Source organism: Desulfovibrio sp. SGI.230 (genome assembly GCF_050313065.1).
Lineage (GTDB): Bacteria > Desulfobacterota > Desulfovibrionia > Desulfovibrionales > Desulfovibrionaceae > Desulfovibrio.
The window spans coordinates 340572-397860 of record NZ_JBNPKS010000002.1 but is presented as its reverse complement, the minus strand read 5'-3'; the positions used below and the strand labels follow the sequence as shown (position 1 = coordinate 397860).

Annotated in this window: 46 protein-coding genes (1 of these 46 running past the window's edge); 19 read left to right on the top strand and 27 right to left on the bottom strand. The window is 64.9% G+C overall.

Annotation, left to right across the window (positions count from 1 at the left end; translation table 11 throughout):
• On the top strand, positions 1 to 256 hold the 3' portion of the coding sequence (locus ACQRAG_RS03750; RefSeq protein WP_168935812.1) for a histidinol-phosphatase HisJ family protein. Its footprint begins 629 nt before the window's first position; the window shows 256 of its 885 coding nt (coding positions 630-885); the start codon falls outside the window, past its left edge; it ends in the stop codon at positions 254 to 256.
• A 229-nt stretch (positions 257 to 485) separates the two neighbouring features.
• On the opposite strand, the gene ACQRAG_RS03745 is transcribed toward ACQRAG_RS03750, so the two are convergent.
• From ACQRAG_RS03745 to ACQRAG_RS03700, 10 genes are all read right to left on the bottom strand, one after another.
• The gene (locus tag ACQRAG_RS03745) at positions 486 to 989 is read right to left on the bottom strand and encodes an AbrB family transcriptional regulator (protein ID WP_168935811.1); all 504 of its coding nucleotides are present in this window, start codon (positions 987 to 989) and stop codon (positions 486 to 488) included.
• 280 nt (positions 990 to 1269) lie between these two features.
• Positions 1270 to 2100 (bottom strand): prephenate dehydrogenase, encoded by an 831-nt coding sequence (locus ACQRAG_RS03740; protein WP_204674490.1) that lies wholly within the window; start codon positions 2098 to 2100, stop codon positions 1270 to 1272.
• The gene (locus ACQRAG_RS03735) at positions 2097 to 3467 is read right to left on the bottom strand and encodes a 3-phosphoshikimate 1-carboxyvinyltransferase (protein ID WP_303867120.1); all 1371 of its coding nucleotides are present in this window, start codon (positions 3465 to 3467) and stop codon (positions 2097 to 2099) included. The genes ACQRAG_RS03740 and ACQRAG_RS03735 overlap by 4 nt, the downstream gene beginning before the upstream one ends.
• Positions 3460 to 4641, bottom strand: coding sequence for a prephenate dehydratase (gene pheA / locus ACQRAG_RS03730; RefSeq protein ID WP_297139081.1), 1182 nt, complete (start codon positions 4639 to 4641; stop codon positions 3460 to 3462). Before pheA ends, ACQRAG_RS03735 begins: the two co-directional genes overlap by 8 nt.
• Before the next feature lies 1 nt (position 4642).
• Positions 4643 to 5626, bottom strand: coding sequence for a 3-dehydroquinate synthase II family protein (locus ACQRAG_RS03725; protein ID WP_168935808.1), 984 nt, complete (start codon positions 5624 to 5626; stop codon positions 4643 to 4645).
• Between the two features lies 1 nt (position 5627).
• Positions 5628 to 6425 (bottom strand): 2-amino-3,7-dideoxy-D-threo-hept-6-ulosonate synthase, encoded by a 798-nt coding sequence (locus ACQRAG_RS03720; protein ID WP_168935807.1) that lies wholly within the window; start codon positions 6423 to 6425, stop codon positions 5628 to 5630.
• 485 nt (positions 6426 to 6910) lie between these two features.
• The gene (locus ACQRAG_RS03715; RefSeq protein ID WP_168935805.1) at positions 6911 to 7990 is read right to left on the bottom strand and encodes a DHH family phosphoesterase; all 1080 of its coding nucleotides are present in this window, start codon (positions 7988 to 7990) and stop codon (positions 6911 to 6913) included.
• A 7-nt stretch (positions 7991 to 7997) separates the two neighbouring features.
• Positions 7998 to 8804 (bottom strand): cobamide remodeling phosphodiesterase CbiR, encoded by an 807-nt coding sequence (gene cbiR / locus ACQRAG_RS03710; RefSeq protein ID WP_427803966.1) that lies wholly within the window; start codon positions 8802 to 8804, stop codon positions 7998 to 8000.
• A 543-nt stretch (positions 8805 to 9347) separates the two neighbouring features.
• On the bottom strand, positions 9348 to 12263 hold the full coding sequence (locus ACQRAG_RS03705) for an insulinase family protein (protein ID WP_303739778.1): 2916 nt from the start codon (positions 12261 to 12263) through the stop codon (positions 9348 to 9350).
• A gap of 1000 nt (positions 12264 to 13263) precedes the next feature.
• Positions 13264 to 14724 carry a reverse transcriptase domain-containing protein gene (locus ACQRAG_RS03700; protein ID WP_320620096.1) on the bottom strand — a complete coding sequence of 487 codons (1461 nt, stop codon included), beginning with the start codon at positions 14722 to 14724 and terminating at the stop codon, positions 13264 to 13266.
• A 450-nt stretch (positions 14725 to 15174) separates the two neighbouring features.
• Between ACQRAG_RS03700 and rpsB the strand changes: the two genes are divergently transcribed.
• The 3 genes from rpsB (at position 15175) to ACQRAG_RS03685 (ending at position 18833) form a co-directional block, all read left to right on the top strand.
• Positions 15175 to 15936 (top strand): 30S ribosomal protein S2, encoded by a 762-nt coding sequence (gene rpsB, locus ACQRAG_RS03695; RefSeq protein ID WP_006007837.1) that lies wholly within the window; start codon positions 15175 to 15177, stop codon positions 15934 to 15936.
• A gap of 240 nt (positions 15937 to 16176) precedes the next feature.
• Positions 16177 to 17031: a translation elongation factor Ts gene (tsf, locus tag ACQRAG_RS03690; RefSeq protein ID WP_006007838.1), complete on the top strand. Its 855-nt coding sequence runs from the start codon at positions 16177 to 16179 to the stop codon at positions 17029 to 17031.
• A 188-nt stretch (positions 17032 to 17219) separates the two neighbouring features.
• Positions 17220 to 18833: a TerC family protein gene (locus tag ACQRAG_RS03685; RefSeq protein WP_297139716.1), complete on the top strand. Its 1614-nt coding sequence runs from the start codon at positions 17220 to 17222 to the stop codon at positions 18831 to 18833.
• 294 nt (positions 18834 to 19127) lie between these two features.
• Here ACQRAG_RS03685 and ACQRAG_RS03680 read toward each other — a convergent pair whose 3' ends face one another.
• Positions 19128 to 20234 (bottom strand): AI-2E family transporter, encoded by a 1107-nt coding sequence (locus ACQRAG_RS03680; RefSeq protein ID WP_168935877.1) that lies wholly within the window; start codon positions 20232 to 20234, stop codon positions 19128 to 19130.
• A 497-nt stretch (positions 20235 to 20731) separates the two neighbouring features.
• On the opposite strand from ACQRAG_RS03680, the gene pyrH reads away from it, so the two are divergent.
• The 8 genes from pyrH to ACQRAG_RS03640 all read left to right on the top strand — a co-directional run bounded on the left by pyrH (position 20732) and on the right by ACQRAG_RS03640 (position 28213).
• Positions 20732 to 21448: a UMP kinase gene (pyrH, locus tag ACQRAG_RS03675; protein ID WP_006007843.1), complete on the top strand. Its 717-nt coding sequence runs from the start codon at positions 20732 to 20734 to the stop codon at positions 21446 to 21448.
• A 40-nt stretch (positions 21449 to 21488) separates the two neighbouring features.
• Positions 21489 to 22049 (top strand): ribosome recycling factor, encoded by a 561-nt coding sequence (gene frr / locus ACQRAG_RS03670; protein WP_168935878.1) that lies wholly within the window; start codon positions 21489 to 21491, stop codon positions 22047 to 22049.
• Positions 22050 to 22184: 135 nt separating this feature from the next.
• On the top strand, positions 22185 to 22907 hold the full coding sequence (locus ACQRAG_RS03665) for an isoprenyl transferase (protein WP_297139706.1): 723 nt from the start codon (positions 22185 to 22187) through the stop codon (positions 22905 to 22907).
• Positions 22897 to 23709 (top strand): phosphatidate cytidylyltransferase, encoded by an 813-nt coding sequence (locus ACQRAG_RS03660; protein WP_168935880.1) that lies wholly within the window; start codon positions 22897 to 22899, stop codon positions 23707 to 23709. Before ACQRAG_RS03665 ends, ACQRAG_RS03660 begins: the two co-directional genes overlap by 11 nt.
• Before the next feature lie 589 nt (positions 23710 to 24298).
• Positions 24299 to 25618, top strand: coding sequence for a 1-deoxy-D-xylulose-5-phosphate reductoisomerase (gene dxr / locus ACQRAG_RS03655; protein ID WP_168935881.1), 1320 nt, complete (start codon positions 24299 to 24301; stop codon positions 25616 to 25618).
• A complete protein-coding gene (rseP, locus tag ACQRAG_RS03650) occupies positions 25612 to 26739 on the top strand; it encodes an RIP metalloprotease RseP (protein ID WP_204625519.1) in 1128 nt (375 codons plus the stop codon). Before dxr ends, rseP begins: the two co-directional genes overlap by 7 nt.
• Positions 26740 to 26760: 21 nt before the next feature.
• Positions 26761 to 27573, top strand: coding sequence for a tRNA (adenosine(37)-N6)-threonylcarbamoyltransferase complex dimerization subunit type 1 TsaB (gene tsaB, locus ACQRAG_RS03645; protein ID WP_427804186.1), 813 nt, complete (start codon positions 26761 to 26763; stop codon positions 27571 to 27573).
• 133 nt (positions 27574 to 27706) lie between these two features.
• A complete protein-coding gene (locus tag ACQRAG_RS03640) occupies positions 27707 to 28213 on the top strand; it encodes a hypothetical protein (protein WP_427804188.1) in 507 nt (168 codons plus the stop codon).
• Positions 28214 to 28622: 409 nt separating this feature from the next.
• Here ACQRAG_RS03640 and ACQRAG_RS03635 read toward each other — a convergent pair whose 3' ends face one another.
• Entirely contained in the window at positions 28623 to 29690 is a 1068-nt protein-coding gene (locus tag ACQRAG_RS03635; protein ID WP_427804189.1) for a tetratricopeptide repeat protein, read from the bottom strand.
• 11 nt (positions 29691 to 29701) lie between these two features.
• Positions 29702 to 31489, bottom strand: coding sequence for an LIC12162 family transferase (locus ACQRAG_RS03630; protein WP_427804190.1), 1788 nt, complete (start codon positions 31487 to 31489; stop codon positions 29702 to 29704).
• Positions 31490 to 31678: 189 nt separating this feature from the next.
• On the opposite strand from ACQRAG_RS03630, the gene ACQRAG_RS03625 reads away from it, so the two are divergent.
• Positions 31679 to 32593: a DMT family transporter gene (locus tag ACQRAG_RS03625; protein WP_204625522.1), complete on the top strand. Its 915-nt coding sequence runs from the start codon at positions 31679 to 31681 to the stop codon at positions 32591 to 32593.
• Complete coding sequence (rdgB, locus tag ACQRAG_RS03620; protein WP_278337908.1) at positions 32590 to 33225, top strand: RdgB/HAM1 family non-canonical purine NTP pyrophosphatase; 636 nt, start codon at positions 32590 to 32592, stop codon at positions 33223 to 33225. The genes ACQRAG_RS03625 and rdgB overlap by 4 nt, the downstream gene beginning before the upstream one ends.
• A 473-nt stretch (positions 33226 to 33698) precedes the next feature.
• Here rdgB and ACQRAG_RS03615 read toward each other — a convergent pair whose 3' ends face one another.
• From ACQRAG_RS03615 to ACQRAG_RS03570, 10 genes are all read right to left on the bottom strand, one after another.
• A complete protein-coding gene (locus ACQRAG_RS03615) occupies positions 33699 to 34250 on the bottom strand; it encodes a 4Fe-4S dicluster domain-containing protein (RefSeq protein ID WP_204625525.1) in 552 nt (183 codons plus the stop codon).
• The gene (locus ACQRAG_RS03610; protein WP_168935888.1) at positions 34243 to 34623 is read right to left on the bottom strand and encodes a hydrogenase maturation nickel metallochaperone HypA; all 381 of its coding nucleotides are present in this window, start codon (positions 34621 to 34623) and stop codon (positions 34243 to 34245) included. The genes ACQRAG_RS03615 and ACQRAG_RS03610 overlap by 8 nt, the downstream gene beginning before the upstream one ends.
• Positions 34624 to 34636: 13 nt before the next feature.
• On the bottom strand, positions 34637 to 35725 hold the full coding sequence (locus ACQRAG_RS03605) for a nickel-dependent hydrogenase large subunit (protein ID WP_204625527.1): 1089 nt from the start codon (positions 35723 to 35725) through the stop codon (positions 34637 to 34639).
• The gene (locus tag ACQRAG_RS03600) at positions 35722 to 36261 is read right to left on the bottom strand and encodes an NADH-quinone oxidoreductase subunit C (protein WP_168935890.1); all 540 of its coding nucleotides are present in this window, start codon (positions 36259 to 36261) and stop codon (positions 35722 to 35724) included. Before ACQRAG_RS03600 ends, ACQRAG_RS03605 begins: the two co-directional genes overlap by 4 nt.
• 21 nt (positions 36262 to 36282) lie before the next feature.
• Positions 36283 to 36864 (bottom strand): 4Fe-4S binding protein, encoded by a 582-nt coding sequence (locus ACQRAG_RS03595; protein WP_204625528.1) that lies wholly within the window; start codon positions 36862 to 36864, stop codon positions 36283 to 36285.
• A 215-nt stretch (positions 36865 to 37079) separates the two neighbouring features.
• The gene (locus ACQRAG_RS03590) at positions 37080 to 37529 is read right to left on the bottom strand and encodes an NADH-quinone oxidoreductase subunit B family protein (protein ID WP_006007884.1); all 450 of its coding nucleotides are present in this window, start codon (positions 37527 to 37529) and stop codon (positions 37080 to 37082) included.
• Positions 37530 to 37540: 11 nt separating this feature from the next.
• The gene (locus ACQRAG_RS03585; protein ID WP_006007886.1) at positions 37541 to 38503 is read right to left on the bottom strand and encodes a respiratory chain complex I subunit 1 family protein; all 963 of its coding nucleotides are present in this window, start codon (positions 38501 to 38503) and stop codon (positions 37541 to 37543) included.
• A 15-nt stretch (positions 38504 to 38518) separates the two neighbouring features.
• Positions 38519 to 42304, bottom strand: a complete 3786-nt coding sequence (locus ACQRAG_RS03580; RefSeq protein ID WP_427804191.1) for a complex I subunit 5 family protein — start codon at positions 42302 to 42304, stop codon at positions 38519 to 38521.
• Positions 42305 to 42482: 178 nt separating this feature from the next.
• Positions 42483 to 43475 (bottom strand): NAD(P)H-dependent glycerol-3-phosphate dehydrogenase, encoded by a 993-nt coding sequence (locus ACQRAG_RS03575; RefSeq protein ID WP_427804192.1) that lies wholly within the window; start codon positions 43473 to 43475, stop codon positions 42483 to 42485.
• A 217-nt stretch (positions 43476 to 43692) separates the two neighbouring features.
• Positions 43693 to 43890 carry a heavy-metal-associated domain-containing protein gene (locus ACQRAG_RS03570; RefSeq protein ID WP_040369785.1) on the bottom strand — a complete coding sequence of 66 codons (198 nt, stop codon included), beginning with the start codon at positions 43888 to 43890 and terminating at the stop codon, positions 43693 to 43695.
• A 112-nt stretch (positions 43891 to 44002) separates the two neighbouring features.
• Between ACQRAG_RS03570 and ACQRAG_RS03565 the strand changes: the two genes are divergently transcribed.
• Positions 44003 to 46363 (top strand): heavy metal translocating P-type ATPase, encoded by a 2361-nt coding sequence (locus ACQRAG_RS03565; protein WP_300706099.1) that lies wholly within the window; start codon positions 44003 to 44005, stop codon positions 46361 to 46363.
• Positions 46364 to 47067: 704 nt separating this feature from the next.
• Here the strand turns inward: ACQRAG_RS03565 and ACQRAG_RS03560 are convergent.
• From ACQRAG_RS03560 to ACQRAG_RS03545, 4 genes are all read right to left on the bottom strand, one after another.
• The gene (locus ACQRAG_RS03560; protein WP_168936175.1) at positions 47068 to 47964 is read right to left on the bottom strand and encodes a tRNA (adenine-N1)-methyltransferase; all 897 of its coding nucleotides are present in this window, start codon (positions 47962 to 47964) and stop codon (positions 47068 to 47070) included.
• Positions 47965 to 48256: 292 nt separating this feature from the next.
• Complete coding sequence (locus ACQRAG_RS03555; protein ID WP_168936174.1) at positions 48257 to 50719, bottom strand: penicillin-binding protein 1A; 2463 nt, start codon at positions 50717 to 50719, stop codon at positions 48257 to 48259.
• 149 nt (positions 50720 to 50868) lie between these two features.
• Positions 50869 to 51186: a TusE/DsrC/DsvC family sulfur relay protein gene (locus ACQRAG_RS03550; RefSeq protein WP_006007905.1), complete on the bottom strand. Its 318-nt coding sequence runs from the start codon at positions 51184 to 51186 to the stop codon at positions 50869 to 50871.
• Between the two features lie 226 nt (positions 51187 to 51412).
• On the bottom strand, positions 51413 to 52069 hold the full coding sequence (locus ACQRAG_RS03545) for a CBS and ACT domain-containing protein (RefSeq protein WP_168936173.1): 657 nt from the start codon (positions 52067 to 52069) through the stop codon (positions 51413 to 51415).
• A 153-nt stretch (positions 52070 to 52222) separates the two neighbouring features.
• Here ACQRAG_RS03545 and ACQRAG_RS03540 point away from each other — a divergent pair, with 153 nt between their 5' ends.
• The 4 genes from ACQRAG_RS03540 (at position 52223) to ACQRAG_RS03525 (ending at position 57010) form a co-directional block, all read left to right on the top strand.
• A complete protein-coding gene (locus ACQRAG_RS03540) occupies positions 52223 to 53383 on the top strand; it encodes a LarC family nickel insertion protein (RefSeq protein WP_427804123.1) in 1161 nt (386 codons plus the stop codon).
• A 122-nt stretch (positions 53384 to 53505) separates the two neighbouring features.
• Entirely contained in the window at positions 53506 to 54030 is a 525-nt protein-coding gene (locus ACQRAG_RS03535) for a hypothetical protein (protein ID WP_168936164.1), read from the top strand.
• A 170-nt stretch (positions 54031 to 54200) separates the two neighbouring features.
• Entirely contained in the window at positions 54201 to 55430 is a 1230-nt protein-coding gene (locus tag ACQRAG_RS03530; protein WP_204625533.1) for a dicarboxylate/amino acid:cation symporter, read from the top strand.
• 293 nt (positions 55431 to 55723) lie between these two features.
• Positions 55724 to 57010: a serine dehydratase subunit alpha family protein gene (locus tag ACQRAG_RS03525; RefSeq protein ID WP_204625534.1), complete on the top strand. Its 1287-nt coding sequence runs from the start codon at positions 55724 to 55726 to the stop codon at positions 57008 to 57010.
• The last annotated feature ends 279 nt before the right edge of the window (positions 57011 to 57289 follow it).

The window sequence follows — 57289 nt, the reverse complement described above, 5'->3', positions numbered from 1 at the left end:
CGAGCCCTATCCCTGCCCGGCCATCATGCGCCTGGCCGCCGACTTCGGCGTGGACGTCTGTCTGGCCTCCGATGCCCACGACAAGGCCGATGTGGGGGCGGGGCTCGCTGACGTGGCCCGCTACGCGCGCTCCTTCGGCTTCCGTTTCGACACCTTGCCCCTGCGGCCGGACGACATCGCCACCCGGCCCGCCGTGCTGGCGCAGGCCCTGGACTATCTGGACGGCCCGTTGCCGCGCCTGCGTTTTTCGCTGTAGTTTTTCGGGAAAGGCATCCTCTGTCCGGTCCCGACGGTATGCGGGCGAGGACTCACTGAGGCATCATGGCTCCGGCAGCACCGGAGCTTTTTTTATGGCATCCGGTAAGGGAGCGGCGGGGATGTGCCCGCGCTGTTTTGATGATATGCGGCCCGCCGTTGCCGCAGGACTGTGGCTATCCGGCCCGGGAGGGGACGCTCCTTCCCCGGCCGTTTTTTTATGGCCGGTATCAGCTGTGCGGCAGCAGACGGTGCAGCAGCCAGCCCAGGAACGGCGCCAGCAGCAGGACGGTGTACAGGCGCACCAGATGGAAGGCCAGCACGGCAGGGGCGTTGGTGCCCAGGTCGGAGGCCATGCCCACCACGGCCTGCAGGCCGCCGGGGCTGGTGGCCAGGATGGCGCTGCCCGCGTCCAGCCCGGCCGAGCGGCAGATGAACCAGGCCCCCAGGGCACCGGCCACGACGAGCAGGGCCGTGGAGCCGAACATCAGGGGGGCCATGGCGCGGATCTCCAGCAGGGTGCCGCCGGTCATCATGTTGCCGACCATGACGCCGATGGCGATCTGGGCCCCCAGCTGGAACAGATGGGGCGTATCGGTCTCCACATGTCCCAGCATCTTGACGGCCAGCACGGCCACTACGGCCCCCAGCATGGCACCGCCGGGGATATGCAGGAAGAAAAACAGCAGGCCGCCCACGATGCCGCAGGCGATGAGGAGCAGGAAGGTCGTCATGGGTCCTCCATGGGTTGCAAGAGAGGGGACCATGATGCGGCAACAGGGTCGCGGCGGTCAAGGTTGCGCCGGCAACGATTTTTCGGGGTCGCCGGGAGCGGCATGACGCCGCCATGGGGGAAGGGCAGGGATGGGATGGTGGAGCAGGAGCTGACGGCGCTTGGGCGGATCGCTCCGCCGCTAGGGGCGTGGCCGGATGAGGGCGGTCACAGGGCACCGCCGGACAAAGCAGGAAAAAGGGGAAGGAAAGCGCTTGTCCAGGGCGCTCCCTTCCCCGCTGTCATTTTTTCCACCACCACTGCGCGCGGCGGCAGAGCAGTTCGATATCACCGGCAGCGGCCACGTTGAGCATCTTGCGATACTGGCGCACGGCCTCGTGGCTGTACGGATTGGCCTCGAAGAGGCCGGTGAACATGGTGCCGTCCTCGGTGAGCATCTTCTCTGCCGCGTGCAGGCGGCGGCGGAAGGAGGGGGTGATATAGGGCAACAGGTCTTCCTGCCCTGCCAGCAGGGCAAAGTAGGCCAGGTTGGTGATGAAGTTCATGTTCTGGACGCGGGCCATGGCGCGGTCGTGCTCGTCGGCCGTGGCCCGGAAGGTGCTGCACCCCAGGGCCCGGAAAAAGGCTTCCACCAGGGCCGTGTCCTCTTCGCGGGCCGTGCGGCCGGGCGTGACGGTCACGGGCAGGCCGTCCTCGTCGGGCGTGGCCGGGCCGAAGAGCGGGTGCGTGCCCACCACCGGGCCGGGCCAGATGGCCTCCATCTGCTGCAGGGGCCGCACCTTCACCGACGTGATGTCGGCCAGGATGGCCGTGGCGGGCAGATGGGCGCAGACCGTGGCGGCCACGTCGGCAAAGACGGCCGCGGGCACGCAGAGCAGCACCAGGGCCGCATCCTTGCAGGCCGGGGCCAGCACCGCGTCCGTCAGGGGCACGTCCACGCCCCGCATGTCCAGACCGGCGGCCTTGCCGCGGCGGCAGAGCATGGCGCCCATGCGGCCCCGGCAGCCCACGACGAGCACGGCGCGTCCCCGCAGGGAGGCCGCGGCTTTCGCGGGCACGGGGCCGGTGCCGTCTCCGTCCGCCCTGGGCGTCGTCGAGCTGTCCGGGCTCACAGCAGCCGCTCCCAGACCTTCCAGAAGGTGGGGAAGGACTTGCGCACCACCAGCGGATCGTCCAGCAGGGCGTCCATGCGCTTGCCGTGGGGCAGGCCCAGCAGGGCCAGGGACATGGCGATGCGGTGGTCGTTGTGGGCCGAGAAGCGCGCGGCCTCGTCCCAGGCCGGGCCGTCGGGGCCCGTACCGTGGACGGTCAGGCCGTCGTCATGTTCGTCCACACGCACGCCCAGACGGGCCAGCTCGGTGGCCGGGGCGGTGATGCGGTCGGATTCCTTGATGCGCAGATGGGCCACGTTGCGCACCCGGGTGGGGCCCTGGGCAAAGGCGGCCAGCACGGCCACCGTGGGCACCAGATCCGGGCAGTGGCCCATGTCCACGTCCACGCCGTGCAGGGCCGAAGGATGCACGGTGATGGACGTGCCCTCCACCTCGGCGCGGGCGCCCATGGCGCGCAGGATGTCCAGCATGGCGCGGTCGCCCTGCAGGGAATCGGCCCTCAGGCCGTCCACACGCACGGGGCGGCTGCCCAGGGCACCGGCGGCCAGCAGGTAGGAGGCCCCGGACCAGTCGCCTTCCACCTGATAGCTGCCCGCACGGTAGGTGCCGGGCTGCACGGTGATGCGCAGGCCGTCGGGGCGGGCGGTGCGCAGGGCGCGCCAGCCGCCGTCGGGCAGGAGCTGCCACGGGCCGTCGGGCTCGCGGGTCTCCACGCTGAAGCGGATGCCGAAATCTTCCAGACAATGCAGGGTCAGGCCCACATAGGGCCAGGACACGGCCTTTTGCCCGCCAAGTTCCACACAGAGGGGAGCCGGGGCCAGCGGCGCTGCCAGCAGCAGGCCGGAGAAATACTGGCTGGAGGCATCCATGCCCAGGCGCACGCGGCCGCCGTTGCGGGCGGGATCGAGGCCCGCGGCCCGCAGCAGCAGGGGCGGACAGTCGGGACGCTGCTCGAAGCGCACGTCCGTGCCCAGGGCCTCCAGGGCGCGGGTCAGCTCGTCGATGGGCCGCTCGTGCATGCGCGGCGCGCCGTGGATGCGGAACAGGCCGTGACCGGCGGCCAGCACGGCGGTCAGCAGGCGGCAGGTGGTGCCGGATTCGTGCACGTCGCAGCTCAGGGGCGTGTCCGTGCCGCCCCGGGGACGGCCGTCCATGCCGGTGACGCGCCAGCCGCCTTCCTCGCCGGGCAGGGCATCCATACGGGCACCGGCGGCGCAGAGGATGGCGCGGGTGCATTCCAGGTCACGGCTGTCCAGCACATGGTGCAGCTCGGACGTGCCGTGGGCCAGGGCCGCGCCGATGCAGTAGCGGTGCGAGATGGATTTGGAGGCCGGGGCCCGCACGCAGGCGGTATCGGGACTAGGCATGGCTGTCCTCCACGTCGTCCAGGCCGATGCGGTCCAGCTGCGGGCCGGTGGCGTAGCTGCCCAGGATGCGGAAGCTGGTGCAGGTCTCGGCCAGCTTCCGGAGCAGATCCTCATACTGGGGGGCGGTCAGGTCGCATTCCACGTCCGTGAAGAAGACGTACTTCCAGCACTGGCCGCGCAGAGGGCGGGACTCCAGCTTGCGCATGTTGATTTTGTGCTCGGCCAGCAGGGAGAGCACGCCGGAGAGCGCACCGGACTTGTCCGGCAGGGTGAAGAGCATGGAGGTCTTGTCCGCGCCGGTATGGCCGGGCACGGGCGCGGTGCGCGGCAGCTTGTCCAGCTGGCCCACGGGCTTGGGGCCGATGATGACGAAGCGCGTCCAGTTGCCGGGCTCGTCCTCGATGCGGCGGGCCAGGATGGAAAGGCCGGTCATGTCGGCCAGCTTGCCGTTGCCGATGGCCGCGGACTGCGGATTGGCGGCGGCCATGCGGGCCGCGGCGGCGGTGGACTCCACGGGGATGAGGCCGGCCTGGGGCAGATGGCTGCGCAGCCAGCCGCCGCACTGGGCCAGGGGCTGGGGATGCGAGTAGACCGTGGTGATCTCGGCCAGGCTGGCGGCGTGGCTCAGCAGACAGTGCGAGATGGGCGAGAAGAGCTCGGCCTGGATATGCACGTCATACTTGAGGAACAGATCGAAGCTGACGCCCACGGTGCCCTGCAGGGAATTCTCCAGCGGCACCACGCCCAGCTCGCAGCGGCCGGAGTGCACGTCGGCGAAGACCTGCGGCAGGTCGTTGCAGGGGTGGAAGCTGGCGGCATGGCCCAGATACTCCACACCGGCAAAATAGGAGAAGGTGCCTTCCGGGCCCAGATAGGCCACGTTCTGCGGGCGCTGCAGGGCGCGCGACGAGGAGAAGATCTCGCGCCAGATGGCGCGCAGGTGCTCTTCGGGCAGGGGGCCGTCGTTCTTGCGGGCCAGGCCGTCCAGCACTTCGCGTTCGCGCAGGGGCTTGAACACGATGCCGGGGTCACCGGCCTTGATGCGGCCCACTTCCAGGCTCAGGGCGGCGCGACGGTTGAACAGGGCCAGCAGTTCCTGGTCCACGCTGTCGATCTCGCCGCGGATGGCGGTCAGGCGCTGGGGGGCGTCGGAGGGGGAATGTGCGTCGGCCATGCTACACCTCGCGGATCTCTTCCTGGATGCGCATGCCGAAGTGGCGGCCTGCCTGATCCAGACGGCAGAGCACCGTATCGCCGGGCTTGAGGCTGACCACGCTCAGGGGCGTGCCGTCAGGGGCGGTCAGGCGGATGGTCTCGGCATTCTGCAGGAACACGGCGCCGCGCTTGGGGCCTTCGGGGGTCTCGGCCTCGGCTTCCACCAGCAGCATGGGGCGCACTTCGATCTTGACCCGGCCCACCGTGGCCACGCTGGTCTGGCCGTCGGCGCCCACGATGAGCACTTCCTGCCCTGCGGCCAGTTCGCCCAGGTAGCAGGTCTTGTCATGGGGCAGGCGGGCATAGGCATGCACGGCCCCGGCATTGACCCTGAAGGGACGGGCGGCCACATATTCGTTGTGTTCGGTCTCGGCATGGACAAGGAAGGTGAAGGCGCTGGAATTGCCCACCAGCATGCCTTGGCCGCGCTTGAGCAGCGAAAGGGTATCGGCGCAGACGCGGTGCCCCAGGCCCACGGGTTCCACGCGGGTGATGACGGCTTTCTGCAATTCTTCGCGTCCCTGCGAGATCTTGCACTGGGCCACGATGGCCTTGAGTTCGGCCAGAGCCTCGGGCAGGACCACGATGCCGTCCACGCCGCGTTCCAGGATGCCGGCGGCCAGACGGGCCTCTTCCAGGCTGCCCGCCTCGGCCAGCACATTGTCGGCCTGGGCCAGCAGGTTCTCCACGGGGATGATCTCCCAGCCGCGGGCCAGGCAGGCGGTCTCACCGGCCTTGAGGCGGGCCACCAGGGCCTCCTCGTCGGCCTTGACGTTCAGCGGCACGCTGGCCACGTCCTCGCAGGCCCAGACGGTGCAGCGGGAAAGGGCGGCCACCTTCTCCACCTGGGCGCGGGGCACGATGACCCCGTCCACACCGGACTCCAGGGCCAGGGTCACGTCGGCCTTGCTGAACGGTTCGCAACGGTAGTAGATGCGGGCCATGCTATTCTCCCACGATGGCCAGGGCTTCTTCCACCGTGGCGTTCTCATGCACGATGGCGCGCAGGGCACGCACGAGCTGGATGCGGTTGGGATGCTGGAACACGTTGCGGCCCATGGAGATGCCCGCGCCGCCGGCCTTGATGGCATCGTGCACCATCTGGAGCACGTCGCGGGTGGAATCCATGCGTTCGCCGCCGGCGATGACCACGGGCACGCAGCAGGAGGAGACCACGTCGGAGAAGCTTTCCATGTCGCCGGTGTAGGGCACCTTGACGATGTCCGCGCCCAGTTCCACGCCCACGCGGGCACAGTGGGCCACCACGTCGGGGGCGAAGCCGTTCTTGATGGCCGGGCCGCGGGCGTACATCATGGCCAGCAGGGGCATGTGCCAGTCGTCACAGGCGGCGGCCACGCGGCCCAGGTCGGCCAGCATCAGGCGCTCGTTGGGATCGCCCAGGTTCACATGCACGGAGACGCAGTCGGCGCCGTGCTTGATGCCTTCTTCCACGGTGCCCACCAGGGTCTTGGTGTTGCCCTGGGGCGAGAGCATGGTGGAGGCGGACAGGTGGACGATGAGGCCTACGTCCTTGCCGGCGTTGCGGTGCGAGCAGCGGACCAGGCCCTTGTGCATGAGCACGGCGTCAGCGCCGCCCACGGCCATGTCGTTGACGGTCTCGCGCATGTCGATGAGGCCGTCGACGGCACCGATGGTCACGCCGTGGTCCATGGGAACGATGATAGTGCGGCCGGTTTCACGATTGATGATGCGTTCCAGACGAACCTGTTTGCCAAGGTACATGGGATCTCTCCTTGTGGAATGGAGCCGTTCCGGCGGCGCTGGATACAAAAAAAGGGCCGCCGGCTATATGCCTGCGGCCCCGAAACTCTCTGACAGAAGATGTCAGCAAAGCTCCTGACCACAGGCTCCGCTAAAGTACGCAAAATAAAACCAGCTAAAGCAAAAGCCGGTAGCAGCGTAGCAGGAGGTGGCAGGAACGAAACGGGACATCTTCAAAACTCCAACAGTTTCCATGAACGCTACGCCGCAGCCCGGGGCTTGTCAAGAGTCGCTCGTGAAAAAAATGCCTCCCGCCGGAAAATGGCGGGAGGCATTTTTGTATATTATTGTTTTTATTAAATTAAAAAATTGATTTCCTGCATAGGGGAACACCGGCAGCGCTCGCAACGGCGGTACGCCGCTCCCTGCGGAGGCACCACTGCCGCAGAAAAAAAGGGCAGCTGACGCGAACGTCATCTGCCCTTTCTGCCTGATTGTCGTGCGTCTTACGCCCCGTGGGCCAGGGCCTGGACGGGAGCGGGCTCCAGCGTTTCGCTGTGCACGGCCTGCTGCCCGGCGTTCTCGGCCAGGGGCGCGGCGCTGGCCGTGACCGGGCGCAGCTTGCGGCTGTGCAGACGCTGGAAGATGAAATCCGCAGGCTTGGTGCCCGCCGGGATGGCGGCAAGGGGGAATTCCGCGCGGCCCAGGTTGCGGTGGCCGCCGGCGGAGCCCACGTCGTAGAAGCAGGCGTCGGCCAGACGGCCGATGTCGCGGCTGCCGTCACCGCGGAAGATGACCACCACGGTCTTTTCCACCACACCGCAGACGGCGATCCACTTGAGGCCGTGCACACGGGTGAAGAAGTCGGCCACGGCCACCAGCAGGTCGGCGCTGTCCACCTCGTTGAGCCAGACCATGGCCCCGCCCCGGCAGTCGCGCAGGGAGCGGAACGCGCGGGAGAAAAGGGGCAGCCAGGCGCGCAGGTACTCGCTGCGGATGATGCGGCGCAGCAGGGTGGCGTCGGCATGCTTGATGAGCCACTGGTAGGCGCGCAGGTCGTCCTCGCCGCCGGAACGCTCGAAGGTGGCGGTATCCGTGCGGATGCCGTAGAGCAGCGCCGTGGAGAGCAGCGGCCCGGGCTTGATGCGCAGGCCCTGCAGGTAGCGGGTCATCATGGTGCTGGTGGCACCGAAACCGGGGCGGATGTCGCAGAAGGGCGCCTGCGGCAGCTGGCCTGCCGTGAGGGGATGATGGTCGATGATGAGGTCGAAGGTGATGCCCTGGAACGCCGGGTTGTGGTGGGGCTGGGAGTCCACCATGGCGAAATTGGTGTAGAGATCGGCCTTTTCGGGCTGCCAGAGCTTGGCCGGGATGCGCAGGTAGCGGATCATGGCCAGGTTGTCGGGCCGGGTGACTTCGTTGATGCGGAAGATGTCCACACCGCGCACACGATGCGCCATGATGCGCTTGAGCGCCAGCGCCGAGGCCAGGGCGTCCGGGTCCGCCGAGATGAGGATGGCCCAGCGCTGATCCTTGGTCAGTGTCTGCCGCCACTGTCGCATCTGCGCTACATAGGGATTGGTCATGACCGCTTTACTCCGCTGTTTTGGCGTTGTTGGGGCCGTGCGGGCAGCCGGGGGACACGGTATCCGGCTGGCTGGCCAGCAGGTCGCGCAGGAGGGGCAGGGATTCCTCCACCCCCTGCCAGCGGAAGATCTCCAGCAGATGACGGCAGTTCCCGGGCAGACGGCCGGCCAGTTGCCGTGCCAGATGCTGCTGGGCTGCCGTGAACCGGTGCAGGGCCAGATGCTGGTCCTGGGTGCCGGGGGCGCTCCAGTGGACCAGGGCCGCTGTCTCGGGCAGGGGAGATGCCCAAAGTGCGTTTTGAGCATAGCCCATGAGGTGGCCGACGTCCAGACAGAAGCCCAGGCCGTGATCGGCCGGAAAGCCGCGCCCCAGGCCGGCGATGTCGCAGATGTCGGTGTTCTCCAGCAGCAGGGGGATCTTGCTGCGGCGCTGCCAGCAGGCGGCGGCCTGACGCAGGATGAAACGCTGCAGCACGGGGCTGCCCTTGGGGGCATGGAGCACGGCGCCCCAGGGCTTGAGGCAGGCCACCCGGTCAAAGACGCGCAGGGCCAGCTCCACGGCCACGCGCACGGCTTCGGCGTCCTTCTTGCGCGGCCAGGGCAGATCCACGGGCAGGTGGACATGCCAGCTCAGGGGCAGGTCCGCCAGCGCGGGGGGCAGGTCTTCGTCGTCATAGGCAAGGCAGGAACGGGCCTCAAAAAGGCACAGGGCCACTTCATCGACGCGCCCGGCCAGAAAGCGGGCATTGTCGGCCACATTGGCGGGCATGACAAAAGAAGGAGCGCCGATGACGGGGCCGGGGGTCTGCTTCATGGAGCCTCCTTGGGAGCAGGGAAGGGGAACGCCTTGGGGGAAGGGCTCCCGGATACGGGCAGGGATGGCCGTTGCCTGAAGCCATGGCGTCCGGGGATGCGGAAGATCGAAGGCATCCCGGACCGGCAGCAGGCCGGCTGCAGCGCGGTAAGACGGCATCCGGGCAGCAAAGCCCGTGCGGGGCTCTGCCTGACGGTTTCCTGAAAAGGTAGGTATTCCAGAGGGAAAAGGCAATACCAGGCATTGCTGCCGCTACGGGCGGGAGAGCTGAGGGCCTCCCGTGCCACAGGCCGTGTCCTGCGTCAGGGGCCGTCCCGGCTCCGTCCGCGGCGGCATGGATCGGGAAGGGCGTACCGGTCCCTGTCCCTGCGGGCCGGGATGCCGGAGAGGCAGCGCCCTTGCCGTGTCCGCCCCGGTGGAGCTGCCGGGCCGGTGGGCTCGGGCGGGAGGAACGGAAAAGGGGAAGGGGAAAGCCTTCGCCGCGGCGCAAGCTGTTCCCCTTCCCCGGATGGTCATGTACGCATCCAGGCCTCAGGGCCGGGACTACAGCAGTTCCTGCGTCTGCCAGCCGTGGGCCTCGGCGGCGGCGCGGGTCTGGGCACCGCCCAGTACGCAGGTCACGCCGTGGCCGGCGGCTTCGGCCAGCACGTCGGCGAAGTCGCGGAAGTGCTGGGCCGTGGTGCCGAGGATCTCGTCACGCATCTGCTGGCGGGCGTCCTCGTCGTCCTTGGCCAGATGGCGGGCCAGGCCCTGCGCACCGCGGGCGTCGGGCAGCAGGTAGCTGTCCAGGTCGCCGATGGCGCCCACGATGGCGCTGGTGAGCTGCTCCTTGTCGGGACGGAAGGAGCGCAGGTAGTCGGCCATCTGGTCATAGGCGGTCAGGGTGTCGTCCACGTTGGGATCGCGGTAAGAGGCGCAGACCAGGGTGCCGCCCATGCGGTCCAGCATGCAGAAGGCGCCGTAGGCACCGCCGCGCACGCGCACGCGTTCCCACAGATAGCCCATGCGCATGTAACGCAGGATGACGCTGGCCGAGCCGTGGTAGGTGTAGCCCAGGTCGTAGAGGTTGGCCGCCTTGCCCACGTAGTTGATCTGGGCCGGGGCCAGGAAGGCCTCGGCGGCGGGCAGACCGTCGCTGAAGGGCGGCAGCACCAGGGCCGCGTCACGGCCGGCGGGCAGGGCGGCCAGCAGGTCGGCGGCCTGACGCTGCACGGCATCCAGACCGGCGGTCTCGGCCGTGCAGTCCACCAGCACGTCGGGGCTGGCCACGATGAGGCGGCGCAGCTCGTCCAGATCGGCCAGCAGGCTGTCGGGATCGCTGTCCAGACGCTGCAGGTGTTCGCGCACGGCCATGAGCTGGCTGATGCCCGACAGGCGTTCGGCCAGCAGGCCGGAGGGCGTGAAGTGGGCGCGCAGGCGGGAACCCACGGCCGAATGACCGGCCGCCACCAGGCCGTGTTCCAGACGGGCCTTGTCTTCCAGCAGCATCTGGCGCAGGCGCTCCAGACGCACGGCGCGGTCGGTCAGGGGCTCCAGCAGGATCTCGCGGAAGATGTCGAACAGGTCGGGCACCTTGTCGTAGACGGCCTTGCCGGCCACGCTCAGGTATTTGACCAGGCCGCGTTCCCCGCGGGTGGTGGCCAGCAGGGGATCGGCGCCCACACCGCCGGTCTTGGCGGCCATGCGCGCGCCCAGTTCGCTGAAGTCGCGGCGGGCGGTGCCCACTTCGGTGAGGCTGCGGGCAAAGAGGGGCAGCAGGGGCTCCAGGCGGGCCGGGACGGCGTTCAGGGGCAGGAGCAGGGCCGTATAGGCGATGCCGCTGGTGGGCAGGTCGTGGGCCAGCCAGGTCTGGCCGCCGCTCAGGGCCTCCCGCACGCAGGGCACGGGCGTGTTGCGCAGAGGCAGGGCATCCATGCCCAGGCTGGGGATGGTGGCCAGGGCCTCGGGGCTGTCCGGAGCGGACTGGGCGGCCTGCAGACGGCTGGTGGCCTCCACCAGCTCCTGCCGCTCGGCGTCGGAGCAGGCCTCGTACACGGCGGCCAGGCGGGCGGCCTCGCGGTCCTCACGGGCCTTGGCCAGCCGGGCGTCAGGCAGCAGCACCACGGTGGCGCGGTGTTCGTTGTTGAGGAAGTGGTCGCGGATGGCGTTCTCGAAGACCTTCTCCCCGGCGGCCAGACGGGCCTTGATCTCGGCCAGCGGGCCTTCCCAGGCCAGCGGGGCCAGCGGGTCGCCGTCGTAGAGCCAGGTGGACAGGGCCTGGATCATGGCCGAGAGGCCGCGCGGGAAGCGGCCGGAATTGTTCTCGCGGTAGGAGAATTCCACGCTGTTGACGGCGGCTTCCACGGCGGCGGGGTCGATGCCGTCCTCGGCAAGGTCGGCGAGGGTCTCGAAGATGAGCATCTCGGCGTCCTGCACCTTGCGCGGGTCCACGCCCTTGAGACCGGTGGAGTAGTACATCTGGCGCAGGTCGGTCTCCAGGCCGCAGCCGGTGGTGTCCTCGCCCAGGCCGGAGCTGATGAGGGCCTTGCGCAGGGGAGAGCCCGGCAGGCCTTCGAGGATGTGCTCCAGCATCTCCATGAGCAGGGCCTGATGCACGTCGCCGCGTTCGCCCAGCAGCCAGTTGACCGTGAACAGGGCCGTTTTCTGGCCGTCGGTGGCGGCGTAGGGCACTTCCACCTGCCGGGGCGTGTCGCGGCGGGGCTGCAGGGGCACGGCGGAGTCCACCGCACGGGCGGTATAGCCCTGCAGGGCCTCGGCCACGATCTCCAGACGCTTTTCTTCCGGGTCATCGCCCCAGAAGAAGAAACGCGCGTTGGAGGGATGGTAGTAGCGGCTGTGGAAATCGCGGAAGGCCTCGTAGGTCAGGTCCGGGATGACTTCCGGGTTGCCGCCGGAGTCCAGGCTGTAGAGCATGTCCGGGAAGATGGCCTGCTGGCTCTGTTCGGCCAGCACGGAATCGGGCGAGGAGTAGGCGCCCTTCATCTCATTGTAGACCACGCCCTTGTAGGTCCAGGGGCCCTTGGTGTCCTCGGCCTCAACGTGCCAGCCTTCCTGACGGAAGATGTCCTCGCTGATGCGGGGATGGAAGACGGCGTCGATGTAGACGTCGATGAGGTTGTAGAAGTCCTGCAGGTTGGCGCTGGCCACGGGATAGCAGGTCTTGTCCGGGAAGGTGAAGGCGTTGAGGAAGGTCTGGAGCGAGCCCTTGAGCAGCTCCACGAAGGGTTCCTTGACCGGATATTTGTCCGAGCCGCAGAGCACGGAATGTTCCAGGATGTGGGCCACGCCCGTGGAGTCCGTGGGCGGGGTGCGGAAGCTCACGCCGAAGCACTTGTTCTCGTCGGCATTGCTGACGGAGAGCAGCTGCGCGCCGGTGACGCCGTGTTTCCAGAGCCGGGCCGTACCGCCCACTTCGTGCAGGCGGCGCTCGGTGACGAGTTCGAAACCATGACTGTTCATGAGGGATCCTTTCAGGGAAGGTTCATTGGTAAGATTCATATGGTTCGGCTATACTATGGAGCCTGCCGCTTTGCAAAGAGCGTGCTGGCGCCCCGGCGCAGGACCCTTTGCCGGAACGGCGGCCGCGGACTGTATAAAAAAAGCACATGGGCCGCCTGCTGCGGGGCAAAGCGTCCAATTTTTTTACAACCTGCCGGAATGGCGGGAAAAAGTGTTCAATTTCTGTACAGGTGCCGGGGCCAGGGAAACGCCTTTTTTAAACCTTATTTTATAATCTATTGTTTTTATTGTGAAAATATACTTTGGCACGGCGATTGCTGTATCCCGTACAACAACGGCATCGTCCGGGACGGGCCCTCCGGCCCGCCACCACTACGGGGACAGCGCCGAACAGATATACATGCCATACCATCTTCTTCCTTTTTGGAGGTTCGTCATGGAACACCACAAATTTCTTACCGTCCGCGCTACCGCGGCAGCTGCATGGCCTCTTTGCTGCCTCGGCCCGCGACAGACCGCGGTAGCGTGGACAGCCTGACGGACCTCCTTCGAACCTGAAACGAACATCCTCCGCTTCTTCTGAGACCTCCTTCCCCCGGTCGGCCTGTCCCCCCCCCAGGACCGGCCGGGACTGAAAACAGCAACCTCCTTCCTCCTGAAAAAGTCCCTCCCCGGCCGGCTCGTCCCTCCTTCGGAGCCGGCCGGGAACATACCGACCTTCCTCCTCCTGATACCCCCCGGCAGCCCCGCCCCCCCTTGAGGGGCTGCCGGTGATCCCGGAAAATTTCCCGCTAGCGGAGAACATCGGACCCGGCCACGTGCCGCGTCACGGCTCCGTTACCGGTACGGCCACGGAACGGCAGCAGCCCCTGCCATGTCGCCTTCAAGCGCCGGCAGGCAACGCCGCAGTCTTCCCCGGTCAGGCTCCCCGCTTTGGGGAGCCTTTCTTTTTAGTGGGACATAAAAAAAGACCCCCTGTAAGTAGGGGGTCTTATAAAATCTAACTATTATAAAATCCATTAAAATGCAATCCATTTAGTTTAATTCCCTTTTTGAGGGCATTGTAAAGTAATCTGAAGCTTGGTATACAATATCCTTTATTTTTATTTTTCTCGTAGTCTTTTATAAAAACTGTTGATTTTTTATACTTAAATATATGTTGCATATTAAGTAGGGTGTAACGCCGTCGCAGAGCCCGCATAAGAGAATTTGCCATCCAGCCATCAAGCGATTTTAATTGTTCGACGTCATCTATAAGAGGAAAATTACTAAGAAGACCTTTAAAATGAATTTGTGCGGTACCTCCAAAGAGAAACTCCTGTATTTTTTTTTCTGATAAATCTCCATAGATATACCTTCTAATTTCCTGAAGGGTGACCACAACATCTTTATCATCAAATATAGTTACATTTCTATTGCAAATGGTATTGTGTTTTATGGGTTGGATGAGATGTTTATAGATTATATAAGATATTTTTTTCTTAATTCTCACTATTATTTTTTCATTTAATCCAATATGTTGTGGGGTGATAGAGTAACCAAGATAACTGATGCTTGTCTTTGTTTTGCTGAGCTCTTGAGGTTTTGCAGTTTCCTTTACAAGTAAACTGATACCTTCTGATTTATCAATATTTAATGGGATAGCAGATTTTTTTGAAAATTCACTAATAATTTCTGCGCCTTCACATATTTTTTCATATTTATTTGACCATAATATTGTATCATCTGCATATCTTGCAAAATTAATTCCAGCGCTTTCGAGAGATTTATCTAATGATGAACATGCCGCGTTAGCAAGAAATAGTGAAATCGAGGTTCCTTGAGGCACTCCGACATTACTTTGCTGTGTTGATAAGAAAGATTTTATTACATGCATCTCTGTATTTGAAATGAAAAATTTGTTTGATTCTAACGCATTAATGATAAATTTGTGAGAAATCTTATCAAAAAATTTTGAAAAATCATATTCTGCAATAAATATTCTATCATGGCTGATGATGTTGTTAAAAATATTCTCAACAGCATAATGTGTTGTCTTATCATTACGATAGGCATATGAATAAGGACTGAATTTATAACTATTTTTATGCATTAAAAAATCAAAAAATAGCCGTGAAATGGCTGCATCTGGAATTTGAAAAATTGAAAGAATACGCTTTCCTCCACTAGGTTTGGGGATTTCTTTTTTTATTGGAGGGTTAGGTTGATATTCATGTTTTATAATTTTTTTTGAAATACTATGTGCGATTTGGTCAACTCTTCGCAACGTGTAAAAAGGATTCGTTAACTTTTCCACTCCCCAGTAGATAGGAGTTTTTATTTGTTTAACTCTACATATGTTAAAATTTTTATTTTCACGATAAATATAGTCAGTAAGCCAATTGAGATAATTATGATAGCGAGAAATATGTTTTTTACATTCCTTAATAATTGCTTTTTTTACCATTTGTTCAAAAATCATAATTACCTCCAAATATAAAAAAACCCGCATAGGACGCTATGCGGGCTCGGGTGAACCGTAAGTAAAGTAAATTCTACTTCTGTGCCACCTATATAGAGTAAGGCGACACGCCACCAAGGCTTCCTTGGCATCCGATGAGTCCTTAACTAAGCAGCTGGGAACATATATCACCGTGACGTCGGCACCCGATACCACCTCTAAGGTGAATAATATTTTTCTATATCAGTAAATATTTTTTTACAAGTCCTTATCGGGGCTTGCCATTTGCGGGCTTTTGGTCTATGGAAGCTCGTTCATCGAAGCACACTCCGGCAGCGGCCCGGGGTGCCCGGCAATGCGCTACGGCGCATTTTTCGTTGTCTTCCGGTCATGGGGCCGGGGGCGGCGGCAGGCCGGGTTGCAGGGTCTGGGCCGGTGTGGAAGATCACAACCCTTTTGGAGGATTGAAAAATGGCTTACGTCAGCATGAAGCAGATGCTGGAAACCGGCGTGCATTTCGGTCACCAGACCCGTCGTTGGAACCCCAAGATGCGTCCTTACATCTTCGGCGCCCGCAACGGCATCCATATCATCGACCTGCAGCAGACCGTGAAGCTGTTCCGCGTGGCCTATGACAAGGTGGTCGACACCGTGGCCAACGGCGGCAAGGTGCTGTTCATCGGTACCAAGCGCCAGGCCCAGGAAGCCGTGGCCACCGAAGCCACCAAGGCCAACCAGTACTACGTGACCAACCGCTGGATGGGCGGCACCCTGACCAACTTCGTCACCATCCAGAAGAGCGTGGAACGCCTGAAGAAGCTGGAAGGCATGTTCGCCGACGGCAGCATCAACCGTTACCAGAAGAAGGAAATCCTGCTGCTGGAACGCGAAATGCAGAAGCTGGAACAGACCCTGGGCGGTATCAAGAACATGGATCGCCTGCCCCAGCTGGCTTTCATCATCGACCCCCATCGCGAAGACATCGCCGTGAAGGAATGCCGCAAGCTGGGCATCCCGATCGTGGCCGTGACCGACACCAACTGCGATCCCGATGTCATCGACTACATCATCCCCGGCAACGATGACGCCATCCGCGCCATCAAGCTGTTCGTGACGGCTTTCTCCGAAGCCTGCCAGGAAGGCGAAGCCCAGATGAAGGACGGCGCCGCCGTGGAAGCCAACGCCGAAGAAGCCATGCAGAAGGCTGCCGAGACCGAAGCTGCCGCCGAGTAGTTCCGGTACGGTCTTCTGACCTCGGGCAACGCTGTTGCCCCGGGCATCGGCCCTGCTGATGTCCGCGCCCGGACGGGGATGCCCGTGGCGGGCGACGCAGGAACCGGAGCAGCAAGGCTCCGGCCCCCCCATGCTTCAAAAAGGTGGCGGCGCGGCTTTCGGGCTGTGCCGCCACCCTGCGCACTGCGCGATTTTTTTGGAATCTTGCTCCGGCCCAGGCCGGATACACAGGAGAATACAATGGCTATTTCCGCCGCTATGGTGAAGGAACTGCGCGAAAAGACCGGCGCCGGCATGATGGACTGCAAGAAAGCCCTGGTGGAAGTGGACGGCGACCTGGAAAAGGCCGTCGACTGGCTGCGCCAGAAGGGTATGGCCAAGGCTGCCAAGAAGTCCGGCCGCGCCACCAGCGAAGGCCTGGTGATGGCCGCCGTGAGCGCTGACGGCAAGACCGTGGCCATGTCCGCCCTGCTGTGCGAGACCGACTTCGTGGCCCGCGGCGAACAGTTCGAAGCCCTGGCCGCCAAGGTGGCCCAGAGCGTGCTGGACAGCAACCCCGCCGACGCCGAAGCCCTGAAGGGCCTGGTGGGCGAAGACGTGACCCAGCTCATCGCCTCCGTGGGCGAAAACATGCAGCTCGGCAACTTCACCCGTCACACCCGTGAAGACAACGAAGTGATCGGCCAGTACATCCACGCCAACCGCAAGATCGGCGTGCTGGTGGACCTGGTGTGCGACAGCGCCGCTACCGCCGCCAAGCCTGAAGTGCAGGAACTGGCCAAGAACGTGGCCATGCAGGTGGCCGCCACCAACCCCATGGCCCTGGACGGCGCCAGCCTGGACGCCGCCGCCATGGAACGCGAGCGTGAAGTGTACCGCCAGAAGGCCCGCGAAGAAGGCAAGCCCGAACAGATCGTGGAAAAGATCGCCGAAGGCGCCGTGAAGAAGTTCCAGAAGGAAGTCTGCCTGATGGAACAGCCCTACATCCGCGACGACAAGAAGAGCATGACCGAAGTGGTGCGCGAAGTGGCCAAGGCCGCCGGTGGCGACATCAAGGTCGCCGGCTTCAGCCGCATCCAGCTGGCCGCTGAATAAGCTGTCCGCCATAAAGATCCCAGGAGGGGCTCCGGCCCCTCCTTTTTTTTGGCCCTTTTCCCGGCCATGCCGACGCTTTCCTGACGGACGCCGGCGTATGCTGCCTCCATCCAGTCCGGGACTCCGTGCGGAGCGGGAGGGCCGGGCATCACTTCAGCATCACTGCCGCAAGGAGGCGGAAAGCTCCCATGTGGGATTTCTCGTGGATCGCCGATCCCTCGGCCTGGGCCGGGCTGGGCACCCTGATCGTGCTCGAGGTCGTGCTGGGCATCGACAACCTCGTTTTCATCTCCATCCTCACCTCGCGCCTGCATACGCAGGAACAGCGCCGCCGGGCCTTCCTCACCGGTCTTGGTCTGGCGCTCGTCATGCGCCTGGTGCTGCTTTCCGCCATCGCCTGGATCGTCAGTCTGACCGAGCCCCTGGTCACGATCTTCGGCAAAGCCTTCTCGTGGCGAGATTTCATCCTCATGGGCGGCGGCATCTTTTTGCTGCTCAAGGGGACCATGGAGCTGCACGAGCGCCTGGAAGGCGGCATGGCCGAATACTCCTCGGCGCCCACGCGCTCGGGCTTCTGGCAGGTCATCATCCAGATCCTGGTGCTGGATGCCGTGTTCTCCCTGGATTCCATCATCACCTCGGTGGGCATGGTGGACCATATCCCGGTGATGATGCTGGCCGTCGTCGTGGCCATGCTGGTCATGGTCATGGCCGCCGCGCCGCTGACAAGTTTTGTGGAGCGTCACCCCACGGTCATCATCCTGTGTCTGGGCTTTTTGATGATGATCGGCCTGAGCCTGCTCATGGACGGCCTGGGCTACCATATCCCCAAGGGCTACCTCTACGCGGCCATCTGCTTCTCGGTGCTGGTGGAGATCTGCAACCAGGTGGCCCTGCGCAACCGCCGCAAGCGCATCAGCATGCGCGACATGCGTGAATCCATGGCCATGGCGGTGCTGGGGCTGCTGGGCGGCGGACGTCCCGGCGAGGAAGAAGCGCGGCGCGATGCCGCGGCCCTGGCCAGCGAGAGCGATGCCCAGCCCCTGTTCGAGCCGGAAGAGCGCGACATGGTGGCCCGCGTGATCCGCCTGAGCGGACGCACGGCCCGCTTCATCATGACCCCGCGCCACCGGGTGCGTTGGCTGGACAGCGAGGCCGACTATGCCACGGCCTGCCGTTTTGCCAGCGAGAGCCTCTCGCCCTGGCTGCCGGTGCTGGACCCGGACAGGGACGAAGTGCTGGGCGTGATCCATACCGGGGATCTGGCGGCCGTGACGCCCCAGGGGCCCGTGACGGGCACGGAGCGTCCCGGTACGGCAGCGCCGCAGGATGACGGCAGCGGGCGTGTCTGGAGCGTGCGGCCCCTGCTGCGGCCCGCGCCCACGATCTTCGAGCATGCCTCGCTGACGGAGATGCTGGAAACTTTTCGCGAAGAGCCCACGCCCCTGGCCTTCGTGCGTGACGAATACGGCAGCGTGGTGGGCTGCATCACGCCCACGGATCTGGTGAGCGTGCTGGCAGGCCAGATGGGCGACATGCCCGCCGGGCCCGAAGCCTGCCGCCAGCCTGACGGCTCGTGGCTCATGCCCGGTCGCCTGACCGTGGATGCCGTGACCTCCTGGCTGGGCATCCACCTGCCGCCGCGCAGCTCCTCGGCCACACTGGCGGGGTTGTTGCTGGAGGCCCTGGGGCATATCCCGCACGAAGGCGAGCGGGTGCGCATCCAGGGCTGGCGGATGAAGATAGTGAAGATGGACGGCAACCGCATCGACGAGGTGCTGGTCCGCCGTCTGGAACATTAGCTGTCCCGGCGGGGCGGCGTCTGCCGCCGGTGCCCGGAAGGGCATGCCGGACGGCCCGTGTGTCCCGGGCCGCTGCAGGACGCCGGGGATGGGAATATCCCCGCCGGGACAGCAGGATTGACCGGAAGCAAGGAATCAGGTTCTCCTCCTTTCCCCTTTTCCTTGCTGCCGGAGCGGCAGCTGTGGGAGGCTGTCGCATACAGGGGACGGGTGCCGTGGATCCCGTCCCCTATCTTTCACCTGCCGGGGGGCAGGTAATGGAAGGCCACCCGCCGTTGCGGGTGGCCTTTTGCGTCATGCCGCAGGGCCGTCCCCGTCCGCATCCTGTGCGGGGGCGCTGCCGTCCAGCGTCAGGGGCGGCTTGAATTCGTCCATGAATATCTTCCAGACCGTCACGAAGAGCACGGCCAGCATGGGGCCCGTCACGAAGCCGTCCATGCCGAAGAGCGAGAAACCGCCCAGCGTGGAGAGCAGGACCATGAAGTCCGGCAGCTTGGTATCGCGCCCCACCAGGACGGGGCGGAGGATGTTGTCCGCCAGACCGATGACGAAGACCCCGTAGGCCAGCAGCACCACGCCGGACACATAATCGCCCGTGAGCAGCAGGTACCCGGCCACCGGCGCCCAGACCACGCCCGCGCCCACCACCGGGATGAGCGAGAGCAGGGTCATGACCACGCCCCAGAGCACCGGAGCCTTGATGCCCAGTATCCAGAAGATGAGACCGCCCAGCGCGCCCTGGGCCATGGCCACCAGCAGGCTGCCCTTGACCGTGGCCCGCAGCACTTCGGCGAACTTGGCGAAGAGCAGATCCTCGCGGTGGTCGCCAAAGGGCAGGGCCCGGATGAGCAGCACGCGCAGCTGCTTGCCGTCGCGCACCAGGAAGAAGGCCAGATAGAGCATGATGCAGAGGTCCACGAGGAAATTCACCGTACTGCCGCCCAGGGCCACGGTGTTGCGCGCCACCAGACCGCTGACCTTGACCGCCAGCTCGGAAAGTTTCTGGGTAATGACCTCGGGGCCGTAGCCGTAGCGGGTGAGCCAGTCCTGTACGCCGGGCGCCACCTCGCGCAGCTTTTCCAGCGTCTCGCGGATGTCATGTCCGCCGGACGTCAGGCGGCCGTAGAGATTGGCCACCTCGTTGATGAACGTATAAAAAATGTACGCGCAGGGCACGATGATGAGCACCAGGCTCAGGATAACGCAGGTCAGCGCCGCTAGGTTGCGGCCCATGCTGCGGCGTTGCAGGGCATCGTAGACGGGAGTGGAGAGCAGGGCGATGACGATGCCCCAGAAGATGACATCGAAGAAGGGGCGCAGCATCCAGAGGAAAGCCAGCGAGACGCCGGCCAGCAGCAGGAGGAAGGCGCGATCTTCAAAACGGTTGTTGCATTCGAGCATGGGGACTCCTTGCCGGGTCTGCGCGCGGCTTCGGTTCGGGACTCTTTCCGATACCGTAAAAGGCGGGGGCAGGCAAATAGGCTCCGCTCCGGTTGCGTTCCCCGGCGGTGTCCGTATGCGTATCGGGGCGTCCGTTTGCGACGTTCTCACCATCCGGGCTCGACGCAGGGGCGGCGACAAAGGCATGACCGTCGATGCGGAGGGGAACGACGCTGGGTGTTTTTCCGCATGTCCTCCCGGCCGGGGAAAGGACAGGGACGTCCCGGCGGGGCAGGGAGGGAGACGGCGGGCGGGAGCGCATGTCGCCCCGGGTCGTACAGGCCGCCTTGCAAAGGGCCGTCCCGTGCCGTCCTGCGGGGGCGGCATGGTAAAAGTGCTTTGAGATAGCGACGTTTTTTGCTATGATGAAAAGAGCGCGTCCGAATGCCTGCTGTTCGGTATCGGACGATCCATGAAAGCAACAGCCGGCGTGGCCGGCTTCAACCAAGGCGGAACATATGGCTGAACTCAAGTACAAGCGCGTGCTGCTCAAGCTGAGCGGCGAGGCCCTGGCCGGAGAGCAGAAAACCGGTATCGACCCCGAAACCGTGGGCACCATCTGCAAGGAGATCGGCGGATTGCTCGATATGGGCGTGGAACTTGCCCTGGTCATCGGCGGCGGCAACATCTTCCGCGGCCTTTCCGGTTCCGCCAAGGGCATGGAACGTTCCTCCGCCGACTACATGGGCATGCTGGCCACGGTGCTCAATGCCCTGGCCGTGCAGGACATGCTGGAAAAATTCGGCTACCCCACCCGCGTTCTGTCCGCCATCGACATGCAGGAAGTGTGCGAGCCCTTCATCCGTCGCCGCGCCATGCGCCATCTGGAAAAGGGCCGTGTGGTCATCTGCGCCGCCGGTACCGGCAACCCCTATTTCACCACCGACACCACCGCCGCCCTGCGCGGCATGGAACTGCAGTGCGATGCCATCATCAAGGCCACCAAGGTGGACGGCATCTACGACAAGGACCCCGCCAAGTTCCCCGATGCCGTCAAGTACGACAGCCTGAGCTATGACGAGACCCTGTCCCGCCATCTGGGCGTCATGGACGCCGCTGCCTTTGCCCTGGTGCGCGACAACAACGTGCCCATCATCGTCTGCCGCATGCTGGGCGGCGACATCCGCCGTGCCATCCTGGGCGAGCAGGTGGGCACCATCGTGCACGACTGCTAGTCACGATCTTTTCGAACTCTACAGTCTGTAAGGAGATTTTATGGATATCGATACCATCCTTCTGGATACCGAAGACCGCATGGAAAAAGCCATGGCCGCTCTGGAGCGCGACTTCCAGAAACTGCGCACCGGTCGCGCCACCACCGCCCTGGTGGACGGTATCAAGGCCGATTACTACGGCACCCCCACCCCCATCTCCCAGATGGCTTCCGTGGCCGTGCCCGACAGCCGCACCATCACCATCCAGCCCTGGGACAAGGGCGGCATCTCCGTGGTGGAGAAGGCCATCCTCAAGTCCGACCTGGGCCTGACCCCGGTCAATGACGGCCGCATCATCCGCATCAACATCCCGCCGCTGACCGAAGAGCGCCGCAAGGAGCTGGTCAAGGTGGCCCGCAAGTACACCGAAGACGCCAAGGTGGCCGTGCGCAACGTGCGTCGTGATGCCAACGACTCCCTGAAGAAGCTGGAGAAGGAAAAGACCATCACCGAAGACGAACAGAAGAAGGCCGAAGCCGAAGTGCAGAAGCTGACCGACAAGTTCGTGGCCGATGCCGACAAGCGCAGCCAGGCCAAAGAAAAGGAAATCATGGACATCTAGTGTCCGCCTTCCGGGAGCGGCCCTGCCGCTCCCGGACGTTTTCCGCAGCCCGGCCAGCCCCAGGGGCACCGGGCCGTGTTTTTTTCGGCACGGTCATGTTTTCCGGGCCTGTCGTCCCCGGTTCAGAGAGGTACCATGAGCGAAACGCTTACCCATCTTCCCGTACACCTGGCCATCATCATGGACGGCAACGGCCGCTGGGCCCAGGCCCGCGGTCTGCCGCGCGAGGCGGGGCACCGTGCCGGTGCCGAGACCGTGCGCACCATCGTGACCGAATGCCGCCGTCTGGGCATCCGCCACCTGACCCTGTACACCTTTTCCAGCGAGAACTGGTCGCGGCCCAAGACCGAAGTCTCGGCCCTGTTCTCCCTGCTGCTGGAATTTTTGGGCCAGGAAGTGCCCCGCATGGAGCGCGAGGGCATCCGCCTGAACATCCTGGGCGACATGGAGGCCCTGCCCCTGGCCGCCCGTACGGCCCTGCGCCACGGCCTGCGCCGCACGGCGGCCAATACGGACATGGTGCTCAACCTGGCCCTCAACTACGGCGGCCGCGCCGAGCTGGTGCGCGCCGTGCGCGGCATGATGGCCGAGGGCCTGCGCCCCGAGGACGTCACCGAACAGAGCCTGGCCGACCATCTGTACACCGCCGGACAGCCCGACCCCGACTTCCTCATCCGCACCAGCGGAGAACAGCGCCTGAGCAATTATCTGCTCTACCAGTGCGCTTACAGCGAATTCTACTTCACCCCCACGCCCTGGCCCGACTTCGGCGTGGAGGCCCTGCACGAGGCCCTGGCCGTCTACGCCGGACGCTCGCGCCGATTCGGGAAAACCCAGGAGCAAATCAATGGCCGTTGATCACGCCACCGACATCCGCCGCACCATCACCGGCCTCGTTCTGGCCGCCATCGTCGTTCTTGCCCTCGTCCTGCGGGGCTGGGTGCTGCTTGCCCTCATCCTGCTGGTGGCGGCGCTGGGCCTGTGGGAGTTCTTCTCCCTGTTCTGGGGCAACAAGCGCATCCCCAGCCGCGTCTGCGCCATCGCCCTGGGCTGGGGCATGCTGACGCTGACCTGGGCCCACCGCACGCAGGACGCCCTGGTCTGCCTGGGCGCGGGCTTCGTGCTGGCTGCCATGAGCTTCCTGTTCCGCTGGAACGAGGTGGAAGAGGAAGGCGTGCCCGCCTTTGCCGCCAGCGGCATCTTCATGGCCGGTCTGGCCTACATCCCGCTGCTGTTGCTGCCCGCCACCTATCTTTCCACCACCAAGCTCATCTTCGTACTGGCGGCCGTGGCCGTCTCCGATACCTCCGCCTATTTCGTGGGCACCCGCTTCGGGCACCACAAGCTGTGGCCCCGCGTGAGCCCCAACAAGAGCTCCGAAGGCGCGGTGGGCAGTCTGGTGGGCTGCGTCATCTTCTGCACCATCTACGGCGCCTGCCTGGGCAGCGCCAGCTGGTGGGCCTTTGCCCTGCTGGGGATCGCCATCAATGCCTTTGCCCAGCTGGGCGACCTGTTCGAATCCGCCCTCAAGCGCGCGGTGCATGTGAAGGACTCCAGCAACCTGCTGCCCGGCCATGGCGGCATCCTGGACCGTGCGGACAGCATCCTGTTCGCCATGCCCATGTTCGCCGTCGTGGACCAGTGGTTCTTCTTCTTTTAGCCGTCATGCCGCCGGCAGCTGATGGAAGCGTCGGCTGCCCGTGCTGAGCCCGATTTTGCAAAGGGGCCGGTCTTCTTCTGGAGGCCGGCCCCTTTGGCGTTTTTGGGGGGGACGCTGGCGGGGAAGAGATCCGCTTGCGCTCTGTGGAATAGCCGTCGGATGACGGCCATTGCCCGGCATCCGGGCTGGGTCAAGCGCGGCGAGGCTGCAGGGTGGCGGGGTCTGCGCAGCCCCTGCACCCCCGTGCCCCATGTTGGTCCCCGGTGCTGTGTGGGGCGCGCCGTAGGAGGGGCGGCACGCTCGATTACTGGGGAAGACAGCCTGAAGGCGAAAGGGCCACATTTTTTCCATCTCTGCCTGTCGTGTCATCCAGTCCTTTTTTCCCCGAGACTCCCTCCATGATCCTGTTCGCCCTGTGAGCGGTTTTTGGGGGAGGGAAGGGGACTTTTTTCCGCTGGAAAAAGTCCCCTCCCTTCCCCCGCAAACACTTTTGCATCCCCCTCCTTCCTCCCTCCGGCCCGCTCTCGACGCGGCAAGGGATTTTTGGCATGCTGTGGACGATTTTGTCCCGGAGACAAAGGAGAAACACATGTCAGATCTGTGGCCCGGGCTGAACGGCCCTGCGATTCGGTATATTTCGGAAGCGCCTTCCGAGGCGTGGCGGCGCGGCGTGCGCCAGCTTGTCCTTTTGGGCTCCACCGGTTCCATCGGCGGCAACACATTGGCGGCCATCCGTTCGCGGCGGCGTGAATGCGTGGTGCTGGGCCTTTCCTGCGCGCGCAACATCAAGACCCTGGCCGAGCAGGCGCAGGAGTTCCGTCCCCCGTATCTGGCCGTGCTGGACGAGGCTTCGGCAGCGGGCCTGCGCAAGCTGCTGCCCACGGGCTACACCCCCGAGATCCTGGTGGGCAGCGAAGGCTATGCCCGTCTGGCGGCCCTGCCCGAAGCGGACACCGTGCTTTCGGCGCAGGTGGGCGCGGCGGGCCTGGCCGGGACGCTGGCGGCCGCGCTGGCGGGCAAGGTCATCTGCCTGGCCAACAAGGAATCGCTGGTGCTGGCCGGTGACATGCTGCGTCAGGTCTGCGCCCGTACCCATGCCAGCATCCTGCCGGTGGACTCCGAGCACAACGCCATCTTCCAGTGCCTGGCCGGACGCGGGCAGGAGGTGGACCGCCTGCTGCTGACGGCCTCCGGCGGCCCGTTCCGCGGACGCAGCCGCGAGGAGCTGCGCAACGTGACCCGCGCGCAGGCCCTGGATCATCCCAACTGGAAGATGGGCGCCAAGATCAGCATCGACTCGGCCACCATGATGAACAAGGCGCTGGAAGTGGTGGAAGCCTTCCACCTGTACGGCGTGCCGCTGGAAAAAATCACGGTGCTGGTGCATCCGCAGTCGCTGGTGCACTCGCTGGTGCAGTTCACGGACGGCAGCCAGCTGGCGCAGCTGGGCACGCCGGACATGCGCATCCCCATCGCGGCCTGCCTATTCTGGCCCCGCTGCGTGGATACGGGCGTGCCGCCGCTGGATCTGGTCAAGGCCGGTACCCTGCAGTTCTTCGCCCCTGACGACGAGGCCTTCCCGGCCCTGAAGCTGGCGCGCCGCGCCCTGCGGGAACGCGGCGGCATGTCTGTGGTGATGAACGCCGCCAACGAGGCCGCCGTGGAGCTGTTCCTGTCCGGCAAATGCGCCTTTGCCGACATCGCGGATCTGGTCTCGGCCGCCATGGATGCCCATGCCGCCGGCGAGCCGGGGCACGAACCGTTCTGCCCGCCGCTGTCCTGTAGCGGCGATGACAGTCTTGCCCTTGAACGGGAAGTGACTATCTTGACAGAGCGCATGTCGCGCCTTGACCTGAAAACACGCGAGCTGGTGAAACAGCTGGCCCGCGCCGGAGTTGACGAGTGCTGACGACCATCGTTGCCGCCATCATTGTCCTTGGCGGCCTGATCTTTTTCCATGAACTGGGACATTTCGCCGTGGCCCGCTGGCTGGGCATGGGCGTGTCCACCTTTTCCCTGGGCTTTGGCCCCAAACTGCTCAAATACCGTCACGGCAAGACGGAATACGCCCTGTCGCTGGTGCCTCTGGGCGGTTATGTGGCCCTGGTGGGCGAGAACGACGAGAACGACATCCCCAGCGGTTTCACCCGGGAGGAATGCTTTTCCCTGCGGCCCGCGTGGCAGCGCTTCCTCGTGATCGCGGCCGGGCCCTTCGCCAACATCCTGCTGGCCTGCATCTTGTGCTGGGTGGTGGCCTGGGGCTGGGGCAATGCCGTCATGCTGCCGCAGGTGGGCGCCGTCATGCCCCAGAGCGCGGCGGCACAGGCCGGTCTGCAGAAGGGCGACCTGATCCTGAGCATCGACGGCCGTCCCCTCCATTCGTGGGACGAGATATCCCCGACCGTGGCCGAGGCCAACGGCCGTCCCCTGACCCTGACCGTGGCCCGGCAGCCCGCCGAGGGCATGACCCAGGGCACGGAACTGGAACTGACCCTGACGCCGCAGTGGAGCACGCGCAAGACCATCTTTGGCGAGGATGAGAAAGCCTGGCTCATCGGCATCGGGCCGCTGGGCTCGGTGCGCGTGGAAGAACTGGGCTTTTCCGAGGCGTTGAAGACGGGCCTTGTCCAGACCTGGCGTCTGGTGGACCTGACCTGGCAGAGCTTCGTCAAGCTGGCCCAGCGCGTGGTGCCCGCCGATCAGGTGGGCGGCCCCATCATGATCGCCCAGATGGTGGGCCAGCAGGCGGAGCAGGGCCTTGTGGGCGTGCTCGGTCTGGCGGCGCTCATCAGCATCAACCTGGCCATCCTCAACCTGCTGCCCGTGCCCGTGCTGGACGGCGGCCAGATGCTCTTTTGCCTCATCGAGATGATCTTCCGCCGCCCCGTGCCGCAGAAGATCCAGGAATGGGGCATGCGCGTGGGCATGGCCCTGCTGCTGAGCCTGATGATCTTTGCCACCTTCAACGACGTGACACGCATCATCAATACGCCGGACGAGGCCCCGGCCGTGGAAAAGACGGCCCCCTAGCGTCTGGCGGGAGAAATCGATATGGCGACACACGCTGTCCCGGGAACGGGACTGGAGCTGATACTCAACGCCGCTGAAGGCGTGCTGCAGATCGTGGTCACGGAGGATGAGGCCATCCTTTGTGCGCAGGAATGGTACCGCAGCGAGCGGGCCACGGAGATCCTGGCCCCGGCGCTAGCCGAGCTGGCCACGTCGCTGGGCATCCGGTGGAGCGATCTGCGCCGCATCGCCTGCGTGCGCGGGCCGGGCTCCTTTACGGGCATCCGCCTGACCCTGGCCACGGCCGCGGCCCTGCGCCGTTGCGGCCGGGCGCAGCTGGCCGGGCTGGACTACATGCAGGCCCTGGCCACCACGGCCGTCATGCGGCGCGGCATGCTCTACGGCGGCCACGTCTGGCTCCTGACCCATGCCCGTCGCAACCTTGTCCACTGCCAGCCCTTCATCAGCTACGGGCCCGAGATCCCGGCCCAGCCCCTGCAGGGCGTGACCCTGTGCACGCCGGCCGAGGCCGTGGCGGCCATCACGGCCGATACGGCGGACGCCACGCTGGTCTGCGGTACGGGCCTGCGGCGCAATGCGGACGCCTGCGCGCCGCTGGAAAACCTGCCTGCCGTGACCTGCCTGCCCGCCTGCATCCATGCCTCCACCGAGGCCCTGTGTTTGCTGGCAAGGCATGGTGACTATGCTCCTGAGGACATCGAGCCGCTGTATGTGCGCCCCTGCGATGCCGTGGACAACCTGCCCGATCTGGCCCGTCGCCAGGGCCGGGACAGCGATGCCGCCACCGCCGAACTGGAGCGCCTGCTGCATCTGGCCCCGGGCAGCGAGATCTGATGTTGTGATGTGATGGGGCGTGTCCTGGGGAAGGGAGACCTTTTCCCAAAGACACGCCCCTCGTGTTTTCTTGCGGGCGTGCCTGCGCCCCGGAGCCCTTCACGGCGACGTCCTTTTCCAAGGAGGAACGCGCATGTCTGATGAACATATCCTTGAAGGCAGCGATGCCGCCGAACGGCCCCTGCTCAGTTATCGCCAGTCCTGGCTGGCCTGGGCCGGACCGGTGCTGATGCTGTTGGTCTGCGTGGCCCTGTGCGTGGCCGGGCAGCGCTACATGCCGGAATTTTTCTGGATCTTCGCGGGCGTGGGCGCCCTGCTGGTGCTGTACATGGTCTACAGGGTCCTGCTGGTGCGCAGCGTGCACCTGTATGCCGACAGCAAGGGCGTCTGGCTGTACCGGGGCATCCTGCCCTGGAACCGGGGCGCCGTGGGCGTCAAATGGCGGGACATGGAAGATGCGGCCTTCACCTCGGGTTTCAGCAGCTGGCTGTTCAACAGCTACACCGTGCGGGTGGGCAACCGTTTTTCGCAGCAAAGCGAGATACTGGTGCACAACATCGCCAACGGACGCGAAGCCGTGAACCAGCTCAACGAGCTGCAGGGACGTTTTTGCGGTCGTGCCGCCCGGCATGACGACTGATCCTCCCCGTCTGAACCGGGGAAAGAGATACGAGAGGGGGAGGGGCGTTTTTTGGTAAAAACTGCCCCTCCCCCGCTCGCGCTCTTCCCCACCCCGAAAAAACTTTTCTTCTGGTCTGTATGGCGGGTCTCCGTCGCTGTATGGCGGACATGGTGCCGCAAGGCTGGATCGGCCCGTCGCAAGTCTCGCGCTTCGTCCATATATTCCTCTGGATGGCATAAAAACGCCCCGTATCGTCTTGATACGGGGCGTTTCTGTGGACAGGAAGCCCGGCACGGTTTCGGCGTCTCTGATGACCGTCAGGGGCCATAATAAAAGTTTTAGGAAGGGAGCGGGGGAGCATGCGGGGGAGAGGGAGGACCCTTTTCCAAAAGGGGCTCCCTCTCCCCCGCATAAAAAATCTCCGCCGTTATTTGCGGTTCTGGGCGCGCAGATAGGCCTTGGCGTCAGGGTCGCCGTTCTTGGCGGCCAGACGGTACCAGCGGGTGGCTTCGGAAAGGTTGCGCTGCACGCCGGTGCCCTGGTCGTACATAAGGCCCAGACTGTACTGGGCGGCGGGCTCGTTCTGGTCAGCGGCCTTGCGGTACCATTCTACGGCCTTGGCGTAGTCCTGCGGCACGCCGCGGCCCTGTTCGTACATGAAGCCCAGGTTGTACTGGGCCTCGGCATAGCCGCGCTCGGCGGCACGGGTGTACCACTCCACGGCCTTGAGGTTGTCCTGGGCAAAGCCGCGGCCTTCGGCGTACATGTAGGCCAGATTGTTCTGGGCCTTGAGGTGGTCCTGTTCGGCGGCGCGCTGGAACCAGTGGGCCGCCTTGGTGTCGTCCTGGTTGCTGGCCTTGGCGTTGAGGTACATCCAGCCCAGGGAGTACTGGGCATCGGCCAGGCCCTGGTTGGCGGCACGGCCGTACCAGTCGATGGCCTCGTTCTCGCTTTTGCGCACACCGCGGCCGTGGGCGTAGAGGTAGCCTAGATTATACTGGGCCATGGCCAGGCCCTGCTCGGCGGCCTTGCGGAACCAGCGTCCGGCCTCGCCGTAGTTGCGCCGCACGCCGTCGCCCGTGGCCAGCGCGGTGGCCAGCGCGTTCTGGGCGTTGGCCAGGCCCTTGTCGGCGGCCTGACGGAACAGGGTCACGGCACGCTGGGGGCTCTTTTTGACGCCGAGCCCGTCCTGGGTCAGGCGGCCGAGGATGTACAGGGCCTCGGCATTGCCGTTTTTGGTGAGCGGCGTGAGCAGGGTGACGGCCTTTTTGTAATCCTTGCTGTCCAGGGCGCTCTGGACTTCTCCCAGCACGGCTTCCGCGGCGCGCTCTTCGGGGCTGGGGCCGCTTTCGGCGGCCTGAGCGGCGTCAGGAGCGGGAGCCGCGGTGTCGGCCGCCGGGATGGGCGCGGGCAGCAGCAGGGTCAGGGCCAGGACGGCGGGCAGGGCGAACAACGGCAGGCGGCACAGGGCGCTGCCGGTGGACATACGGGACATGGGAGGTCTCCTTACAGGCGTTGCAGCAATGAAACGATATGGGCATCCGGGCCCTTGGGATCGACGAAGGCGTGCTCGCGGCAGAAGGCCCGGCGGGCGGACTGGACGCGCTCATCCAGCCACCAGCGGGCGGGGTTGTCCCAGACTTCCCGGACCTTGGCGGCGGCCGCCTCGGCGGAAGGCTGCCAGATGCCGGCCTCGGCCAGCAGGTCCAGCCGGGCCAGAGCTTCGTCGGTCATGGGCCAGATGGATCTGTCCCAGTAGGCGATGGTGGGCACATTGGCCGCCAGGGCCTGGAGCAGGGTGGTGCCGTGATGGTCCAGCACCATGAGGGCGCAGGTGAGCATCTGGGCTTCCAGCGGGCCGCTGCACAGGCGCACATGGGGGAAGCGCGGCAACAGCCAGGGCGCATCGTCCAGCGCGCCCGGCGCGTCGAAATGGGGGCGGTAGAGGATCTTGTCGTGCAGGCGGCGGGGCAGGTCCTCAAGGAACCACTGCTTGTCTTCCCGGTACTGGAGCCACTGCAGGGGCGTGGGGCGCGAGTCGAGACGATGCCCGTACAGGGGCATCTCCGCGCCTACGAAGAGCAGGGTATCGTCGCCGCCGCGCCACTGGTCGGCCATGTTGGCCAGCAGGGGATAGGGCAGCGGCAGGAACTGGCCGCCCTTGCCCGCCCCCGTGGCCTCATAATGGCTCCAGCCCCAGGTGCCGAACGCGTGCTGACTGAACTCCACCAGCGGGGTCTCGCACAGGCAGCGCACCTGGCCCACGTTGCCCCCGTGCTGGACGAACATGACACGGTGGCCGCGGGCACGCCAGAGGGCCAGCTTCTGGCGGTAATGGGTATCCTCATGCGCACGGACCGAGGCCACGCGCACGCGCGGGACACGCGCCGGGGCGACGTGGTCGGGATGATCCAGCTCGGCAAGGGTCTGGGGCAGGGCGCCGATGAAAATAGGCAGGGGATCGAGCGGCAGGTCGTGCTTCACACCGGTGGCCGCGCTGCCGAAATGGGCGGCCAGAGGGCGGCTGGCATCGGGCTGGCGGCTGGGATGGAGCAGGGCCAGCGAATAGCGCAGGGCCTGATGCAGCCGCATGCCGCGCAGGGGCGGGCAGGGCAGGCGCAGCACGCAGGAGCGCGCCCAGGCCCGCAGGCGCTGTTTCAGGCTGCCGCTGTCTTCCGGCGGGATGAGCCGGCCATAGGAGGCGCACACGGGCAGGGCGTAGGAGCGGGTCCAGCGTTCGGGCCAGACGGCCTCCAGCAGGCGGGACATGAGCCAGGTGTTCCAGTCCGCGCCCAGGGCGCCGCTCATGACGAAATCGTGTTCCGTGGCGAAGGAAAAGGCGCAGTCCTCGGGCAGCAGCTCCACATGCAGGGGCAGGTGGCCCCAGTCCTCCACCATGGCGCGCACGCGCAGCCAGCGTTCCACCAGCTGGCGCGCCACCGTGCAGGCCCAGGGCGTCAGCAGGGTCTCCCAGTAGACGCCGGGCAGGTCGATCTCGTCCGGGCCCAGCAGGGTGCTGACGGGATTGTTTTCCTCGGCGCGACGGCGTTGCAGGTCCAACAGGTGCCGCCCCAGGGCGGGGATGCTGTCCACGGTCAGGGACTGGGCCATGAGCACGGCCCTGTCCAGGGTGGAGGGATCGCGCAGGGGCTCCCGGCCGAAGACGAAGCTGTCTTCCCAGCCGGGAAAGAAATCTTCTTCCGTATCGAAACACCAGGGCCCGGCTGCCCAATGGGTATCGGGATCGGCCCCACGGGGCATGAGCCCCAGGACAAGGTGGCGCGTCTGAGCCATGAGAGCAAACCTTGGTGGAAGTGGGCAGCGGGGGAACCCCGTGCGGGAGTGGAGACAGTGCGACATGCGTCGCGTAACGGCCAAGATAGCCGGTTTGCAGGGAAAAGGAAAGACTGCCCCGTCCCGCTTTTGCCATTTGCAGGGCAACCTGTTATGAGAGCGCAGGAGGACGGCAGCGCCGGGAAAAGCATGAAACAGAACACATCAGGCTACTTGCTGGCCCTGCTGGCCGTGGTCATCTGGTCGGGGAATTTCGTGGTGGCGCGCGCCGTGGCGGACATGATCCCGCCGTGGCAGTGCAACTTCTGGCGCTGGTTCACGGCCTTCGTCACCATCCTGCCCTTTGCCTGGCGCCATCTGCGCGAGGACTGGCCCGCTCTGCGCCGTCACTGGCGTTTTGTGGTGGTCATGTCCCTGCTGGGCGTGACGCTGATGAACACCTTTTTCTACAAGGCCGGGCAAAGCACAGAGAGCCTGAACATGGCCCTGATCGCGCCCACGGCCCCCATCATCATCCTGATATTCTCGCGCCTGCTCTACGGTGAGGCCATCACCCCGCGCCGTCTGCTGGGCATGCTGGTGGTGGCCACAGGCATCGTGATCCTGGTCAGCCGCGGCGATATGGAACGCCTGGCGGCCCTGCGCTTTGCCCCCGGTGACCTCTGGTCCCTGGGCGGAGCGGCAAGCTTTGGCCTGTATTCGCTGTTCATGCGCCACCGGGGCACGGATCTTTCGGTCTTCGGCTTCAGTGCCGCCACCTTCGGGCTGGGGGCGCTGTTCTGCGTGCCGCCCGTGCTGGCCGAGATGTGCTGGCTGCCGCCCGTGCAATGGGAGCCTGCCGTCATCATAGGCGTGCTCTATGCCGGGGTGGGCTGCTCCTTTTGTTCCTTCTGCCTCTGGACGGCCGCCATCAGCCGTATCGGGCCCGTGCGTGCGGGCATCGTCTACTACAGCATGCCCGTCTTCGCCGCCACGGGGGCCCATATCGTCCTTGGGGAGGCCGTCAACACGGCCCAGGTGGTGGGCGGTATGCTCATCATCGGCGGCATCCTGATCGCGACACTGCAACGACCGCACCTGCCGGTGCGCAAGGAGAACTCATGAACGACAACGGAAAGCTGCGGGTGGTGCTGGCCACCCATAATGCCGGCAAGATCCGGGAACTGGCCGATCCCATGGCCGACTTCGGCATCGAGGTGGTGGGCCTTTCCCTCTTCCCCGAGATCGGCGAGATCGAAGAGACCGGGACCACCTTCGAAGAGAACGCCCTCATCAAGGCCCGTGCCGTGTGCGCCGCCACCGGTCTTGTGGCCGTGGCCGACGACTCCGGCCTGGAAGTGGACGCCCTGGACAAGGGCCCCGGCGTCTATTCCGCCCGCTATTCCAACGACTGGGAAAGCCTGCCCGGCGAGAGCGTGGACAAGCGCAACATGCGCAAGCTGCTTTTTGAACTGCGCGATGTGCCCCAGGCCCGCCGCTCCTGCCGCTTCGTGAGCTGTATGGTGGCCGTACATCCCGACGGCCGCGAGCTTGTGGTGCGCGGTACCTGGGAAGGTCGCATCCTCGAAGAGCCCCTGGGCGAGAACGGCTTCGGCTACGATCCCCTGTTCTGGGACGAGAGCATCCGCAAAAGCGCCGCCCAGCTCACCCGTGACGAGAAGAACGCCCGCAGCCATCGCGGCAACGCCCTGCGTGCCCTGCTGGCCCGCTGGTCCGATTTCATGGCCGGGAAGTAGCCCGGGAGCAGCCCGGTGATGCGGGGGAAGGGGGGCTCGTCGCTGCTGTCGATGCCCGTAACGCTCCCTTGTCGCTAACGGGCACGACCTGCGGCCGCCATCCGGTCGCTGCTGGCGCGAGAGGGGTTCCCCCCTCAAACTCCCCCCTCCCCAGCGCGCTTTATCGCGGTGCCTTCGGCACCGACGGGGGGCCGGAGACAAGGCTATTTGATGCAAAGTAATGGAACGTCCCCACTGCCGTATGATACGCGGCAGCGGGGACGCTCCATTACTTTTGTGCGGGAGATGCTCCGGACAGGATGCCCGCGGCTTTCCTGCGCTCCAACTGCAGGGAGCAGGCCGGGACGGATAAAAGTTTTTGGAAGGGAGATGGGGGAGCACGAGGGGGAAGAGGGAGAACCTTTTTTCAAAAAGGTTTCCCTCTTCCCCCTCGTCAAAACGCGGCTGCCATGCAGCCTGTGGGCCCGTGGGCGCTATTCGGCGGCAGCGGGCTTTTTCTTTTCGGGCTTGGGCGCTTCGATGATGGTGCCGTCGGGCTCCACCATGGAAAGGGCGTGCACGGGGCAGGCCTCCATGCAGGCGGTGATCTTTTTGCCGTTCTCTTCACGCCAGGCCTTGCACATGTCGCAGCGCACGGCCACTTCGCGGCGGCTGCGCTGGGCCATGGTCTCGCCGCCTTCTTCGGGCATGCCGATGGTATCCAGCGAGATGGTGCCGTAGGGACAGACGGCGATGCACATCTTGCAGGCCACGCACAGCTGCACGCGCATGGTGATGCGGCCGTCTTCTTCCTGCTGCAGGGCGCCGGTGGGGCAGATGTTGCAGCAGGGGGCGGGGTTGCACTGGTGGCAGCGCACGGTGGTCTTGAAGCCTTCGGCCTTGACCACCTGCACGCGCGAGACCAGCACGTCGCGGTGCTTCATGGCTTCCTTGAAGGTCATCCCGTGGTGCGCGGCGATACAGGCCACTTCGCAGCGGCGGCAGGCGCGGCATTTGTCGGGTATTACCTGAATATGCTCAATCATGGCTTTCCTCCGGCTCCACCTCCAGATTGGTCATCACAAGACCGTGTCCGCCGGTGAAGCGTATGGCGTCGCTGCCGCAGTGGGGGCAGGTAAAGTGCCTTCTGTGCAGCTCGAATGTATGTCCGCAATCCGTGCAGCGGCAGGGCAGGGGAGCGGTCTGCAGGATGAGCTCCGCGCCTTCGGCCATGCCGCCCTGGGCAAAGATCTCGAAGCAGCCTTTCAGGGTCTGCGGCTCCACACAGGAGATGAGGCCCAGCTCGCAGGTGATGCTGCGGATGCGGCGCACCCGTTGTTCCGGGTGGGCCGCATTGTGGTCTTCCACAGTTTTCAGGGCTATCTTGAGCAGCCCCTGGACAAGACTGGCTTCGTGCATCCTTGTTTCCGGCCTAGCGCTCCGTGCAGGAGACGCAGGGGTCGATACTGTTGGTGATCAGGGCCACGTCGGCCACGGCGCAGTCGCGCATCATGACGCCCAGGGCCTCCCAGTTCATGTACGAAGGCACGCGCCACTTGAGGCGGGCCGGGATGTCCGTGCCGTTGGTACGGATGTAGTAGAAGACTTCGCCGCGGGGCGCTTCGCTGCGGGCGCAGGCTTCGGCCGTGTGGATCTGGCGCATGGGCACGCAGTGGGGGCCTTCGGGCATGCGTTCGCAGCACTGGCGGATGAGCTTGAAGGATTCGAAGATCTCGTCCAGGCGCACCATGGTGCGGGAGTGGATGCAGCAGCCGTCATGGGTGATGCTCTTGAACTCCAGGTCGGGATAGGCCGCATAGGGCGAATCCTTGCGCACGTCGATGGCGATGCCGGAACCGCGCGCCACGGGGCCCACCACGCCCAGGCGCAGGGCGTCTTCCCTGGGCAGCAGGCCCAAGCCCTTGGTACGGCCCAGGACCATGGAGTTGGTGGCATAGATCTCGCGGATCTCGTCCACGGCGGGCTCCACCTTGTCGATCATGCCCAGGATGTACTTGAGCATGTCCGGGGGCACGTCGCACTTGACGCCGCCGATGCAGTTGGAGGCCAGGTTCATGCGGTTGCCGTATACGGTCTCCTTCACGTCCTGCATCATCTCGCGCACTTCCATGACGTGCATGAACAGCGACTTGAAGCCGATGATGTGGGCCTGGATGGCGGTGTTGAACAGGTGCGAGGCCACGCGCTTGATCTCTTCGGCCAGCACGCGCAGGTAGCGGGCGCGGACGGGGATCTCCATGCCCAGCACGTTTTCCACGGCCATGCTGTAGGTGAAGCTGTGGCTGTTGGAGCACAGGGAGCAGACGCGCTCGGTCAGGGTGACGTTCTTGATGAGGTTGCGCTGGGTGGCCAGGGCTTCCATGCCGCGATGCACGTGACCGGAGGTCAGCTCCACCTTGCGGATGGTCTCGCCTTCCACGGTGAGGTTGAAGTAGACGGGCTCTTCAAGCGCCACATGCACGGGGCCCAGCGGCATGTTGAAAGTGGTGAGCTTGCTCATGCGCGTTCCCCTTCCTTTTCTTTCAGAATGCGTTCCCAGAGGTCCGTGGTGCAGGCCCCGTTCATCATGATGGACAGCGGCACGGCCTCGTTGAGGATACCGGCGTCCAGTTCCTCGTCAAGGAAGAGGCGGCGCGGGTTGGGCTGGTTGGCCACGCGGATGCCGTACAGTTCCATCATCTCGCGCTCATGCCAGTCGGCATTGGCGAACAGGGGGGTGATGGAAGGCACGGTGTTGTGTTCGGCGGTCAGGGTGACGGTGATGTTGTAGACCACGCCCTGCAGCTCGAAGTGGTAGCACAGTTCCTGCTGCTGTTCGCCCAGCTGCTTCAGGTTGTAGGCCGTGATCATGCACAGACGGGCATGGGCGCCCTGCAGGGCGGTGGCGGCCTGGCTCATGAAACGGGGATGGTCCAGACGGAACCAGTGGAAGGCGTTGCCGTAGGCGTCGGTGCTGTGATGTATGGCTTTGTCGCGGGTGCAGAGGGCTCCCAGAGCCTCTATGAGCGCGGCGTTGCCTTGCAGAATCTCTTGCATGTTCAATCCTCGTAAAAACGGCTAATCCGTGGTAGGCGCGGCAGAAGCGGGGGTCTGGGCGGGCTCCATGGCCTTGTGGGGCTCGGGCAGATGACAAAGGCTGCGCTTGGCGTCCTCGATCTGGCGGCACTTGGGGCACAGGTGACGGATCTGGTCGGGGTCGATCTCGCTGTTCTTGGCGTAGAGTTTTTCCGCCAGTTTGAGCGGCAGGGGCCGCATGAGGGTGCCGCAGTGCGAGCAGGGTTCGTAATTGATGGTCTGCTGCTCCACACGACCGAACTTTTCGGACTCCAGGTGGGCCGAATGCCAGTCATTGGTGATGCTCATGGCACCGGTGGGGCAGTACTGGCGGCAGGAGGCGCACAGACAGCAGGAGTCCTGCCAGACCGTGATGGTGTAGCCGCTGTTGTCCGGTTTCTGGCGGATGTTGATGGCCCCGGCGGCACAGACATGACGGCACACGCCGCAGCCCATGCACAGGTTGGGGTCGATCTTCACCCGGCCCCGCAAGCGCTCGGGCGTGAATGTTTCACCCAGCGGGAACGGGTCCGTGCTGGGGCCTTGCAGCAGATTGCGGAACAGAATTTTCAGAAAACCCGCCATAATTATTCCTCCGGGCCCGGGCGCGGGCCTTTGGGCGTACGGGGAATCAGACCGCAGACGTGATGGCATATGCCGCAGCGCCGGCAGGGCTGATCCCCGGAAGTTGTCTCGGCAGCGGGGGAGGCACCGTCAAGAGGTGCGGTACCGTCAGCGGGAGCGGCGTCACGCAGCCCCAGCCAGACGGCCAGCCGATGCAAAGGCTTCCCCCTGTCCATTTATTCCTCGATGCCCAGCTTTTTGAGCCACATCTTGCGTGCCAGCACCACGCCTTCCAGGATGGCCTGGGGGCGGGGCGGACAGCCGGGCACGTTCACATCCACGGGGATGTAGCGCGAGATGGGGCCCTCGATGGAGTAGCCTTCGCGGAACACGCCGCCGGAGATGGGGCAGATGCCCACGGCCACGGTGATCTTGGGCTCGGGGATCTCGTTCCAGACCGCGAGCACGCGGTCGCGCACACGGGTGGTCAGCGGGCCGGTGATGAGCACGATGTCGGCATGGCGGGGGCTGCCGCAGTACCGGCACCCCAGGCGTTCCACGTCGTAGCGGGGGATGCAGGCCGTGGTGGCCAGTTCCACGTCACAGCCGTTGCAGGAGCCCGCGTTGATGCGGAAGAGCCACGGCGAGCGTACCGACAGTTTCTTGAGCATGTTGTCCAGACTCATGCCCGACCTCCTTACAGCGCCCACACCAGCACCAGGCTCACCAGAGCCAGGACGGTGGGGACCTTCACATAAAAGCGGAACGCCTGGTCGATGCGGAAACGCCCGGTGGCGGACTTGACCAGGGTCAGGGACAGCAGCATCAGCACCAGACACTTGAAGACGAACCAGATCAGGTTGACGATCCAGAAGTCGGAGATGGTGCCGGGGAAGAACAGGGCCACGCCCAAGCCCAGGACCACGAAGGTCTTGAGGGCGGAGCCGATCTGGAACAGGGCCAGCAGGGGGCCGCCGTATTCCAGCAGGGGACCTTCCAGCACTTCGGTCTCGGCTTCGGGGATGTCGAAGGGCGGCACGCCCATGGTGCCGGGCAGGAAGATCAGGTAGGCCAGCAGGGCCGGGATCATGACCGGGTTGAGGCCCAGGGAACCGGCGTTCTGCTGCCAGTCCACGATGGCCAGCAGCGAGAACTCGGCACCGGTACCGGTGGCCTTGCCCACCAGCATGGCCACGGCCAGCAGGATCATGAGCAGGGGGGTCTCGTAGGCCAGCATCATGAGCATCTCACGCGAGAAGCCCATGGCGCCGAAGGGCGAGCTGGAGGCCGAGCCGCCCAGCATGATGGCGATGGCCGGGATGGGCAGCAGGTAGAAGAGCACCAGCAGGTCGCCCATGTTGTACAGGCCGCTGAACACGCCGGGCACGGGGATGAAGGCCGCACAGACGGCCATGCCCGCAAAGCCCACCACGGGCGCGGCCAGGAAGACGCTGCGCACGGCCGTTTTGGGGATCAGGGTCTCCTTGGTCAGCAGTTTGGCGATATCCAGCAGGGGCTGGATCAGCGGCGGGCCCACGCGGCGCTGCAGGCGGGCCTCGACGCGACGGTCAAGGCCTTTGAACAACAGCCCCACAGCCAGCGCGAATAGGCCGCCGGGGAAAATGCACATGTGCAGCACACCAAGAATGATGTCGGTCATCTCGGTTTCTCCTTCCTAGCTCTTGTTGTCTACGCTGGTATTGCCCGGGAACCAGGCCAGGCGGCGAACCAGCCCGCCGTAGATGCCCGAGGGCGCCATGCGGCTGGTGGCCACCTCGGTGGGCAGACCGCAGGTATGCACGTCCACTTCACGCAGCACCACGAAGCGGCGCACGAAGTACCAGCCCGCGGCGGCGGCGATGGCCATCATCACGCTCAGGCCGGTAGCGTTCCAGGCACCGGGGCCTTCCTGCAGGCCCGAGAGGCCCACCACCAGGCTGCCGGCGTTGTAATCGCCCAGGATGGCGTTGATGGGCCAGAGCATCAGGCCGGGGAAGATGCCGGTGATGATGCAGCCGATGGCCAGGATGGCCATGGGCACACGCATGGTCAGCGGGGCTTCCTGCACATGATCCAGATGCTTGGAAGGCTGGCCCAGGAAGGCCGCATGCAGGAACTTGGCGATGTAGGCCAGGGTCAGCACGCTGCCCACCAGGGAGAGCAGGGCCAGGAAGGGCTGGTCCGCCTGCATCAGGGCGTGGTAGATGATCCACTTGGACGAGAAGCCGCTGGTGGGCGGCACGCCGACCACGGACAGGCCGGCGATGGCGAACATGCACAGGGTGAAGGGCATCTTGCGGCCGATGCCGCCCAGGTCATCCAGGCTGTCGGCGTGGGTGGCGAACATCACGGCGCCGCAGACGAGGAAGAGCAGGTCCTTGAAGAACACGTGGTTGATCACGTGCAGCATGCCGCCTGCGTAGCCCAGGGCACCGCCGGCAGCCACGGCCAGCACCATGTAGCCGATCTGGCTCACGGTGGAGTAGATGAAGACCAGCTTCACGTTGTTGACCAGCAGGGCCTGGGTGGCGGCCATGACGATGGTGATGCCGCCGATCCACATGACCACGGTCTGGATCAGTTCATTGGGCCAGGCGGCGCTGACGCCGATCATGGCCAGGCTGCCGCCCATGAGCATGAAGAGCTTGATGAGGCCCAGGATGGAGCTCTTCAGCAGCACCGAGGATATGTAGCCGGACACGGGCGTGGGGGCCAGGGCCGGATGCATCTGCCAGTCGATGCGGAAGGGCAGCTGGGCGGCCTTCATGACGAAGCCGATGGCCAGCAGGGCGGTACCGCCCCAGACGACCCAGCCGGGCAGCAGGAAGATCTTGGTCAGGTGCTGCATGGACTCGGAAGAGAACGGCGTGGCCGGACCGAGCACACAGACGCCCACGAAGATGAAGCCGGCGCCCAGCACGTTGAAGAAGAAGTACTTGAAGGCTTCGCGCAGCGAGGCCTTGTCGCCTTCATGGGCGATGGCCATGTAGAGCGTCCACGAGCTCATGATCTCCCAGAACAGGAAGAACTGGAAAAGATAGGTGCTGGCGGAGATGCCCACCAGGCCGCCGCACATGGCGGTGAAGGCACAGTAGAAGCGCCACTGGGTGTGGCTGTGGGACATGTAGCCCTGGGCGTAGAAGACGTTCAGGGCGCCGATGAGCGGCACGATGAGCGCGAAGCAGTAGCTCAGGGTATCCAGGTCGCGGCCCAGGAAGATCACCAGGGCGGCGGTCAGCAGCAGCACGAAGGCGCTGGAGCGGGCGGCCCAGATGGGATTGCGGCGGAAGAAGGCCGGCAGCAGGGCACCGAACACGGGCACGGCCACATAGATGGGCCAGGGCGCCATGACGGACTGGAGCACGACCAGATCCATGGAGGCCGGGGCGAAGCAGGCCGAGGCCACGGGGATGACCAGCGTGAGCGGGGCCCAGGGGGCCAGGCCCAGCAGCAGGCTGAGGGCGGCCAGGGCCATGAGGGCGCCGCGGATGGACCACGGGGCCTCTTCCACCATGGGCAGGTCGGCGGGACGTTCCTCGAAGACCAGGGTCTTGAGGATGCGCACGTAGTAGATGGCGCCCACCAGGGAGCCGATGAGGATCAGGGCCGCCAGCGCGGGATGACCGGCATGGATGGCGGACTGGATCATCAGGTATTTGCTGAAGAAGGCGGTGAACGGCGGCAGGCCCATGATGCAGATGAGACCCACGGCCATACAGCTCACGGTCCAGGGCATGCACTGGCCAAGACCGCGCAGGTCGGCGAGCTTGCGGCTGCCGGCCCGCAGGATGAGGGCGCCCGCACCAAGGAAGAGCAGGTCCTTCATGATGGCGTGGCTGAGCATGTGCGACAGGGCGCCGGCCGTGGCCAGCCAGGTGCCCATGCCCAGCACCAGGGCGATCTCGCCCAGCTGGCCCAGGGTCGAGTAGGCCAGCATGCGCTTGATGTCGTCCTGCTTCAGGGCCATGAGCTCACCGAAGATCAGGGTGGCCGCGCCCATGAAGGTCAGGATGGAGCCGAACCAGGACAGGCCGAAGACCTCGGCCTTGGCGAACAGGGCGCCGTTGGTCTGGCCCAGCAGCAGGACCACGATGCCGAACATGCCCATCTTGGTGATGATACCGGACAGGGGACCGGACACCGAGGAAGGCGCGGCGGGGTGGGCATCGGGCAGCCAGGAGTGCAGGGGCACCAGACCGGCCTTGACGCCGAAGCCGACGAGGCAGAGCAGGGCGGCCATGTTCAGCACATGGGGCGAAAGCAGGGCGCTCTGGATGCGGACATCGGCAAGGCCCAGGCCGCCGTTGCCCAGCAGCAGCATGCCGGGCAGCATCAGCAGGGCGCCGCCCGCGCACATCAGGTAGTATTTGAAGCCCGCGTCAAAGGCCACGCGGTTGGCTTCGTGCACCACCAGGAAGTAGGAGGCGAAGGTCATCAGTTCCCAGTAGCCGTACATGGCGGCCATGTCGGGCGTGGAAACGATGCCGGCCAGAGAGGCGAAGGTCAGCAGCAGGAAGAACCAGTACCAGCCCTGCCGGTGGGCGTGGGCCATGTAGCCCAGGGAGTACACCGAGACGATGAAGGCGATGAAGCCGATCATCACCAGGAAGAGCAGGGCCACGGGCGCGGGCGCATCCAGCGTCAGGGTCACGGCCAGGGCGGCGGCACAGGCCAGCACGCCAAGGTGGGGCATCCAGCGGAATTTCGCCCAGGCGGCCACGCCGCAGACGAAGGCGCCGGCAAAGTAGATCCAGAAGGCGGGATGCACGGTGGCGTGGGCCACCTGCAGGCCGGCCCAGCCGGCGGCCACGTCCAGCATGGGGCCGCGGGCCAGGCCCATGAGCGCCACCAGCACGCCCAGCACCAGGGTCAGGGCGTCGGAACGGCAGCTGCCGGAGGCAGCGCCGTCACAGGCGGTGCTACAGGGCTGCAGGAAGCACTGGCGCAGGGCGTCCACATGCAGGGAGATGAGGACCGTGGCCGTGACGGCCGCCAGCACGGTGCAGAATAGGCCGCAGTGCAGAGGCAGGGAAGAGGCCAGTATGCCCTGGGTGATAAAAAGACGCCCTTCCGGGATCAGGAAGGGCGAACCGCCCACGCTGGCCATGAGGCCGAGGGCGAACAGGGCACCATTGACGGGCTGGAGTTTGACGGCCCCGCGCAGGGCCGCGAAGGTCGCCGACGGAGCGGCGGGCCCGGCCAGGGAATTGAGGGCGCTCCAGCTCAGGCCGCGGGCCAGCAGCTGGAAGGCCACGAACAGCCAGACGCCTGTACCGGCGGCGGCATTGGCCGCACCCAGCGCCATGCAGATGAGGCCCGCGTCATGCACGGCCCCCCACAGGATGAGCCGGCGGGCGTTCTGCCGCTGGCGGATCGCCTGCCATGCGCCGTACAGCAGGAACAGCAGGCCCGGGATGAAAAGGATGAAGGAACCGCTTGCCGTGTAGGATGGTATTGTCATACGCGCCCCATTGTCTGCCGGGTAAAAAGTACAAAATTATTGCAGAGGACGTGGATGCGCGTCATCTGCCCGCGTTTGCCCTTCCGGCGGGATATCCTCGTGAAAAAAATTTTTTTCACGATTAGCCAAAAGATACGCGACATTCCTGACTGGTGCAAGCCTCTTTTTGGCTTGCTTGTCATTCCTGGCGCAAAGTCCTCGTCATCAGACGCATGACCGCCTCGCGGGGGGATTCGCCCCCGTGCAGCAGCCCCTGGACGGTATCGGTCACCGGCGTCTCCACGCCCAGCCGCCGGGCCAGGTCGTAGACCGCCGAGGTGGTCTTGACCCCTTCGGCCACCATGCCCAGGCTGGAGGTGATGTGCTCCAGGCTCTCCCCCTGTCCCAGGCGCAGGCCCACCTGCCGGTTGCGGGAAAGGTCGCCCGTGCAGGTCAGCGCCAGGTCGCCCAGGCCGGAAAGGCCCATGAAGGTGGCCGCCTGCGCTCCGCAGGCCTCGCCGATACGGCTCATCTCGGCCAGGCCGCGCGTCAGCAGGGCCGCACGACTGTTGTGTCCCAGCCCCAGCCCGTCGCAGACGCCGGCCGCTATGGCCATGACGTTCTTCAGCGCGCCGCCCAGTTCCACGCCCAGCACGTCGGTGCTGGAGTAGCAGCGGAAGGTGGCGCAGGAAAAAAGTTCACGCAGACGGCAGCCCAGCGCTTCTTCCGCCGTGGCCAGCACCACGGCCGTGGGCTGGTCGCGCACCACTTCGGCTGCGAAGGACGGCCCGGAAAGCATGGCATAGTGGAACGGCCTGCCCGCCAGCTCTTCCGCCACGATGCGGCTGCACGGGGAAAGCGTGCCCAGCTCCAGCCCCTTGGCGGCATTGATGAGCACGGGCTCGGGGTGCAGATGGTCCCGCATGGCGTGGAGCCAGCCGCGCAGCTGCTGGCAGGGTATGGCCAGCAGAAGGAGCTCGGTACCCGGCAGTTCCGGCCCCGTCCCGGCCTCCAGGTCGGGATGCAGGGCAAGCCCCGGCAGGTAGCGCGGGTTCTCGTGCCTGGTATTGATGGCCTCGGCCACGGCGGCATCACGCAGCCACAGGCGCGTCCTGTGCCCGCGGACTGCCAGCAGATGCGCCAGGGCCGTGCCCCAGCTGCCGCCACCGGCCACAGTGATGGTGTGTCGCATGTTCTCTCCTGACGATCTGCGGACAATAAAACTCTTCGTTATTACGGCTTTTGTGCCATCACGGCAAGTAGGGAACGCTTGTTGTTCTATGCGTGTAGAATCATTGGAATAAATTAGAAAATATTTCATAAGATATTTTCTAAGGAAAAAGCGCCTGCGCTTGGAGACAAAAAAAGGCCGCATGCGCGGCCTGAAAAAGATGTGGCGGTCGTGGGGGTTATTGGGGATCGAAGCCGATGTCGAAGATGGCCTGACGCAGGGCGGCCTCATCGACCGGAGCGCTTTCTTCATAGCGCAGTTCCTTGGCGTCCAGGTCCACCACGGGGTTGCTCACGCCGGGGATCTTGGCGGCGGCTTCTTCCACAGCGGCTTTGCAATGGCCGCAACGCATGCCGTTGACTTTGAGGATCTTCATGCGACACTCCTTGCTGTGTTCCCACATATTGATTTTCATTTTCAATGGGAGCACCATCAGGAATAATACTGCCGGAACGGAGCGTCAAGACCACCGGCAGGCAGGAGGTTTTATGGAAACGCGAAAGGCAGGTCCCTTGCGTTTTGATATCGGCGGCATGCATTGCGCCGCCTGCTCCTCACGCATCGAACGCGTGGTGGGGCGCATGGAGAACGTGGAGCGCATCGCGGTCAACCTGGCCACGGCCAAGGCGCAGATCTGGCTCAAGCCGGGCACGGAAAGCGAGACGGTGCCCCTGATCATGGAACGCGTGGCGGGCATGGGCTTCAGTGCCGTGCCGTCACAGGAAGAGGACGTGGCCGTCCAGTACGAGAAAAAACGCCGGCAGGACGAAAAGGACCGGCGCGTGCGTCTGGGGCGTCTGGGCCCCATGCTGGTCTTTGCCGTGCCCCTGCTCATCCTCTCCATGGGACATATGCTGGGCATGCCCCTTCCCGCCTGGCTCGATCCGCACCACGCGCCCCGCACCTTCATGCTGGCGCAGCTGGCCCTGACCCTGCCCGTGGTCTGGCTGGGCCGCCATTTCTACCGCGAAGGTCTGCTGGCTCTGGCCCACAAGGCCCCCACCATGGACAGTCTGGTGGCCGTGGGCACGGGATCGGCCCTGCTCTACAGCCTGTGGACGACCCTGCTGGGCCTTGCGGGCAGCGATCCCCAGCTGCGGGCCATGAACCTGTATTATGAATCCGTGGCCGTGCTGCTGACCATGATCGAGCTGGGCCAGTTCCTGGAGGCCACGGCCAAGCGCAAGGCCGGGGACGCCATGGGCGCGCTGCTGCGCCTGACGCCGGAAACGGCCCTGCGTCTGGAAGCTGACGGCCAGAGCCGCGAGATCCCGCTGGCCGAGGTCATGCCCGGCGATACCCTGGTCATCAGGCCCGGCGCCCGCATCCCCGTGGACGGCAGCGTGACCGGCGGCAAGAGCGCCGTGGACCTTTCCCTGCTGACCGGGGAATCCATCCCCGTGGCCGTGGGCCCCGGCGACAGCCTCGTGGCCGGGAGCGTCAACGGTGAAGGCGCCCTGACCATGACCGCCGAACATGTGGGGCAGGACACCCGTCTGGCCCGCATCATCCGGCTGGTGCGCGAGGCCCAGGGCAGCAAGGCCCCCATCGCCCGACTGGCCGACCGGGTGAGCTTCTATTTCGTGCCCGCGGTCATGGGCATCGCCACCCTGGCCGGGCTGGCCTGGCTGGTCTTCAGCGACGAGCCCGCCACCGTGGCCGTCACGGTCTTCGTAGCCGTGCTGGTCATGGCCTGCCCTTGCGCCATGGGCCTGGCCACGCCCATGTCCATCATGGTGGGCACCGGACGCGGCGCCCAGCTGGGCGTGCTCATCAAGAACGGTGCTGCCCTGGAGCAGGCCGGTCACGTCCGGGCCATCGCCGTGGACAAGACCGGGACCCTGACCACCGGCAAGCCCGTGCTGACCGGAGTCATCCCCCTCGCCGCCCATGACGAGCAGGCCCTCGTCACGCTGTCCGCCGCGCTGGAGGCCCGCTCCGAGCATCCGCTGGCCCTGGCCCTGGTAGCCGCGGGCAAGGAACGCGGCTGCCCCGCCTGCCCCGTGGATGCCGTGGACGTGGCGCCCGGTCTGGGCATCGCCGGTGTGGTGACGCTGGACGGTACGGCCTGGCGCGTGGCCTTGGGCAATGTCGCTTTCATGGAGCAGAACCGCATCGCTCCCGATGCCGCGGTGCTGGAACGGCTGGCCTCGCTGGCCGAGGCCGGGCAGACGCCGCTGCTGCTGGCGCTGGCTCCGGCCCGTGCCGCCCTTGCCGCTGCCGGTGATGACGACAGCGCCCGCTGGCAGTGGGACGACCTCCAGATCGCGGGCATCCTCTCACTGGCCGACGCCCTGCGTCCCGAATCCGCCGCGGTGGTGGCCCGTCTGCACGAGATGGGCATCCGGGTGGTCATGCTCACCGGTGACAACGAACGCACCGCCCGGGCCGTGGCCCGACAGGCCGGTCTGGCTGACGCCGACGTGGCCGCCGGACTGTTGCCCGCCGAAAAGGCCGAGCGCATCCGTCGGCTCCAGGCCGAAGGCCTGCTGGTGGCCATGGTGGGCGACGGCATCAATGACGCCCCGGCCCTAGCCGTGGCCGACGTGGGCATGGCCGTGGGCAGCGGTGTGGACGTGAGCGCCGAAGCCGGGGACATCGTCCTCATGCGCGGCGGCATGGACGCCGTGCTCACAGCTCTGGCCCTTTCCCGCGCCACCATGCGCAATATCCGCCAGAACCTGGGCTGGGCCTTCGGCTACAACCTGCTGGGCCTGCCAGTGGCCGCCGGGCTGCTGCATGTCTTCGGCGGGCCCATGCTCTCGCCCATGATCGCCGGCACCGCCATGGCCCTGTCGTCCTTCTCCGTGGTCAGCAACGCGCTGCGGTTGCGCTTCTTTAAAGTATAAGCGGGTATTGTCTGCTGTTTGTTTGCAGGGGGGAAGGGAAACCTTTTTGGAAAAAGGTTCTCCCTTCCCCCCTTGCATCCCCCCATCCTTTCCAAAAACTTTTATTCTGAAAGATGGCCGTGGCGGGAGGGGGCGGCGGTTTGGTCGCTGGCTGCCGGTCTCCGTTAGCAAGAGCGAAGCAAGGCATGGACAGGCTGTGTCCCGGTCACGGAGAAGTCCAGGGGCGTCCGAACGGGATCCGGGATGCGGCCCTTGTCTCCGTCGTGTGCTGCCCGGATACAAAAAAAGAGAATGTCTGTGGACGTTCTCTTTTTTTGTGCATTCAAACAGGGGCAACACGGCTGTTCAGGAGAGAGGCTCCAGCCGTCGCAGCTGCATGTGATTTTTGGCGATGTGCCGCGTTGTTCCCTGCTGTGAGGCAGCGGCGGGGACCAGCATCCCGACCAGAGAAAAGTTTTTTCAGGGTGGGGGGAGAGCGCGAGAGGGGGGAGGGACAGTTTTTACAAAAAACGTCCCTCCCCCCTCTCGTTTATCCTGTCAGAGCAAGCCTGACGTAACGTCCTGTTGTCGCGCAGCCAGCGGCGGGGACCAGCCATCCCGGCCAGGGAAAAGTTTTTTCAGGGTGGGGGAGAGCGCGAGAGGGGGAGGGACAGTTTTTACAAAAAACGTCCCTCCCCCTCTCGTTCAAAACAGCGTTGCGGAAACTATTCGTCGTCGCCGGCGGTCTCGCCGTCGTCGTAGGGATTGGCGCCGCTTTCGGCAAGGCGGGCCTGACGGGCGGCTTCCTGCTTGCGCTGGCGGGTGCCCAGGGGGCGGCTGTATTCGAAGTCGGCGCTGCGCTCCTGATGGCGGCAGAAGATGAGGAAGCCGGTATGGGCGTTCATGCGGTCTTCGGGGCGCAGGCGGTCAGCCACGGGCTTCCAGTTGCGCATGAGGATCTCGCAGACTTCGATGTCGGCGAAGGGGCCCTTTTCCAGCCCCATGAGCAGCTTGCTGACCTGGTCCACGGTGGGCACGAGGAAGCCGAACATGGCGCCGGGCTTCACGGCTTTGACGGCGTGGTCGAGGTATTCCCAGGGGGTGCGCACGTCGAGGAAGAGGGCGTCGGCGTTGTCGATGCAGAAACCGTCGGCGATGTCGCGGTGGACGATCTCCACGTTGTCGCCCACGCCGGCCCATTCGAGGTTGCGGCGGGCCAGCTTCATGAATTCCTCGCGGGCCTCGTGGCTGACGACGCGGCCGGTAGGGCCGCAGAACCAGGAAAGACCGGTGGTCAGGCCGCCGGAACCGCAACCGGCCTCGATGATGGTACGGCCGGGACCGGCGCCGAGGCGCAGGCAGATGTAGGCGATATCCTTGGGATAGATGATCTGGGTCTGGCGCTTCAGGCCCTTGAGACGGTCGTGCAGGGTGGCTTCCAGCACACGGATGGGGATATCCAGACTGGTGCGCACTTCGCTGCCGAAGTTGGCGGCGTGTACGGCTTCGGCGCTGAGGACGCCGTCGTTGCTGTGCCAGTCCTGACCTTCCTCAAGGCGCTTGATGTAGCGCCGGTCCTTGTTGGGGGTGACGTAGACCACCAGAGAGCCGTAGGGGATCATGTGTTTCCTTGTGGTTGGAGTGGGTCGGGGCAGGGCGCGGGCACTGCCCGGAAAGGGGCGCCGCAGGGCAGGGGCTGCCGGGCGGCCGGGGCCTTTCGTTATGGTCCGGGCCTGCCTGTCCGCGAAGGGGCGGGGCAGGGCGATCTGTGCTATGTGGCAGCGCCCGCAGCCCGTGCTGCGGAGGCTTCGGGTACATCAGGCGGGGCCTCCATCCGTCGGAAGGAGGCCCCGCAGTGTGCGTGTGTCTGTTTTTCAGAGGCTGTCCCCTGTGGGGACGGCTCTGGTTAGGGAGCTAGAACATCTGCCGCATGAGGTCTTCACCTCCACCGGAGGTATCGGGAGTCTCCGGGGTACTGCTGCCCGTGGCCGGGTCCTCGCTGGCGTTGTCGATGGCCGAGAGGCCGGGACCGGGCACGCCCTGGAAGGCCAGACCGTCCTGCATGGTGATGCCGGGCGGCATGGTGAAGTCCTGGGGCTGGTCGTTGTACAGGTCTTCGATCTGGCTGCGGTAATAGCGGAAGATGGGGGCCGCGGTACGCCCGCCCTGTTCCTGCTTGCCCAGGGACTGGAGCTGGTCGAAACCCACATAGACGCCCGTGACCAGAGAGGGCGAGAAGCCCACGAACCAGGCATCGTTCTCGTCGTTGCTGGTGCCGGTCTTGCCGGCGATGACGTGGCCGTCCACACGGGCGCGGCTGCCGGTGCCGGAGTTGACCACGTTCTTGAGCAGGGTGGCCATCTGGTAGGCGTTCTGCGGGGTGAGGGCCTGCCAGTGCTGGATGTCCTGCCGGTAGAGCTCGCGACCGTTGTTGTCGGTGATGGAGGTGATGATGCGCGGGCGCACGCCCAGGCCCTGGTTGGCGAAGGCGGCGTAGGCCTGCGTCAGGTTGAGGGGCGAGACCGCCACGGCACCGAGACTGATGGACAGTTCCTGCGGGAAGTGGGGTTCGAGGCCCAGCATCTTGGCGCGCTGGATGACGTTGCTGATGCCCACCTTGTGGGCCAGGCGCACGGTGCAGGTGTTGCGGGAAAGGGTCAGGGCCTCATAGAGCGGCATGATGCCGCGGAAGTTCTTTTCGTAGTTGCCGGGGCGCCAGACTTCGTTGGTGTAGGGGTTCACGTAGACGAAGGGGCCGTCCAGCACCGAGGACGTGGGCGTGAAGCCGAAGTCCAGGGCCGTGGAGTAGACCACGGGCTTGAAGCTGGAACCGGGCTGACGCCGGGCCTGGGTAGCGCGGTTGAAGTGGCTGTCGCCGAACTGGTAGCCGCCGATGAGGGCCACCACGTCGCCGCTCTGGGTCTCTACGGAAGCCAGAGCGCCCTGCACCAGCGGCTCCTGCTGGAGGAGCAGGGTGATGGGCTTTTGCGGCGAGGCCGTGGCGGGATCGAAGTCCACGGTCTTGGTGGCGGCCTTGCCCTTTTTGCCGCCTTCGGCCTGGACGGTCACGGGCGCGGCCGAGACCATGATCAGATCGTTGACGTTCAGCACCTTGCGGGCGTCACGCACGGCGGGAGCCCCCCAGCCGGAAATCTTGCGGTTGGGGGTACGGGCCCAGGACATGTTGGCTACGGGGATGTAGCCGGTGTAGCCCTTGCCCAGCAGGACGCGGGCGCCCTTGGCGTCCACGGCCGTGACCACGGCCTGCACCCAGGCCTTGCCCATGAGGTCGGCGGGGGCGAAGGTGCTTTTTTCGCGGAACTCGGTCACTTCCGCGGGGGAGAGCTTCTTGACCGGGCCGCGCCAGCCCTGGCGCTTGTCCAGTTCTTCCAGACCGCGGCGCAGGGCGGCGCCTGCGGCATCCTGCTGCACGGGATCCATGGCGGTGCGCACGGTGAGGCCCGCGGTGTAGACGTATTCCTCGCCGCTCTTCAGGGTATCGATGCCCAGGGTGCGCAGGTTCTCTTCGGTGAAGAATTCCACCAGCAGGCGGCGGGCTTCTTCAAAATACCATTTGGAGGCCCCGCCGCGGTTCTCGGGCATGCTCCAGTAGACCAGGGGCTCATTGATGGCCTGCTGGTACTGTTCCTCGGTGATCCACTTGAGGGTGCGCAGACGGCCAAGGACATACATCTGGCGGGCCTTGGCGGCCTCGGGATGCCGGAAGGGATTGTAGCGGCTGGGGGCCTGGGGCAGACCGGCGATGACGGCGCTCTCGGCCAGGGTGATGTCGGAAGCGTGCTTGCCGAAATAGGTACGGGCCGCGGCTTCCACGCCGTAGGAGTGCTGTCCCAGATAGATATAGTTGAGGTAGGTCTGGAGGATGTCGTCCTTGCTGACGGTGTGCTCCAGCCGGTAGGCCAGGATGGCTTCCTTCATCTTTCGGGTATAGCTGCGTTCCGAACTCAGCAGGAGCTGTTTGATGATCTGCTGGGTGATGGTGCTACCGCCCTGCTGGCCGCCGCCGGAGGCCTTGTTGCGCAGGTTGTAGATGAAAGCACGCACGATGGCCACGGGATCGACGCCATGATGCTGGTAGAAGGAATCGTCTTCCGCAGCCAGGAAGGACATGGGCAGCCAGGGAGACATCTCCTTGAGGGTGATGCTGTAGCGTTTTTCCGTGGCGAGGGTGCCGATGGTGGAGCCGTCACGGGCCAGGATGACCGTGGCCTGCGGGGCTTCGTAACCGGTAAGGCGTTCCAGGTCGGGCAGGTCGCGTGAGGCCCAGTAGAACAGGCCGGCCACGGCGGCACAGCCGAGGATGCCCAGCGTGAACAGCAGACCGAAGGACCAGAGGAAGACTTTTTTTACGTTCATGGCAAGGCGGATACCGTTTTTTTGTCTGCGCGTAAAGGGAGGGCGCGGGGCGCCGCGGGCCGGGAAAGAAAAAGGCGTCCGCCTGCGAGAGGGGACGCCTGAAAGGGAAAAGGCGGGACGAAGCCCCGCCTTTCAAGCAATGCTGAGAACTACACGCAGCCGGTGGGCTTGGGCAGGCCAGCCATTTTGCAGGCGCCTTTGCCGGGGCCGGAGGGGAACAGTTCGTACACTTCTTTCAGCTTGTAGCCGGTGTTCTTGGACAGAATGCGGACCATGGGAGCGATACCGTTCTTCTTGTAGTAGTCCTGCAGGAAGTCCAGGATCTTCTGGTGGTCAGCGGTGATTTCGGCGATACCTTCGGATTCCTTCACGAATTCCATCCATTCCGGGCACCAGTCGTCGAAACGGAGCAGGAAGCCGTCTTCATCAACTTCGAAGGTTTTGCCCTGAAAGCTAATTTCAGCCATGCGTGTCCTCCTTGGACGTTTGCTCTATTCGGGCCTTGCGGCCCGAGCCAGACAGCCGAAGCATATGGTGTTCGGCTCATTCCCCATTAATTGCGAAAGCTCTGCAATCGCAAATGCACACTTCTTTTGCCACAAAAAAATAATCTTGGCAAGCCCTGAAAAAACCGTCAAAACCTACGCATATACGAAGATTTGCGTCTGCTGTTTCCTTCAGGGAGGCGGTCAGCTACACGTCATAGGGAGCAGCCAGCAGCAGCGTGCCGGTCGCTTCCAGATCCTTGACGAGGGCTTCGACAGCCGATTCTTCCATGCTGCGGATACGGACGTAGATCTGGCGCTTGTTGTCTTCCATATAAGAGGACAGCACCGAAATGATGCGGGCATTGTGCTTGCGCATGGTATCGAAGATCACGCGCATGCTGCCGGGGGTATCGGGCAGTTCGAAGGCGAACTGCATGCCTTCCACGCGGGCACCGGTGATGTTGATCAGCAGCTTGAAGATGTCCTGGTCGGTGATGATGCCCACCAGCTTGTTGTCTTCGGAGACCACGGGCAGACCGCCGAACTTTTTGTCCATCATGATGATGGCCGCCTGCTCCACGCTGTCCCAGGGCTTGATAGTGACCGGCTTGGCGGTCATAATGTCCTTGGCCTTGAGTTCTGCCAGAAGGTATTGCATTTCATGCACTTCCAGCGCCGTGGCCTTGGAGGGCGACGCGCCCTTGACGTCTCTGTCGGAGATGATACCCACCACCCGGTTCTGGTCATCGACCACGGGCAGGCGGCGGATCTGGTGTTCCTTGAGCAGGTTGCGGCACTTCAGCAGGGACGTGTCGGGCTTGACGGCAATGACGTTGGTAGCCATCCAGTTTTCTACGAGCATGGATCCTCCTGTTGAACAGAGACCCTGCGGCATACCGCGGGCGGGAAGGTTCCCTTTTCTGTCCTGTCCTCTCACCATATACCAAGCTGCGCCCACAAACAAGCCTGTAAGCAAAAGTGGCAGCGCGGAGTTTCATAACGGAGTCATTATCAGATGCAGCATCTTTTCCTTGATTGCAGTCACGGCATGAGCGGGGACATGACCCTGGCCTCCCTTGCCCATCTTGGTGTGGACCTTTCCCCCCTGCCGGGCCTGCTGGCACAGGCGGGCGTGGCCTGCCGGCTGGAGGTCTGGCAGGAAGAGCGGGGCGGCGGTCCCGGCTGCCGGGTGGAGGTCAGCTGGGAGGCGGAGGGCCAGCCCCTGCGGCACCCGGCGGACATCGCCGCCATTTTTGCCGCCGTGCCTGTGGCCGACAGGGTGCGCCACAAGGCCCTGGCCGTGCTGGAGGCCCTGACCCTGGCCGAAGCCGAGGCCCACGGCATCGCCCCTGAAGAGGTGCATTTCCATGAAGTGGGCACCGTGGACACCCTGGTGGACATCCTGGGCGCCTGCTGGGCGCTGGACCAGCTGGGCGTGGAGCGGGTGACGGCCTGTGCGCTGCCCTGGTTCGGGGGCAGCATCACCTGTGCCCATGGCGAGATCCCCCTGCCCGCGCCCGCCACGGCCAACCTCATGCGCGGCCTGCCCGTGTACCCCACCGATGCGAAGACGGAGCTGGTGACCCCCACCGGCGCGGCCCTGGCCCGTGTGCTGGTGGACGAATTCGTGGAAGGCCCGGAAGGCCGCCTGCTGGCCATGGGCACGGGCTACGGCGCGCGTCCGGCGCCCACCGGCCTGCGGGCCTGGCTCGTGGAGGCCCGGGAGCCCCGGCAGGCCGATCACGGCCAGGGGGGCGAGGAAGACGTGATGCAGCTGGAGTGCCATCTCGACCATCTGACCGGCGAGGAGCTGGGCACGGCCCTGGAGCAGCTGGCCGCTGCCGCCGACGTGCTGGACGTGCTGTGGCTGCCGGGCACGGGCAAGAAGAACCGTCCCGCGGGCCTGCTGCGGGTGCTCTGCCGTCCTGCCGATACGGAAAATGTCGCCCGGGCCGTCCTGCGGCATACGCATACCCTGGGCCTGCGGCGCCAGCTGCTGCAACGTCTGGTGCTGCCCCGCAGGGCCACGACCTGTGCCTGCGGCGGGGCCAGCCTGCCGGCCAAGGAATATGAACTGGAAGGCAGGGCGTATGTCCGGCCGGAGGCCGACGCCGTGGCCCGTCAGGCAACGGCCCTCGGACTGGGGGCCCCGGCGTTGCGCTTTGGGAGAAAATGAAAATTTTTTCCGCTACCTGTAAAAATATTTAGCCTTGCTCCGTTCCGTCGGGAATGCTATGCGGGAAATGTGGGGCAAATCTGCCCGCAACGGGCAGTCCCCGACTCGCAAGGAGTTTTGCCATGAGCGCAAAGAACTTTCGTCTGTTGCTGCCGGCCCTGGCCCTGGCCTGTATGGCTACGTTCGCTTTTGCGGATGAAGGACAGGCCGCGCAGCATGTCGCTGACGGGATGCCCGTGGTCGCGGATCATGTGGACCACATGGGCGTATTGCCCGGGACCCTGGTGGCCCGCAACGACAACGGCCGCCATGAAGGCTGGTACAAGGACAAGCCCCGTCCCAAGGGACACTACAAAAAGGGGCCCCCTCCCGGCCCTCGCCCCGGGTACCATCGCCCCGGCGACCGTCCTGGCCCCCGTCCCGGCTATCACCGTCCCGGTGACCGCCCCGGTCCTCGTCCGGGTTACCACCGTCCCGGTCCTCGCCCCGACGGCCCGCGCCCGGGCTATCATCGCCCCGGTGACCGTCCCGGCCCGCGCCCCGGCATCCATGACGGTCGCGGCCCGCGCCATGATGGTCCCCGCCCCGGCCCGCGTCCCGGCGGCCCGCGGCCCGATCATCGGCCTGACGGTCCCCGTCCCCGCTAGGGCACTGTCTTTTTCCGGTTAAGGAATCCAAAGGAGGTCTGCTTTGCAGACCTCCTTTTTTGTCGGGGAAAGCAGGCCATGCGGCACGGCACATTGCAAAAGCCTCTGGCCTGCGCTACGGTAGCCACGGTGTCTATGGTTTGCGTATCTTAACCCCCCGGAGGTGCAGGATGGCTGCTAAGGTCGGCGATTTTTCCCTTATTCTCAAACTGTTGGGCGGCATCATCATCGGCGCCCTGCTTGGTCTGTACATCGGCGAGAACGCCGAAGGCTCCCTGAAGCACGTCATGGACGTGGTGGTCTCCCTGCGCCATATCTTCGGCCAGATCATCTTCTTCCTGGTGCCCCTGGTCATCGTGGGCTTCATCACCCCCGCCATCGTGCGTCTGGGTCAGAACGCCAGCAAGATCCTGCTGGTGGCCGTGGCCCTGGCCTACGTCTCCTCGCTGGGCGCGGCCCTGTTCTCCATGATCTCCGGCTACTGCATCATCCCCAACCTCTCCATCGCCACCAGCACCGAGACCCTGCGCTCCCTGCCCGAGATGGTCTTCCGTCTGGACATCCCGCCGCTGTTCAGCGTCATGAGCGCCCTGGTGCTGGCCCTGACCATGGGCGTGGCCATCGTCTGGACCAAGTCCGAGACCCTGGGCAAGATCTTCTGCGAGATGGAACGCATCATGACCGCCCTGGTCAACCGCATCATGATCCCCATCCTGCCTTTCTTCGTGGGCCTGTCCTTCCTGGGCCTGGCCTATGAGGGCTCCCTCAGCCGCCACCTGCCCGTGTTCATCATGATGGTGCTCATCGTCATCGTGGGCCACTTCATCTGGCTGGCCGTGCTCTACGGCATCGGCGGCGCCCTGTCCGGCCGCAATCCCTCGCAGGTCTTCCGCCATTACGCGCCTGCCTATCTGACCGCCGTGGGCACCATGTCCAGCGCCGCCACCCTGCCCGTGGCCCTGGAATGCGCCCGCAAGTCCTCCGTCCTCAGCCGCACCATGGTGGAATTCATGGTGCCCCTGGGCGCCACCGTGCATCTGTGCGGTTCCGTGCTGACCGAGACCTTCTTTGTCATGACCATCAGCCTGATGCTGTACGGTTCCCTGCCTTCCGTGGGCACCATGCTGCTCTTCTGCGTGCTGCTGGGCATCTTTGCCGTGGGTGCCCCCGGCGTGCCCGGTGGTACCGTGGTGGCCTCGCTGGGCATCGTGACCGGCGTGCTGGGCTTCGACCCCAATGGTGTGGCCCTGCTCATCGCCATCTTTGCCCTGCAGGACAGCTTCGGCACGGCCTGCAACGTGACCGGCGACGGCGCCCTGACCCTGATGCTGGAAGGCCTGTTCAACCGCAATGGCGAACTTGGGCCGTTGCAGGACGTGGCCCCGGCGGAAAAGGTCTAGCCGTTTCAGTTTCGATCGTTTGACGGGGAGGGGCCCGGCGGCAGGTACGCTCCGGCCCCTGTCTCCGGGCCTTTCCCGTCTTGTTGAGCCCTCTCCGGCAGTCCTTTCCCCTTCGTGGCTGCCCGTGCGTCCCCTGTCTTGCCGGGATCCCTGAACGGGTGTCCGCCGAAAGTGGCCCCCGCTGTCCGCGTCGTGCCGTTGCCGAAAAGGGCATCCGCCCGCTATCCCCGGGAGCCTGTCTCCCGTTCCTTGCTCCAACCTTCTACATCGTGGGCCTCAGGCCCGGAGAATGCATGAGTCTGTCTCTTGCCGACAGGCAGGCCATCCTGGCCCTGCTGCATCAGGAAGTGGTGCCCGCCCTGGGCTGCACCGAACCCATCGCCGTGGCGCTGACCGCGGCCCGTGCCGCCGAGGCGCTGGGCCGGAAGCCGGAACGCCTGGACGTGGCCGTCAGCGCCAATCTGCTCAAGAACGGCATGGGCGTCATGGTCCCCGGCACGGGCGAGATGGGCCTGGCCATCGCCGCCGCTGCCGGTGCCCTGGGCGGGAAGAGTGCCCTTGGCCTGGAGTGCCTGGCCTCGCTCGATCCCGCGCAGGCCGAAGCCGCCCGGGCCATGGTGGCCGCCGACGCCGTGGAACTGCACCTGCCGGACAACGACCTGCTGCTGTACTGCCTGGTCACGGCCCATGCCGACGGGCACAGCGCCGCCGCCGAGCTGCGTGACAGCCATGACAACATCACCCGTGTCTGGCAGGACGGCGCCCTGGTGGAAGACCATATGCCTGCGGAAGCCAACGAGGCTGCGCCCGCCGACTGGCCCCTGACCCTGGCCCGGGTCTACGAATTCGCCACCACCGCGCCGCTGGAAGAGATCAGCTTCATCCTTGAAGCCGCGCGCATGAACCGTCAGGTGGCCGAGGAAGGCCTTTCCAGCCAGTACGGTCTGGGCGTGGGCAAATCCATGGATGCCCGGGTGCGCAAGCACATCCTTTCCGATGACCTGCCCACCTTCGCCATCCGTCTGACCGCCGCAGCGGCCGACGCCCGCATGGCCGGGGTCATGATGCCCGTCATGAGCAATTCGGGCAGCGGCAATCAGGGCATCACCTGCACCATGCCCGTGGTGGCCTGCGCCATCCGGCAGGAAAGCAGCAACGAGGATCTGGCCCGCGCCCTGATGATGAGCCACCTCACCTCCATCCACATCAAGCACCATCTGGGTCGCCTGTCCGCCCATTGCGGCGCCATGGTGGCCGCCACGGCCGCCGGTTGCGGTATCGCCCTGCTGCTGGACGGCGATCTGGCGGTCATGGAACGCACCATCCGCAACATGGTGGGCAACGTGGCGGGCATGATCTGCGACGGCGCCAAGAGCAGCTGCGCCCTCAAGGTGGCCACCGCCGTGGGCGCGGGCATCCAGGCCGTCATGCTGGCCCTGGACGGCTCCGTGGTGCCCGGCAACGAAGGCATCACCGATGACGATATCGAAGTCTGCATCGCCAACCTGGGCCGTCTGGGCTCCACGGGCATGAAGGAGGCCGACAAGGTCATCCTGGATATCATGCTCAAAAAGTCCTAGGCAGGGGGGGGAAGAAAACGTTTGCTGAGGGGAGAGGGAGACCCTTTTGGAAAAGGGTCTCCCTCTCCCCTCATGCTCCCCTCTCCCTTCCCAAAACTTTTGCTCTGGTCCCTGGCAGGTGGCGTAACGCCACAGGCGGAAAAAAGATGGCCAGTCCCCTGGAGAACATGGAGGAGGAAGGCATGATTGGCCTTGCTCAGGCATAAAAAGCGCCCGGTCACAACGACCGGGCGCTTTTGCATTGGCAGGGTGGGGGACCGGGCAGGCCGTGTTTCCTCC

Bases quoted from the DNA above. Each gene is read 5' to 3' on its own strand.
- ACQRAG_RS03745 (WP_168935811.1), bottom strand. From the start codon at position 989: ATGACGACCTTCCTGCTCCTCATCGCCTGCGGCATCGTGGGCGGCCTG.
- ACQRAG_RS03735 (WP_303867120.1), bottom strand. From the start codon at position 3,467: ATGCCTAGTCCCGATACCGCCTGCGTGCGGGCCCCGGCCTCCAAATCC.
- pheA (WP_297139081.1), bottom strand. From the start codon at position 4,641: ATGGCCGACGCACATTCCCCCTCCGACGCCCCCCAGCGCCTGACCGCC.
- ACQRAG_RS03725 (WP_168935808.1), bottom strand. From the start codon at position 5,626: ATGGCCCGCATCTACTACCGTTGCGAACCGTTCAGCAAGGCCGACGTG.
- ACQRAG_RS03720 (WP_168935807.1), bottom strand. From the start codon at position 6,425: ATGTACCTTGGCAAACAGGTTCGTCTGGAACGCATCATCAATCGTGAA.
- ACQRAG_RS03715 (WP_168935805.1), bottom strand. From the start codon at position 7,990: ATGACCAATCCCTATGTAGCGCAGATGCGACAGTGGCGGCAGACACTG.
- cbiR (WP_427803966.1), bottom strand. From the start codon at position 8,804: ATGAAGCAGACCCCCGGCCCCGTCATCGGCGCTCCTTCTTTTGTCATG.
- ACQRAG_RS03705 (WP_303739778.1), bottom strand. From the start codon at position 12,263: ATGAACAGTCATGGTTTCGAACTCGTCACCGAGCGCCGCCTGCACGAA.
- ACQRAG_RS03700 (WP_320620096.1), bottom strand. From the start codon at position 14,724: ATGATTTTTGAACAAATGGTAAAAAAAGCAATTATTAAGGAATGTAAA.
- rpsB (WP_006007837.1), top strand. From the start codon at position 15,175: ATGGCTTACGTCAGCATGAAGCAGATGCTGGAAACCGGCGTGCATTTC.
- tsf (WP_006007838.1), top strand. From the start codon at position 16,177: ATGGCTATTTCCGCCGCTATGGTGAAGGAACTGCGCGAAAAGACCGGC.
- ACQRAG_RS03685 (WP_297139716.1), top strand. From the start codon at position 17,220: ATGTGGGATTTCTCGTGGATCGCCGATCCCTCGGCCTGGGCCGGGCTG.
- ACQRAG_RS03680 (WP_168935877.1), bottom strand. From the start codon at position 20,234: ATGCTCGAATGCAACAACCGTTTTGAAGATCGCGCCTTCCTCCTGCTG.
- pyrH (WP_006007843.1), top strand. From the start codon at position 20,732: ATGGCTGAACTCAAGTACAAGCGCGTGCTGCTCAAGCTGAGCGGCGAG.
- frr (WP_168935878.1), top strand. From the start codon at position 21,489: ATGGATATCGATACCATCCTTCTGGATACCGAAGACCGCATGGAAAAA.
- ACQRAG_RS03665 (WP_297139706.1), top strand. From the start codon at position 22,185: ATGAGCGAAACGCTTACCCATCTTCCCGTACACCTGGCCATCATCATG.
- ACQRAG_RS03660 (WP_168935880.1), top strand. From the start codon at position 22,897: ATGGCCGTTGATCACGCCACCGACATCCGCCGCACCATCACCGGCCTC.
- dxr (WP_168935881.1), top strand. From the start codon at position 24,299: ATGTCAGATCTGTGGCCCGGGCTGAACGGCCCTGCGATTCGGTATATT.
- tsaB (WP_427804186.1), top strand. From the start codon at position 26,761: ATGGCGACACACGCTGTCCCGGGAACGGGACTGGAGCTGATACTCAAC.
- ACQRAG_RS03640 (WP_427804188.1), top strand. From the start codon at position 27,707: ATGTCTGATGAACATATCCTTGAAGGCAGCGATGCCGCCGAACGGCCC.
- ACQRAG_RS03635 (WP_427804189.1), bottom strand. From the start codon at position 29,690: ATGTCCCGTATGTCCACCGGCAGCGCCCTGTGCCGCCTGCCGTTGTTC.
- ACQRAG_RS03630 (WP_427804190.1), bottom strand. From the start codon at position 31,489: ATGGCTCAGACGCGCCACCTTGTCCTGGGGCTCATGCCCCGTGGGGCC.
- ACQRAG_RS03625 (WP_204625522.1), top strand. From the start codon at position 31,679: ATGAAACAGAACACATCAGGCTACTTGCTGGCCCTGCTGGCCGTGGTC.
- rdgB (WP_278337908.1), top strand. From the start codon at position 32,590: ATGAACGACAACGGAAAGCTGCGGGTGGTGCTGGCCACCCATAATGCC.
- ACQRAG_RS03615 (WP_204625525.1), bottom strand. From the start codon at position 34,250: ATGATTGAGCATATTCAGGTAATACCCGACAAATGCCGCGCCTGCCGC.
- ACQRAG_RS03610 (WP_168935888.1), bottom strand. From the start codon at position 34,623: ATGCACGAAGCCAGTCTTGTCCAGGGGCTGCTCAAGATAGCCCTGAAA.
- ACQRAG_RS03605 (WP_204625527.1), bottom strand. From the start codon at position 35,725: ATGAGCAAGCTCACCACTTTCAACATGCCGCTGGGCCCCGTGCATGTG.
- ACQRAG_RS03600 (WP_168935890.1), bottom strand. From the start codon at position 36,261: ATGCAAGAGATTCTGCAAGGCAACGCCGCGCTCATAGAGGCTCTGGGA.
- ACQRAG_RS03595 (WP_204625528.1), bottom strand. From the start codon at position 36,864: ATGGCGGGTTTTCTGAAAATTCTGTTCCGCAATCTGCTGCAAGGCCCC.
- ACQRAG_RS03590 (WP_006007884.1), bottom strand. From the start codon at position 37,529: ATGAGTCTGGACAACATGCTCAAGAAACTGTCGGTACGCTCGCCGTGG.
- ACQRAG_RS03585 (WP_006007886.1), bottom strand. From the start codon at position 38,503: ATGACCGACATCATTCTTGGTGTGCTGCACATGTGCATTTTCCCCGGC.
- ACQRAG_RS03580 (WP_427804191.1), bottom strand. From the start codon at position 42,304: ATGACAATACCATCCTACACGGCAAGCGGTTCCTTCATCCTTTTCATC.
- ACQRAG_RS03575 (WP_427804192.1), bottom strand. From the start codon at position 43,475: ATGCGACACACCATCACTGTGGCCGGTGGCGGCAGCTGGGGCACGGCC.
- ACQRAG_RS03570 (WP_040369785.1), bottom strand. From the start codon at position 43,890: ATGAAGATCCTCAAAGTCAACGGCATGCGTTGCGGCCATTGCAAAGCC.
- ACQRAG_RS03565 (WP_300706099.1), top strand. From the start codon at position 44,003: ATGGAAACGCGAAAGGCAGGTCCCTTGCGTTTTGATATCGGCGGCATG.
- ACQRAG_RS03560 (WP_168936175.1), bottom strand. From the start codon at position 47,964: ATGATCCCCTACGGCTCTCTGGTGGTCTACGTCACCCCCAACAAGGAC.
- ACQRAG_RS03555 (WP_168936174.1), bottom strand. From the start codon at position 50,719: ATGAACGTAAAAAAAGTCTTCCTCTGGTCCTTCGGTCTGCTGTTCACG.
- ACQRAG_RS03550 (WP_006007905.1), bottom strand. From the start codon at position 51,186: ATGGCTGAAATTAGCTTTCAGGGCAAAACCTTCGAAGTTGATGAAGAC.
- ACQRAG_RS03545 (WP_168936173.1), bottom strand. From the start codon at position 52,069: ATGCTCGTAGAAAACTGGATGGCTACCAACGTCATTGCCGTCAAGCCC.
- ACQRAG_RS03540 (WP_427804123.1), top strand. From the start codon at position 52,223: ATGCAGCATCTTTTCCTTGATTGCAGTCACGGCATGAGCGGGGACATG.
- ACQRAG_RS03535 (WP_168936164.1), top strand. From the start codon at position 53,506: ATGAGCGCAAAGAACTTTCGTCTGTTGCTGCCGGCCCTGGCCCTGGCC.
- ACQRAG_RS03530 (WP_204625533.1), top strand. From the start codon at position 54,201: ATGGCTGCTAAGGTCGGCGATTTTTCCCTTATTCTCAAACTGTTGGGC.
- ACQRAG_RS03525 (WP_204625534.1), top strand. From the start codon at position 55,724: ATGAGTCTGTCTCTTGCCGACAGGCAGGCCATCCTGGCCCTGCTGCAT.